General features: G+C 43.1%; 48 protein-coding genes (1 of these 48 only partly in view). 15 read left to right on the forward strand and 33 right to left on the reverse strand.

What is annotated here, in order from left to right:
* From AB4263_RS18570 to potA, 5 genes are all read right to left on the reverse strand, one after another.
* Positions 1–65 carry the start of an extracellular solute-binding protein gene (locus tag AB4263_RS18570; RefSeq protein WP_017059627.1) on the reverse strand. The gene continues 973 nt to the left of window position 1, outside the view, so only the first 65 of its 1038 coding nucleotides appear in the window; its start codon is at positions 63–65; the stop codon falls past the left edge of the window.
* A 210-nt stretch (positions 66–275) separates the two neighbouring features.
* Positions 276–1310, reverse strand: coding sequence for an extracellular solute-binding protein (locus AB4263_RS18575; protein WP_017059628.1), 1035 nt, complete (start codon positions 1308–1310; stop codon positions 276–278).
* Between the two features lie 149 nt (positions 1311–1459).
* Positions 1460–2230: a spermidine/putrescine ABC transporter permease PotC gene (gene potC, locus AB4263_RS18580; RefSeq protein ID WP_017059629.1), complete on the reverse strand. Its 771-nt coding sequence runs from the start codon at positions 2228–2230 to the stop codon at positions 1460–1462.
* Positions 2230–3087, reverse strand: a complete 858-nt coding sequence (potB, locus tag AB4263_RS18585; protein ID WP_017059630.1) for a spermidine/putrescine ABC transporter permease PotB — start codon at positions 3085–3087, stop codon at positions 2230–2232. Before potB ends, potC begins: the two co-directional genes overlap by 1 nt.
* Positions 3071–4186, reverse strand: a complete 1116-nt coding sequence (potA, locus tag AB4263_RS18590) for a spermidine/putrescine ABC transporter ATP-binding protein PotA (RefSeq protein WP_017059631.1) — start codon at positions 4184–4186, stop codon at positions 3071–3073. Before potA ends, potB begins: the two co-directional genes overlap by 17 nt.
* 328 nt (positions 4187–4514) lie before the next feature.
* Here potA and AB4263_RS18595 point away from each other — a divergent pair, with 328 nt between their 5' ends.
* From AB4263_RS18595 to ttcA, 4 genes are all read left to right on the forward strand, one after another.
* A complete protein-coding gene (locus tag AB4263_RS18595) occupies positions 4515–5342 on the forward strand; it encodes a hypothetical protein (RefSeq protein WP_017059632.1) in 828 nt (275 codons plus the stop codon).
* Complete coding sequence (locus AB4263_RS18600; RefSeq protein ID WP_372098691.1) at positions 5335–6183, forward strand: glucosaminidase domain-containing protein; 849 nt, start codon at positions 5335–5337, stop codon at positions 6181–6183. Before AB4263_RS18595 ends, AB4263_RS18600 begins: the two co-directional genes overlap by 8 nt.
* A gap of 122 nt (positions 6184–6305) precedes the next feature.
* A complete protein-coding gene (locus AB4263_RS18605; RefSeq protein ID WP_372098692.1) occupies positions 6306–6956 on the forward strand; it encodes a DUF2987 domain-containing protein in 651 nt (216 codons plus the stop codon).
* Positions 6957–7275: 319 nt separating this feature from the next.
* Complete coding sequence (gene ttcA / locus AB4263_RS18610; RefSeq protein ID WP_017059635.1) at positions 7276–8169, forward strand: tRNA 2-thiocytidine(32) synthetase TtcA; 894 nt, start codon at positions 7276–7278, stop codon at positions 8167–8169.
* Between the two features lie 103 nt (positions 8170–8272).
* Here the strand turns inward: ttcA and uspE are convergent, their stop codons facing one another.
* The 10 genes from uspE to ccoN form a co-directional block, all read right to left on the reverse strand.
* Positions 8273–9223, reverse strand: coding sequence for a universal stress protein UspE (gene uspE, locus AB4263_RS18615; protein ID WP_017070547.1), 951 nt, complete (start codon positions 9221–9223; stop codon positions 8273–8275).
* 132 nt (positions 9224–9355) lie between these two features.
* On the reverse strand, positions 9356–10102 hold the full coding sequence (locus AB4263_RS18620; protein WP_017059637.1) for an FNR family transcription factor: 747 nt from the start codon (positions 10100–10102) through the stop codon (positions 9356–9358).
* Positions 10103–10188: 86 nt separating this feature from the next.
* Positions 10189–10863 (reverse strand): sulfite exporter TauE/SafE family protein, encoded by a 675-nt coding sequence (locus tag AB4263_RS18625; protein ID WP_017059638.1) that lies wholly within the window; start codon positions 10861–10863, stop codon positions 10189–10191.
* Entirely contained in the window at positions 10853–11089 is a 237-nt protein-coding gene (gene ccoS, locus AB4263_RS18630) for a cbb3-type cytochrome oxidase assembly protein CcoS (RefSeq protein ID WP_017070549.1), read from the reverse strand. Before ccoS ends, AB4263_RS18625 begins: the two co-directional genes overlap by 11 nt.
* Positions 11089–13461: a heavy metal translocating P-type ATPase metal-binding domain-containing protein gene (locus AB4263_RS18635; RefSeq protein WP_102428849.1), complete on the reverse strand. Its 2373-nt coding sequence runs from the start codon at positions 13459–13461 to the stop codon at positions 11089–11091. The genes ccoS and AB4263_RS18635 overlap by 1 nt, the downstream gene beginning before the upstream one ends.
* Positions 13462–13466: 5 nt before the next feature.
* Positions 13467–13946 carry a FixH family protein gene (locus AB4263_RS18640; protein ID WP_017059641.1) on the reverse strand — a complete coding sequence of 160 codons (480 nt, stop codon included), beginning with the start codon at positions 13944–13946 and terminating at the stop codon, positions 13467–13469.
* 108 nt (positions 13947–14054) lie between these two features.
* A complete protein-coding gene (gene ccoP, locus AB4263_RS18645) occupies positions 14055–15029 on the reverse strand; it encodes a cytochrome-c oxidase, cbb3-type subunit III (protein WP_017063857.1) in 975 nt (324 codons plus the stop codon).
* The gene (locus AB4263_RS18650; RefSeq protein WP_004733679.1) at positions 15029–15202 is read right to left on the reverse strand and encodes a CcoQ/FixQ family Cbb3-type cytochrome c oxidase assembly chaperone; all 174 of its coding nucleotides are present in this window, start codon (positions 15200–15202) and stop codon (positions 15029–15031) included. Before AB4263_RS18650 ends, ccoP begins: the two co-directional genes overlap by 1 nt.
* Positions 15203–15211: 9 nt before the next feature.
* Positions 15212–15832 (reverse strand): cytochrome-c oxidase, cbb3-type subunit II, encoded by a 621-nt coding sequence (gene ccoO / locus AB4263_RS18655; protein ID WP_017059643.1) that lies wholly within the window; start codon positions 15830–15832, stop codon positions 15212–15214.
* Positions 15833–15843: 11 nt separating this feature from the next.
* A complete protein-coding gene (gene ccoN, locus AB4263_RS18660; protein ID WP_009846707.1) occupies positions 15844–17277 on the reverse strand; it encodes a cytochrome-c oxidase, cbb3-type subunit I in 1434 nt (477 codons plus the stop codon).
* Between the two features lie 252 nt (positions 17278–17529).
* Here ccoN and AB4263_RS18665 point away from each other — a divergent pair, with 252 nt between their 5' ends.
* The 5 genes from AB4263_RS18665 (at position 17530) to AB4263_RS18685 (ending at position 23397) form a co-directional block, all read left to right on the forward strand.
* Entirely contained in the window at positions 17530–17895 is a 366-nt protein-coding gene (locus AB4263_RS18665; protein WP_372098693.1) for a hypothetical protein, read from the forward strand.
* A gap of 114 nt (positions 17896–18009) precedes the next feature.
* The gene (locus tag AB4263_RS18670) at positions 18010–19194 is read left to right on the forward strand and encodes an FIST signal transduction protein (protein WP_017070551.1); all 1185 of its coding nucleotides are present in this window, start codon (positions 18010–18012) and stop codon (positions 19192–19194) included.
* The gene (locus AB4263_RS18675) at positions 19194–20915 is read left to right on the forward strand and encodes an ATP-binding protein (protein WP_372098694.1); all 1722 of its coding nucleotides are present in this window, start codon (positions 19194–19196) and stop codon (positions 20913–20915) included. Before AB4263_RS18670 ends, AB4263_RS18675 begins: the two co-directional genes overlap by 1 nt.
* Before the next feature lie 938 nt (positions 20916–21853).
* Positions 21854–22456 carry a porin family protein gene (locus tag AB4263_RS18680; RefSeq protein WP_017059668.1) on the forward strand — a complete coding sequence of 201 codons (603 nt, stop codon included), beginning with the start codon at positions 21854–21856 and terminating at the stop codon, positions 22454–22456.
* A gap of 338 nt (positions 22457–22794) precedes the next feature.
* Positions 22795–23397: a DUF2971 domain-containing protein gene (locus tag AB4263_RS18685; protein ID WP_017059669.1), complete on the forward strand. Its 603-nt coding sequence runs from the start codon at positions 22795–22797 to the stop codon at positions 23395–23397.
* Positions 23398–23497: 100 nt separating this feature from the next.
* Here the strand turns inward: AB4263_RS18685 and AB4263_RS18690 are convergent, their stop codons facing one another.
* The 4 genes from AB4263_RS18690 to matP all read right to left on the reverse strand — a co-directional run bounded on the left by AB4263_RS18690 (position 23498) and on the right by matP (position 26067).
* Positions 23498–24718 (reverse strand): hypothetical protein, encoded by a 1221-nt coding sequence (locus AB4263_RS18690; protein ID WP_372098695.1) that lies wholly within the window; start codon positions 24716–24718, stop codon positions 23498–23500.
* Positions 24719–24862: 144 nt separating this feature from the next.
* On the reverse strand, positions 24863–25174 hold the full coding sequence (locus AB4263_RS18695) for a hypothetical protein (RefSeq protein ID WP_017059671.1): 312 nt from the start codon (positions 25172–25174) through the stop codon (positions 24863–24865).
* Positions 25175–25279: 105 nt separating this feature from the next.
* Positions 25280–25588 carry a DUF3634 family protein gene (locus AB4263_RS18700; RefSeq protein WP_017059672.1) on the reverse strand — a complete coding sequence of 103 codons (309 nt, stop codon included), beginning with the start codon at positions 25586–25588 and terminating at the stop codon, positions 25280–25282.
* 23 nt (positions 25589–25611) lie between these two features.
* A complete protein-coding gene (gene matP, locus AB4263_RS18705; RefSeq protein WP_017068911.1) occupies positions 25612–26067 on the reverse strand; it encodes a macrodomain Ter protein MatP in 456 nt (151 codons plus the stop codon).
* 189 nt (positions 26068–26256) lie between these two features.
* On the opposite strand from matP, the gene AB4263_RS18710 reads away from it, so the two are divergent.
* The gene (locus AB4263_RS18710; RefSeq protein ID WP_371724606.1) at positions 26257–27909 is read left to right on the forward strand and encodes an AAA family ATPase; all 1653 of its coding nucleotides are present in this window, start codon (positions 26257–26259) and stop codon (positions 27907–27909) included.
* Positions 27910–27979: 70 nt separating this feature from the next.
* Positions 27980–28495, forward strand: a complete 516-nt coding sequence (gene fabA / locus AB4263_RS18715) for a bifunctional 3-hydroxydecanoyl-ACP dehydratase/trans-2-decenoyl-ACP isomerase (RefSeq protein WP_017059675.1) — start codon at positions 27980–27982, stop codon at positions 28493–28495.
* Between the two features lie 252 nt (positions 28496–28747).
* Here the strand turns inward: fabA and rmf are convergent, their stop codons facing one another.
* From rmf to AB4263_RS18785, 14 genes are all read right to left on the reverse strand, one after another.
* On the reverse strand, positions 28748–28921 hold the full coding sequence (rmf, locus tag AB4263_RS18720) for a ribosome modulation factor (RefSeq protein WP_017059676.1): 174 nt from the start codon (positions 28919–28921) through the stop codon (positions 28748–28750).
* Positions 28922–29081: 160 nt separating this feature from the next.
* Positions 29082–30773, reverse strand: coding sequence for a DUF3466 family protein (locus AB4263_RS18725; protein WP_372098696.1), 1692 nt, complete (start codon positions 30771–30773; stop codon positions 29082–29084).
* A 9-nt stretch (positions 30774–30782) separates the two neighbouring features.
* Entirely contained in the window at positions 30783–32699 is a 1917-nt protein-coding gene (locus tag AB4263_RS18730) for an ABC transporter ATP-binding protein (RefSeq protein WP_017068914.1), read from the reverse strand.
* Positions 32677–32937 (reverse strand): glutaredoxin family protein, encoded by a 261-nt coding sequence (locus tag AB4263_RS18735; RefSeq protein ID WP_019823251.1) that lies wholly within the window; start codon positions 32935–32937, stop codon positions 32677–32679. Before AB4263_RS18735 ends, AB4263_RS18730 begins: the two co-directional genes overlap by 23 nt.
* A 25-nt stretch (positions 32938–32962) precedes the next feature.
* Complete coding sequence (rlmKL, locus tag AB4263_RS18740) at positions 32963–35083, reverse strand: bifunctional 23S rRNA (guanine(2069)-N(7))-methyltransferase RlmK/23S rRNA (guanine(2445)-N(2))-methyltransferase RlmL (RefSeq protein WP_372098697.1); 2121 nt, start codon at positions 35081–35083, stop codon at positions 32963–32965.
* Between the two features lie 509 nt (positions 35084–35592).
* Positions 35593–36141, reverse strand: a complete 549-nt coding sequence (locus tag AB4263_RS18745) for a cell division protein ZapC (protein WP_145575834.1) — start codon at positions 36139–36141, stop codon at positions 35593–35595.
* Positions 36142–36347: 206 nt separating this feature from the next.
* Positions 36348–37358, reverse strand: coding sequence for a quinone-dependent dihydroorotate dehydrogenase (gene pyrD, locus AB4263_RS18750; protein WP_017063847.1), 1011 nt, complete (start codon positions 37356–37358; stop codon positions 36348–36350).
* Positions 37359–37688: 330 nt separating this feature from the next.
* Positions 37689–42530: an NAD-glutamate dehydrogenase gene (locus AB4263_RS18755; protein ID WP_372098698.1), complete on the reverse strand. Its 4842-nt coding sequence runs from the start codon at positions 42528–42530 to the stop codon at positions 37689–37691.
* Between the two features lie 228 nt (positions 42531–42758).
* Positions 42759–42977, reverse strand: a complete 219-nt coding sequence (locus AB4263_RS18760; protein WP_081325156.1) for a DUF2835 domain-containing protein — start codon at positions 42975–42977, stop codon at positions 42759–42761.
* Between the two features lie 219 nt (positions 42978–43196).
* Entirely contained in the window at positions 43197–45803 is a 2607-nt protein-coding gene (gene pepN / locus AB4263_RS18765; RefSeq protein ID WP_372098699.1) for an aminopeptidase N, read from the reverse strand.
* Between the two features lie 218 nt (positions 45804–46021).
* Positions 46022–46705: a hypothetical protein gene (locus AB4263_RS18770; protein ID WP_017066964.1), complete on the reverse strand. Its 684-nt coding sequence runs from the start codon at positions 46703–46705 to the stop codon at positions 46022–46024.
* Between the two features lie 280 nt (positions 46706–46985).
* Positions 46986–48980, reverse strand: coding sequence for a carboxy terminal-processing peptidase (gene prc / locus AB4263_RS18775; protein ID WP_017068919.1), 1995 nt, complete (start codon positions 48978–48980; stop codon positions 46986–46988).
* Between the two features lie 17 nt (positions 48981–48997).
* A complete protein-coding gene (proQ, locus tag AB4263_RS18780) occupies positions 48998–49621 on the reverse strand; it encodes an RNA chaperone ProQ (RefSeq protein WP_017057223.1) in 624 nt (207 codons plus the stop codon).
* A 97-nt stretch (positions 49622–49718) separates the two neighbouring features.
* Entirely contained in the window at positions 49719–50210 is a 492-nt protein-coding gene (locus AB4263_RS18785; protein ID WP_136977956.1) for a GAF domain-containing protein, read from the reverse strand.
* Positions 50211–50299: 89 nt separating this feature from the next.
* Between AB4263_RS18785 and AB4263_RS18790 the strand changes: the two genes are divergently transcribed.
* From AB4263_RS18790 to rsmF, 4 genes are all read left to right on the forward strand, one after another.
* Positions 50300–52096 (forward strand): ABC transporter ATP-binding protein, encoded by a 1797-nt coding sequence (locus AB4263_RS18790; protein WP_372098700.1) that lies wholly within the window; start codon positions 50300–50302, stop codon positions 52094–52096.
* 54 nt (positions 52097–52150) lie between these two features.
* Positions 52151–53434: a PqiA/YebS family transporter subunit gene (locus AB4263_RS18795; RefSeq protein WP_372098701.1), complete on the forward strand. Its 1284-nt coding sequence runs from the start codon at positions 52151–52153 to the stop codon at positions 53432–53434.
* Positions 53421–56078: an MlaD family protein gene (locus tag AB4263_RS18800; RefSeq protein WP_136977954.1), complete on the forward strand. Its 2658-nt coding sequence runs from the start codon at positions 53421–53423 to the stop codon at positions 56076–56078. The genes AB4263_RS18795 and AB4263_RS18800 overlap by 14 nt, the downstream gene beginning before the upstream one ends.
* A gap of 149 nt (positions 56079–56227) precedes the next feature.
* Entirely contained in the window at positions 56228–57649 is a 1422-nt protein-coding gene (gene rsmF / locus AB4263_RS18805; protein WP_017063836.1) for a 16S rRNA (cytosine(1407)-C(5))-methyltransferase RsmF, read from the forward strand.
* Positions 57650–57671: the final 22 nt, after the last annotated feature.

Here is a 57671-nt window from a genome sequence, read left to right on the forward strand (position 1 = left end):
GCGAAAGAGGGTGTAGAAAGTAAAGTAGCAGCACACAATGCGCCGGTATACAGTGTTTTTTTCATTACTGTTCCGTTCATTTGTTTGATTTGGAGCTGGGTAGTGAACCCAAGGTAAAGGATTTCGAAAAATCGCGCTATATTATAGCAGCGATATAATAAAATAGGCAGCCTAAGCTGCCTATTCATTGATATTCTTATTTTTAACTTATTGATTATCTACGTTGACCTGTTAAGTAAACTGGTTACTTAGCCACAGTTAGATAATAAGCTAAATTACTGACCTGCTTTAAGTTTCATGAAGTAATCTTCGTACTTCACTGTCTTATCGCCAACCGCAGCTTGCCATTCAACACGATCAAGGTCTTCTTGCGATGGGAATAGCGCAGGGCTATCTTTGAACTTCTCGTTAGACGCTTTAACGGCCGTTAGGTAGCCTGTGTCACGAGAAATTTGCTCAGCAATTTCAGGGCGAAGTAGGAAATCAATCATCTTATGAGCTGCTTCTACGTTTACCGCACCAGAGCTAATCGCAAAGTTATCAACCCAACCGATACCGCCTTCTTTAGGGAAAACCAGTTTGATTGGTAGACCTTCGTTTTGCGCTGCAGCAGCAGAACCGTTCCACAGCATACCAAGACCCACTTCACCAGACATGTAAGGCGCGCCTGGGTTGTCTGAGTTAAATACTAGAACGTTTGGCATAAGCTTTTGTAGCTCAGCGTACGCTTCGTCGATCTCTTTTTCGTTGGTTGTGTTACCAGAGTAACCTAACTTACGCAGTGCGATGTGGAACACTTCACGAGTGTCGTCCATCATCATCAGTTGACCTTCAAGCTCTGGCTTCCATAGATCAGCCCAGCTTTGGAAATCTTCTGGATCGTACATGTCAGTGTTAACAGCAAGACCTGTGATCGCAACTACGTGTGGAATAGAGTAGTCGTTGCTTGGGTCGTACGGCTTATCTAGATAGTTAGTATCTAGATTCTTGAAGTTGTTCAGCTTAGTTTTGTCGATCTTTTGTAGCATACCTTCGTCACGCATCTTAGATACGAAGTAAGTCGACGGCACAACTAGGTCATAGCCTTTGTTGTGTGTTTTTAGCTTTGCGTACAGGGTTTCGTTCGACTCGTAAGTCGAGTAGATCACCTTGATACCAGTTTCATCAGTGAACTGTTCTAGAATCTCACTGTTGATGTAAGGTCCCCAATTCATGAATACCAATTCTTTGTTATCTTTTGCAAATGATGGTGCAGATAACATTGAAAGCGCACATGCACTACCAGCTAATAGAGTAGCCCATTTTTTCATTGACGTTAGCTCCAAACTAAACGTTGCCCGAAGGCAGTAGATAGAAAAACAGAATGGCAATTTACCATTCTGTTTATGATTAACACTTTTTTTGAACTTGAAGTCTCTTAACTTCTTAATCAAGCCAGTCTCTATATAGAGTAGGAGACTTACTTGATTTTTTCTCTCGCTAATGACTGAGAAATGATCACCAGTATTAACGACACCACTAACATCACTGTTGCTAGGGCGTTTACCTCAGGAGAGATACCCACTTTAACCATTGAGTAAATCTTCAGTGGTAAGATTTCATACGTTGGGCCGGTTACGAAAGAGCTAATGATTACATCGTCCAAAGACAGAGTGAAGCTCAATAACCAACCCGCAGCAACCGCTGGCTTAGCAAGAGGCAGAATGATCTGTTTTAGAATCGTCCATTCACTTGCACCTAAGTCTTTTGCTGCTTCTAGCATCTTCACATCAAAGCCATTCAAGCGACTGTATACCGTTACTACAACAAACGGTAGACAGAAGGTAATGTGAGCAGCAAGTAGGGTAAAGAACCCAAGTTGAACACCCATTACCAAGAATAGCGCAAGAAGCGAAATCGCCATTACGATATCTGGAGACATCATTACGATAAACAGCATGCCATTTACGATGCCTTTACCTTTAAATTGGTAACGGAATAGGGCTACTGCTGTAAGGCTCCCGACAATCGTTGCGGCTGTTGCTGAGAACACCGCTACGTTGATCGAGTGCCACGCAGCCTGCATTAGGCTGTCGTTGTTAATAAGCGCGTCATACCATTTAGTGGTGAAGCCACCCCATTTCATACCAAACTTATTGGCATTAAACGAGTTAGCGATCAATACGATAATAGGTAGGTATAGAAAGGCGTATACCAGCGCCATAAAGCTGAACTTAACTGTGCGCCCCATTAGTCTAGCTCCACTTTCTTGTTCAATAGCTTACCTGCTCGGTAGTAGGCATACAGCATCACAGCCATTGCCATGGTCAGTGCGATACTCGTCGCTGCGCCAAACGGCCAGTCTCGAGCGTTGAGCACTTGGCTCTTAATCACGTTACCAATCAATAGGTTCTTAGCTCCGCCTAATAGGTCAGAGATGTAGAACATACCTAACGCTGGCAGTAGCACTAACAAACAGCCGCCAATAATGCCCGGCATTGTTAGTGGTAGTACCACTTTCAATAGCGTTTGCAGTTTGTTCGCACCTAAATCTTTAGCCGCTTCTAAATACGTATCGTCCAGTTTTTCAATCGCTGAATACAGCGGCAGAATCATAAACGGAAGTAGGATGTACACTAAACCGATCATTACTGCGGTTTCTGAGTACATGATACGTAGCGGTTTATCAATGATATCTAACGCTAACAAGCTTTTGTTCAAGACACCTTGCGTACCCAGTACAATTTTTAATCCGTATGTACGAATCAAAGAGTTCGTCCAGAATGGTACTATCACTAGGAACAACATGATTGGACGCCACTTCGCCGGCATTTTTGCCACGATGTAAGCGAATGGGTAACCAATAATCAAACAAAGTAGGGTTGCGACAATTGCCATATAGAAAGAGTGCATCAACACTTTAAAATACAGCGGGTCAGCCAAACGCACGTAGTTATCGAGAGTGAAGGTCATCTCGATCAAGTTCGCTTCATCACGAGTTAAGAAGCTAGTACCAATGATCATGATGTTTGGAATCATCACGAACAACACTAACCAACCTGTGATTAAAGCAACAATTGCGTTTTGTAAATTAAACTTCTTGCTCATCTTCTAATACCACTTCCCAGCTCTCAACCCAAGTTACTGCAACTTTTTGGCCCAGTGAGTGATCAACATCAGGGTCATCTTCGTTGAAGAATTCGCTAACCATGACACGCATACCAGATTCAAGTTCTACGACTGAATCTAATGTCATGCCTTTATAGGTTCGCTCGACAATGTGGCCAACAATACCGCGTTGCTCTGACTCTTTAATTTCTTCGATTCGAAGATCTTCAGGTCGAAGCAATACTTGCAGTTTTTGACCCGGTGTTACGTCTTTATCGTGATAGATAATGGACTCTTCACCTTCGATTGTCGCAACAATGCGTTTTTCATCTTGACGAGATTTCGCTGTCGCTTCGAATACGTTAATTTCACCAATGAAACGCGCTACAAATAGGTTCTTAGGCTCTTCGTAGATCTCTCTTGGTGTTCCGTCTTGTTCAATCACGCCATCACGCATAACAATAATACGGTCAGACATAGACAGCGCCTCTTCTTGGTCATGCGTTACAAAAATGAACGTGATACCAAGTTGGCGTTGTAATTGTTTCAGCTCGATTTGCATCTGTTTACGTAGTTTGTAATCCAGAGCAGATAGAGATTCATCCAACAAAAGAACTTTAGGCTTATTAACGACAGCACGAGCGATTGCGATACGTTGCTGTTGACCACCAGATAGCTGGTGTGGCTTTCGTTGTGCCATTTGTTCTAGGCGCACCATTTTCAAAGCATCCATTACACGAGGTTCAATCTCGCTGTTTGGAACTTTCTGCATGCGTAAGCCAAATGCCACATTGTCGAAAACGGTCATATGCGGGAATAGGGCATAGCTTTGGAATACAGTGTTTACATGCCTTTGTTCAGCAGGAACTTGGGTTACGTTTTGTTCAGCTAATAGTATTTGACCACTATCTGCCGTTTCAAAACCCGCAATCATTCTTAGCACGGTTGTTTTACCACAACCTGATGGGCCTAAAATCGTGAGAAACTCACCATGATTTACGTTTAAATCCAGATTGCCGATGACTTCCTTACCATCGAAACTTTTACTGATGCCAGTTAGCTGTACTACTGGCTTTCCTACTGATTTTTTAGCGTTCAACGTCTGTTTTTCTCCACCTTGGTTCTATTTGAGACCTGTTGCTATACACCTTTAAGGCGCGCATCATAATCACCAAAAACGTGAATTCAAAGCATTTTTTACCTTTCGAAGATAAAAATTTCGCAGGTAAAAGTAAACATCCTTTACCATACTGTTATTTACTGGGTTTACACCCTAACAAGTGTCTAATTATTAACCATCAAGACGCAAAAGCAAGCCTTGTTACAGATTCATATTTTAGTTTGTATCCGACATATGAGTATAATGAAGGTAATTTTTTATCAATAAGTTAGGTGGCTTCGCTTAATCGGCACACCTAGGTATCAATATGAACAACGACATCGAAAAAGATTTTAATTTGGGCGGTAGTATCAACCGTGCACTTTCTGGCGATTATGAGCTCAAAGCAACGGCTGTATTCCAAGAAGCTTGGAAACATACGATAAGTCACTTTCTTTCGTTTTCCCCAGCGATTATTGCTTTGATGTTTGTGCAGCTCGCTATCTTTTATATCGCACTAAAACTACAGCTTGGTGATCCCGCGGTTATCTTAGATGCAGTTATCGACCCAGAGTCGTTTACGCCACAAATCGTTGAATCGATTTTTATCGCGAACTTTAGCTATGAAGTGATCAGTGCGCCTATCTATGCGGGTATCTGTTTAATGGCAATGAGTCACGCCGCTGGCCTACAAACCAAAGTACGCCACATCGGTAAAGGTTTGCAGTTTACGGTTCCGGTTATTCTAGTGACTTTGTTTAGCCTAATGCTTCAAGGCATCGCAGGTATGATTCTGCCGTTCTTGTCTATCTACTTCTCACTGGCGTTCAGCCATTCGATTCTGCTGATTTGTGATAAGAAAGTGCCGCCAATGCAATCGCTGCTGCTTTCTCTGCGTGCTGTCAACAAAAAAATCTTCACCGTTGCTTCTATCTACCTATTAGTAATGCTGATGTTCATCGTCGCGGCGATGATGTACGGCATTGGCCTTATCTTCGTTTTACCTTTCTTCTTCCACGTGAAAGGGATTCTTTACCGTGAAATGTTTGGCATCAAGTTGAAACTGATTGCTTCAGATCGTCCAAAGAGCGATGACGATAACAACGATAGCAATAACGACGACAATAACAAAAACCCACAGGTGTTCGATGCATAAAGACACACAGGCAAGCACAAGCAAATCACTTGCGCTTAAAGTGACGGCACTGGCTCTTGTTGGCTCTATTTCAATGATTGGTCCTTATATTTACCAAGAAGAAGAACGTCGACGAACGACAGAGCAGAGCTCCAACTCAACTGACCAGTTTGGTGACTTGACGGTTTCTTCGAGCACACCGAACTTTGCGGCCATCGAAGATGTGAATGAGAAAAAGGACACGTTCTTTTCGTTCCTACGTCCAAGTATCAATATCGAAAACAAACGTATCACCAAAGAACGCGCGTTTTTAACTAAGCTCTCTGAGTCCGGTTTAAGCAGTATTGATTCTGAAGACGCGTCTTATGCGAAAAGGTTAGGGAAGTTATACAGCTTGCCTGTACCTAGTGAAGGTTTAGATCAAGTATGGCTGACAGAGATGCTTAACCGCGTGAATGTGCTGCCAGAGGCACTTGTACTGACACAAGCTGCGAATGAGTCGGCTTGGGGAACATCGCGTTTCGCCACCAAAGCGAACAACTATTTTGGACATTGGTGTTATACCAAAGGTTGTGGCCTTGTTCCGCTACAACGTAACGAAGGTAGCTCGCATGAAGTCGCCACATTCTCTTCAAGCCAAGAATCCGTACATCGTTACTTCATGAACCTTAATCGTAATCGTGCTTACGCCGATCTAAGAGCGATTCGTGCAAAACTTGCTGCCCAAGGTGATGATCTTTTAACAACCGCAACGGCGACAGAGCTCACCAATGGCTTGTTAAAATATTCTGAGCGAGGTTCCGACTATGTGACTGATTTACAAGCTATGATCCGTCACAACGAGGTATACTGGAAAAAGTAACTCATTTTGATACCAACTTGGTTGCCTTCGATAGTCGGCTTATACCAGTAATATCACAAAAAGAGCAGCTCATTGGCTGCTCTTTCTATTTATAAACGCTCAACTTCGACAAGATTATAATAATGAAAAAGACAGCACTCGCTTTATTAGCCTCATTAAGCCTTGGGGTTTCTCTTCCTGCTACAGCGCAAGAATACATGTTCACGTATTCTAAGCTTTATACTCAGCTGAAAAACAACACCAAAGAAGGGCATGATGATGTCAAAGTTGCGGTCTTCTTTGTTGATCAACAAGCTCAGCAAACCTGTCACATCAGCAAAGCTTGGATGGAAAAAGAAGAGCACTACGAAGAGCTAAAAGTCTCTCCAGCCAATGAACTGCTTCTACCGGTAGATCAAAACCTACGCTCAGCAAACCCTCTTATCTTTGTACAAACTCAAGAACAGGAATGTGCGTATTCTTTTGTGGTGATGACTCAAGAGCCTTTAGCTGGCACAGTAGAAGTTGCACAGATAGAAAACCTATTGCCACAGATGCAGGCGATGCTTGAAGACGTCAGCGGTATGTTCTCTGGTTGGTTCACGCCAGATATCCAAGGGTTAACGCTAGAGTTCGCTAATAAGCTGGAAGGCAACATCGAGCTTTCAAATAGCAAGCAACTACCAATCAAAGAAGGACGTGCGAAATTCACCTTAGAAGAACTGAATGGAAGTGACAGCATCACGTTGCCAGAACCAACAGTTCGCGTATTGCCGTACATTCCCGCGCAATAATTTTTAACAGAATCATTGTTAGTGAAGTAAAAGCTTAGCGAAATCATCCCCCTAAGTTTTTGCGACATATCTTAAAGCAGCCTCATCGAATAAGATCAGGCTGCTTTTCTTTATCTATGATACCAACCGAGAGCTTGTGAAGCCGCGTTTCTCTGCCGTTTAGGCGCTTATCGAACAATAAAAGCAGAATCTTTCTATTACTCAGCTTGTTTATCCGGCCGTTACTATTTCAACATCAAATAAAAATCCGTATAATCCACGCCCTAAAACAGTCCCACTAGCAATCTACAGTCGGTAATACGACGGTGTGAGAGTCGCAATGAACCAAAACGATAATAGAAAAGAAACACTTGAATTCAACAAACTTCAGAAACGTCTGAGAAGAAATGTTGGAAATGCCATCATCGACTACAACATGATCGAAGAGAATGACGTAGTAATGGCATGTATTAGTGGCGGTAAAGATTCATTTGCGATGTTAGATATTTTGCTACGTTTACGTGAAGCAGCACCGATCAAATTTGATGTTGTGGCAGTAAACCTAGATCAAAAACAACCTGGGTTCCCTGAACACATTCTTCCTGAGTACTTTGAAACACTGAACATTCCTTACTACATCGTAGATAAAGACACGTATTCAGTGGTTAAAGAGAAAGTGCCAGAAGGTAAAACAACGTGTGGCCTATGTTCTCGTCTTCGTCGTGGTACTTTGTACTCATTCGCAGAGAAGATTGGTGCAACTAAGATCGCTCTGGGTCACCACCTAGACGACATCGTTGAGACCATGTTCCTAAACATGTTCCACGGTGCGCGCTTAAAGGCTATGCCACCAAAGCTTCGTTCAGATGATGGTCGTAACGTTGTTATTCGTCCACTGACTTACTGTCGTGAAACGGACCTAATCAAATACGCAGAACATAAAGAGTTCCCAATCATTCCTTGTAACCTATGTGGCTCTCAAGAGAATCTACAGCGTCAGAACATTAAAGCGATGCTAATTGATTGGGATAAGAAAACGCCAGGTCGTGTTGAGAAGATCTTCAAGTCAATCCAGAACGTAAGTCCAAGCCAACTGGCTGACCGCGAGCTGTTTGACTTCGTGAACCTTCCACTAGACCGTAGTGAAGACCGCAAAGCGTACGAATTCGAAGAAGCTGAAATTTCATCTTCTAACATCGATGAGTCAATGTTCATCGACGTAACGAACGTATAATAAGAATAATCGTTGTAGAGCAATAGATGCGCCTACAACAGACAAACAAAAACGCCTCAAGCAATGCTTGAGGCGTTTTTTTATAAGTTAAACTATCCCTGACCTAACCTTTCGAAAGGTTAGGATCTAGTGGGCTGACGTAACCAGACGGTTTAAGAGCCAACACATCACAGTTAATCTTATCGATAACATGTTCCGCGGTATTACCAATAAACACGGCAGACAAGCCAGTACGACCCGTTGTACCCAGAATCACCATAGCAGCGTTATTTTCAGAAGCGACGCGAGGAATAACATCTTCTGGCAAGCCTTGTTCAACCACAGTTTGTTCTTCACACATACCGTGCTTCTGGCGCAATGCTTTCATTGCCGTTAAGTGATGGCCACGAACCGCATCGGTATAAGACGTTGGATCAAACTCTGGCAGTTCAATGGTAATATTCGCAGGTGTCACAGGGTAGGCATTCACCAAGAACGGTTCCGCATCCAAACGACCGGTGATCTCTAGCAATCTGTCGACCATCGTATCGTTAAGCTCTAAATGAGCTTCTGTTTCAGAACCTACATGAACTGAAGCAAAAATCTTCGCGTGATCTGGCCAGAAATCGTTTTTAACCAATAGCACTGGGCTAGGGCACTTTCTCAACAGATGCCAATCGGTTGGAGTGAAGATGACAGATTCCAAAGTATCGTGTTTACGCGTACCTTTGATTAAGATGTCGTGCTCACCACTGTAAACCTCGGCAATGATCGCTTCGTATGGGCGGTTATGCCAAACCACTTGTACATTAAATTCAATAGAATCATCTAGGTAAGGTTCTGCGACTTTATTCATCCAAATTTCGCGTTGGTGAATTACGCCTTTGCGCATTGCGTCTCTTTCATCGATAGAGAGCATAGATGTCATTTCATACGAGAAGTCGTATATCGACAAAAAGAAAGTGATGTGGCTTGTTGAGGTGCTTTTCTTAGCAAGTTGGATAGCACGAACTAGAGCAGGTTGCTCATCGTGATTAATGTCTGCGACAACTAAAATTTTGTTATAGATACTCATAACTAAGCCTACTTTTCAGACCGAACATATAAATAATGTAGCGTAGTTATGGAGAGATTAAGAGAAATATAAGAGGTTTTAAGAGAGAAACATGATGTAGCTCATTATTGAACTACATCATTGATATCTAGACTATTCTTTTGAAACGCCAGCAAGTTCCATCAACGCATCGTGATCTTCGATAGTGATATATTTGCCTTTAACGCTCAAGATGTCTGCTTTTTGGAAGCGACCTAGAAGACGGCTGATTGTTTCAACAGTCAAACCAAGGTAGTTACCAATATCGCCACGAGTCATCGTTAGACGGAACTCACGCGGGCTGAAGCCACGTTGAGAGAAGCGAGTCGAAAGGTTGTAAAGGAATGCAGCAAGACGCTCTTCCGCGTTCTTCTTAGAAAGAAGCAGAATCATTTCTTGGTCACCTTTAATCTCGTTACTCATCAGGCGCATAATTTGCTGACGCAATTTAGGCATTTTTCCTGATAGGTCATCAAGAATCTCATATGGGATTTCACATACCATAGAAGTTTCTAGCGCTTGTGCAAAACTAGGGTGTTGGTCACCAGTAATCGCATCGAAGCCAACAAGATCGCCCGCTAGGTGGAATGCAGTAATCTGCTCATCACCTTGCTCGGTAATCGTGTAGCTCTTGATCGTTCCAGAGCGAATAGCATATAGAGATTTAAGCTCGTCACCGGCTTTAAATAACTCTTGGCCTTTTTGAATGGGCTTTTTTCTCTCAATGATCTGATCAAGTTGATCGAGTTCAGATTCATTCAAAGTAAACGGAATACAGAGCTGGCTAATACTACAATCCTGGCAATGGATCGCACAGCCACCAGACTGAACACGTTTCGTCACAGGCTTTTCAGAAATCATAACAATCTTTCACTATTTGATATACGTCAATATTTTAGCATTCCTTTATCCAGTTGGGTAGTAAAAAAACCGGATTTAAAGATTACCTATACGGTATAAATAATGAGCTGCAATGCCATATATCCGGTATAGAAACCGTAAAGGAGGATTAAAATTGCGCCTAATTGGCGAAATAAGTCAGCTTGTTGCAGTTTTTTGAGGAAATTAGCGCCCATGCCTACTGTGAGCATTGCTGGAAGCGTACCTAAACCGAAAGCAAGCATGATACCGGCACCGTTGTACCAACTTCCTGATACGGCCGCCCACGTAAGCATTGAGTAAACTAAGCCACATGGTAGCCAACCCCAAATAAAGCCAAACGGCAAAGCATGGCTAGGGTGCTTCAAGGGTAGAAATGATTTACCTAAAGGAGAGATATAGCGCCATAGTTTCTGCCCGACTTTTTCAAAGAACAACAAGCCGAACCACCATTTACCGATATACAAACCTAAGACGATCATAAAGCCAGCTGCAAATAATCGCAGCCAACCTAGCAGAGCGTTAAAATCGCTTAGCTGACCTATCGAAGAGATTGCACCGCCAATCACACCACCAATCACGGCATAACTTAGCAAGCGCCCTAGGTTATAAAGTAGGGGAATAACAGGGGAAGGTTTACTGTTGCCAATCGAAAGAAGCGACGCAATACCACCACACATTCCCATGCAGTGACCTGCGCCGATCAATCCAACAACAAAGGCTCCGATCCAATCAGGCGTCATCGTTCTTTTTGTCTACGTTAGTTTGGCTCTCGCCGTTAGCTTTCTCATTCTTGACAGGTTTGCTATCAGAATGGTTGTGAGCCTTTTCGTCTTCATCAAACAGAATGTTGTGACCTTGACGTTCTAGGTCTTCAAACTGTTCGCTCTTCACCGCCCATAGAAAAATACCAACAGCGATGCACACCAGTACAATCGCAATGGGGATCAGGATGTATAAACTTTCCATTATTTACCTTGCTCTTTTAAAAGCCTTAACGAGTTAGACACAACAATAATAGAGCTGGCAGACATGCCCACAACGGCAATGTATGGAGCAACCAAACCCGCGACAGCCAATGGAAGGATAAGTAAGTTATATCCTAATGACCAAGCTAGGTTTTCACGAATTATCTTACGTGTTTTTAACGCCAAAGTACGCGACTTAAGTAATCTATCGAGCTTATCACCCAGTAACACCATATCCGCAGAAGCTTTCGCCACGTCTGTACCGCCGCCCATAGCGACAGAAAGGTGGGCACCTGCAAGAATAGGGGCATCGTTAATGCCATCGCCAACCATCATGGTAATGTCACTTGCATCTCGAGAGTTCAGGTAAGCAAGTTTATCTTCAGGTTTCGCGTTAGCAACAATATCAGTAATACCAATCTCTTCAGCAACAGGCTTCGCGTTAATCAAAGAATCGCCAGTAAGCAGAGTTGTTTTGATGCCCGCTTCTTTAAATTGCTTAATAAACTCGATGCTTTCTTTACGGATTGGATCTTCATAAGTAAATGTAGCGATATGACGACCCGCCATCGACAAGTAAATGCCGTTGCTTTCCGATGGTTGAGCTTCACCTAGAATGAATTCACTACTACCAATCGCAACTTCTTGGCCATTCCACTCACCAGTGATACCTGAACCAATCACGTTATTAACTGACTCTACTTCGATATCATCTGAAATATGAGTCTTAAACGCTTTAGCGATAGGGTGGTTAGCGTGTTGTTCCAGGCTCGCCGCTACTTTGAGACAAGTGTCTTTATCAAGTTCAGCGAAGGTTTCAACTTGGCTGATACGAATATCACCCTCAGTCAATGTACCTGTTTTATCGATGATCAAGTGATTCACTTTGCACAAGGTTTCGAATACGTGGCCTTTGCGCAGCAAAATACCGAAGTTACCCATGCGAGACGTTGAACAAGTAATCGCCGTCGGTGTTGCCAGTGACAGAGCACAAGGACACGTTGCTACCAATACCGAAAGCATGATCCAGAAAGCGTCTTCTGGTCGTGTTTGGTGCCAGTAAAACCAAGTACCGAATGAGATGATTAAGATCACCGCAACAAAGTATCGAGCCACAACATCAGCAATTTCTGCAATGCGGGGTTTAGACAATTGCGCTTCGTCTTGCAGGCGAACGATATTGGAAATAACCGAATCCGCTTTTGACGTCATTACTTCCAATTCAAATGATTCATCACCATTCAATGTACCAGCAAAGACGGTATCGCCTTCGTTTTTGACCACATGGATAGATTCGCCAGTCAGCATCGATTCATCGATATGAACTCTGCCAGACAATACTTTGCCATCGGCAGGAATGTGCTCACCCGGTAGAACGCGAATTTGGTCGCCAACTTTTAAGGTTTTGACTGGAACTTGTTCGCCATCTAACGTTGTTGCCATAGCAGGAACGAGCTTAAGCAGGTTACCACTAGCAGCGGCGGCTTTACGACGAGCGCGCATTTCAAGGAAACGACCAAGCAGTAGGAAGAAGGTAAACATCGAGATAGATTCGAAGAATACTTCACCTTTCTCTGTCACCGTTGCGACCAAACTTGCAACGTAGGCAAACAAAAGAGCGATCGACACAGGTACATCCATACCCAATGTTCGACCTTTGAGGCTACGCCACGCGTTGATATAGAAAGGCAATGCAGAGTAGAGCAGAACCGGTGTTGCAAAGATTAAGCTCACCCAACGGAAGTAGCTTTTGAATTCGGGCTCAAGGTTACCGAAGACTTCAAGATACAGCGCCACAGCCAGCATCATGACCTGCATGGTTGCTAAACCAGCAATACCAAGACGATAGAGATAATTCTTCATCGATCGATGATAGGCGGCTTCTTGTTGATCAGCCTCAAAAGGTGCGGCTTTGTAGCCTAAGGTATGGATTGCAGACAACAGCTCGCTCAGTTTCGTCTGAGTGTTGTCCCAACTGAGCAGGGCGCGGTTAGTCGTGGTATTAACACGAATACTAACAACCCCTAACTTTGAAGAGACTTGCTTTTCAATAAGCCAAGCACAAGCAGCACAAGAGACACCTTCTAGTGACAATGTCACTTCAGAGGTGTTTTCAGAGTTACGGACGAACTCCAATTGAACATCTTCGTTGTCGTAATGACTGAGTGCCAGAAGTTGCTCTGGCACGAGATCCGCTTTTTCAGCTGGAGCGGTACGATATTGGTAGTAAGAGACCAGACCGCTATCAACGATTGTCTGGGCTACGGTTTCGCAACCCGGACAACACATAGGTCGCACCGATCCTAAGATTTCTACTTTAAAATCCGTTTCCGCTGGTACATCTTCACCGCAGTGATAACAGGATTCACACATAAGATTTAGTTCGTTAGTTGAGTAGGAGTATCAATAGGGAAGTTCATGCGACCTTGCACTAACCATTCAGAATCATGCGGAGAAAGCTCGATAAACCATGGACCTTGCATTTCATGATCCAGAGTCAACGTGTAGTTGCCTCTCGCATCAGCGGTCAGTAGCTGAGTAAAATCACGGTCAGGCAGCGTTCGGTGCACGAACATTGCGCTAATAGCAGGGAAGTGGTCTAGTTTGCCTTTGTCGAGAGTAATGATAACTGAGTTACCTTTCTCGCTAACTGAAGCTGATAAGCCAAGCTCTTTAGCAACATTTACTTTCGAAATGTCGACATTAATACCTTTACCTTTTTTATAGTAATCTTCAGTGACAACGTTAACTGAATGGTTGGTAAGTATCGCGACTCGAACCAATGTTAGCATAGAAACGCCAACGGTTAGGAAGATCAAAAACCACGGCCAAAACTGCTTATACCAAGGTTGTTCCATATTATTATTCTCAATATATACAATGAAATAAAACTAATTTTTACAAACACTTAAGGTTATAACTGTAAAAGAAAGACAGCCCCTTAAGAAGGGGCTGTTATTATTATGTTACTCTTTATCTGAGTTGCTGAGGCTCCAGACGTAGGCAGAGACGAGCTGAACCTTATCCTCACCGAGGATGTCCTTCCAAGCCGGCATTACACCAGAACGTCCGTACATGACTGTTTCCGTCACATCAGCGCGAGAATCGCCAAATAGCCAGTCGCGGTCAGTCAAGTCAGGTGCGCCAACAGCAGGGTTACCCTTACCATCAGTACCGTGACAGGCTGCACACACTACAAAGCGCGCTTTACCAGCCTCTGCTTCACGTGCGTTTACGCTACGACCAGAAAGGCTAAGCGTGTAGCTAACTACTTCTTTTACGCCTTCTTCGCCAAGAGCGTCTTTCCAACCTGGCATTTGACCGACACGACCATGCATGATGGTAGTAACGATAGCTTGTGGTTCACCACCATATAACCATGCGTCATCAGTTAGGTTCGGGAAACCTTTCTGACCACGTGCATCAGAGCCGTGACACTGAGAACAGTTTTGTAGGAACAAACGTTGGCCCACTTTAATTGCATCAGCATCTGATGCAATGTCAGGGACGGAACGTAGACCATTTTCGTCGTGAGCTAGCTTTCTGAATGCTTCACCAAAGTAGGTGTCTGCATCATCAAGCTCTTTCGCGTATGCGTCTAACTGTTTGTTTGCTTGCGCAGCAGCGATTGCAGAGCGAGACTCTTCTACGCTACGAACTGTTTGGTTTGAACTCGTCCAACCTAGTAGACCTTTAAAGTTGCCAAGGCCTGGGTATAGAGCTAGATAAACAGCTGCAAACACAATTGTGCTAACGAAAAGGTATGTCCACCATTTAGGTAGCGGGTTATTAAGCTCACGAATACCATCGTATTCATGGCCCATATCCTGACCTTCTTCTACACCTGTTTTATCGTTGGAACACCAACGAAGTAAGGCTGCACAGCCAATCAATGTACCGATTGTGATTACTGTTACCCAAATACTCCAGAATGTACTCATTACTTCGTCACTCCTTGATTTTTATCTTTCGCAGGTGCTTCATCAGCGAACACTAGGTTTGCATCTTCGTCGAAGCGCGACTTACGATTTTTACCGAAAGCCCACCAAACGATGCCGATGAAACAAGCAAAAACAGTAACAGTCCAAACACTTTGAAATGTAATAATGTCCATAATTATTCCTTATTTCATTGCGTGGCCAAGCGATTGAAGGTAAGCGATGATTGCATCCATCTCTGTTTTTCCTTCAACATCTTGTTTAGCGTTAGCAATTTGTTCGTCTGTGTAAGGAACACCAAATTGATTACGGAAGATTTCAAGCTTCTGTTTAGTCAATTTGCCATCAAGTACATTCTCAGCAAGCCATGGGAAACCAGGCATGTTTGATTCAGGAACAAGTTCGCGAGGGTCGATAAGGTGAACGCGGTGCCACTCATCAGAGTAACGATCACCAACACGCGCTAAATCAGGACCAGTACGCTTAGAACCCCATAGGAATGGGTGTTCCCAAACGCTTTCGCCAGCTACAGAGTAGTGACCGTAACGTTCAGTTTCAGAGCGGAAAGGACGAATCATTTGGCTGTGACATACGTTACAACCTTCGCGAATGTAGATATCACGACCTTCCATTTCCAGAGCAGAGTAAACACGTAGATTTTCTACAGGTTCAGTAGTCTGCTTTTGGAAAATAAGTGGGGTAATTTCTACTAAAGCACCAAAACTGATAGCAATAACGATAAGAATCGCTAGTAGGCCAACATTCTTCTCTACCAACTCATGGCGATTATTTGAATTTGAGCTCATTCTAAATCTCCTTAAGCCGGTTGAGGGATAGCTTTAAGGCTATCTTTAGGTGCAGAAACAGTTTTGTACGTGTTGTATGCCATTAAGAACATACCAGATAGGAAGATGAAACCACCTAAGAAACGTACAAAGTAGAACGGGTAAGACGCTTCTACAGATTCAACGAAGCTGTAAGTTAATGTACCGTCAGAGTTAACTGCACGCCACATCAGACCTTGCATCACGCCAGAGATCCACATTGCTACAATGTAGAAAACCGTACCAATCGTTGCTAACCAGAAGTGAACATTGATTAGGGATACAGAGTACATACGCTCTTGACCAAATAGTTTAGGAACTAAGTGGTAAACCGAACCAATAGAAACCATTGCAACCCAACCTAACGCACCAGAGTGAACGTGACCGATAGTCCAGTCCGTGTAGTGAGATAGTGCGTTAACCGTTTTGATTGCCATCATTGGGCCTTCGAAAGTCGACATGCCGTAGAATGATAGAGAAACGATTAGGAAACGTAGGATTGGGTCGTAGCGAAGCTTATGCCACGCACCAGATAGAGTCATAATACCGTTGATCATGCCACCCCAAGATGGAGCAAACAGAACCAAAGACATAACCATACCTAGAGATTGAGTCCAGTCAGGAAGTGCAGTGTAGTGTAGGTGGTGAGGACCAGCCCAGATATACAGAGACACGAGAGCCCAGAAGTGAACAATCGACAAACGGTAAGAGTAAACGGGGCGACCAGCTTGTTTAGGAACGAAGTAGTACATCATACCTAGGAAACCTGCTGTCAATAGGAAGCCTACCGCATTGTGTCCGTACCACCATTGCACCATTGCATCGATCGCTCCGGAATAAATCGAGTACGATTTAAACGCAGAGACAGGAACAGCTAGGCTGTTAACGATGTGCAACACGGCAACCGTGATAATGAAGGCTCCGAAGAACCAGTTTGCTACGTAAATGTGCGATGTCTTACGTTTAATCATGGTTCCGAAGAACACGACCGCATAAGCTACCCACACAAGAGTAATAGCAATATCGATTGGCCATTCAAGTTCTGCGTATTCTTTACCAGAGGTTAAACCTAACGGTAAAGTAATTGCAGCGGACAGGATAATCGCTTGCCAACCCCAAAAGGTAAAGGCTACGAGAGGGCCACCAAAGAGACGCGTCTGACAGGTACGTTGTACAACATAATATGATGTTGCAAACAGCGCACTTGTACCGAACGCAAAAATAACCGCATTAGTATGCAGGGGACGTAAACGACTGTACGTCAACCACGGCGTATCAAAGTTTAGCTGTGGCCAAACTAATTGAGCGGCAATCAAAACACCAACGCCCATACCGACAATACCCCACAAAATTGTAACTAGGGTAAATTGACGGACGACCGTATAGTTGTAGTTTTGTTCAAGCTGCTTTTCTTGGCTCATTTGCATGCTTCCAATTTCTTATTTACTACACTTTACTTCCAACACGACTCACGTCGTAATGCCACCCAAATTAGAAAAGGAAATTCAGCCTATTCAGGGCTTTATTTCCACTTGCTGATTTTAAAAAAAAGTGGCATTTTCAACGCGACACTATACTTGAATTAACAAATCAATGACAGAGTAGTAACCTTACGCTTGGTCTGGAATTGGATTTTTATTTAAAAACTTTGAACTTTGTAACAAGGAGTAAAGATTATAATGGCGGCACAAAAGCTAACAAAAGGCAGGCTTGTTCAAATTATCGTCATGTTGGTTGTTTTAATAGCTGCATTTACTTGGAGAACAGTTACATACGATAATAACGAAACAGTAAACTGTATAGTTTCAAAACCTTGTAAATTTGGTATTGATAATCATAATGTTTCAGTTTCAAGCAATAACCTAGGGTATTCGATCGAAACATCTAAAACTGGCAAATTTATCATTAGCTATAATGAAAGCGGAATTCTGGAAGAAAAAGGACCATCAAATTGGCTGTTACAAACTAGTGATAAGACCTCCTCAATAACGGTTACATTTCCACAACAGGTGAGCACGTTTTCTGTAAACCTTTCTAAGGAGTAACAGAGAGAAACTGGGGCACACCTCGGTTCTTTTGATAGAAACATGTACCAAATCAGTGAAACACAATGCATTAAAGTGTTATAAAGAGAGCATTAATAAAGTTACCCAGAATCTATGAAATTTCTATCAAAAGTCTCTTACTCCCTAGACGATAAAATCGCAGTAGATGAGTTGCTCAGCGGGGTGGAAAACCCTGACGATATTGCTTGTCTTATTTGCTACTGCACAGAAGAGTATTCGACACTCGCTGTGCAGAGATATTTCGTAGATGCTCTCCCGAACACTCCCATACATGGCTGTACTACTTGTCACGGCATTATGACCGAAACTGGTTTTCATTCTGGTCCAGTCATTGGCGTCCTCATTATTTATGACTCGGGGATCAACGCCTATGGTACGGGAATCGAACATTTCAGCGACTCCATAGACCGCAGTACCTTCAGCGCGATAGACAAAGCACTCAAGAACGCCAACCGAGAAGGTGAAATTCCTGATCTTATCTTGCTGCATTCCACACCGGGTAACGAAGAAAAGGTGATGGCGGCTATCGATAAGAAATTTGGTACTGAAGTGCCAATTATTGGTGGCAGTGCTGCAGACAACCAGGTTTCCGGAAATTGGAGTATCTTCACCGAAGAGTCGCTGTCTATAAATGGTGTGTCTTTAACGGTAGTGTTTGCGTCTCAGTCCATCTATTCCTCTTTCAGCGCGGGTCATACGCCTACGCGGTATTCAGGCACCGTGACCAAAGTAAGAAACCGAATTTTGTTGGAGATAGACCACAGGCCAGCCGTCACCGTTTACAACGAATGGACTAATTTCCACTTAGATGGCAGTGATGATGGCTACATATTCGAAAAGTCGTCAGTCTACCCATTAGGCAGGAAAGTCGGCTCTTCTTACGATTACCCATATTTCAAATTGTCTCATTCGATCAGAGAGACGGAGTGTAATGGGATTGAGCTGTTCACAGACATCAGTGAAGGCGACACCATCTACCTGATGCAAGGGTCTAAGCAGCAGTTGATTAGCCGCGCCGCGAATATCATTCACTCCTCATACTACAACGACATGGATCTTGAAGAGAAACTAGGGGCGATCAATATCTTTTGTGCAGGCTCAATGTTGAACCTTAAACAAGATATGGATGAGGTTTGTGACCAAATAAATCAAGCACTTAATGGGCTCCCATACATATGTCCATTTACGTTTGGTGAACAAGGCAGGCTCTCTGGTGGCGAGAATGCACACGGGAATTTAATGGTATCGTCTGCAACGTTTTATAGGTTGAAAAAGTAATGGGTTCTGAAGGTCAAGAAGCGCTGCAAGAAGCACGTATTGAACTGCAAAAACTAAAAGCCCGTGAGCGAAAGCTGGCTGAAGAGAACAGGGTGATCTTATCAACCATCTCTGCGATCAGTAAGGCAAGTAACATATCTGAGATATTCTCCAGTCTCGAGTTCGTGCTCAAAAAATACATTAAGTTTGATGACTTTATCGTGGTATCAAGGGTAGGGAACGAAGGCAGTTTCAAAACCCTGCTAAGCAATAACAAAGTCTTCGAACAGATGAATTGGAGTGATTGTGGCAAGTTATCTCGAGTGATCAATGGAGAATGCGCCATCCTTTTTGAACCCAAGTCTCTGGGTGAATTCAATTCCTTACATCCCATTATCCTCGATCAAATCAACTCTGTTCTAATTACTGGTATCGATAGCGGACTAACACAATCCGTCATCATCTTTATCCACTCGAATACCAAGCACTTTAGTATTGAAACTAAGGCCACACTAAACCGTTTTCGACCGTTGATAGAGCGTGCTGTTTTCGATATTGAGAACAAAGAAAAGCTTGAAGCAACCGTTCGAGAACGTACCGCAGAGCTTGTCACAGCAAGAAAAGACGCAGAAAGAGCCAACAAGGCCAAGTCTGAATTCCTCGCGATGATGAGTCATGAATTAAGAACACCGCTAAATGCCATAATTGGCCTAATAGACGCCCTAAAATCCACATCATTGAACGAAGAACAACAGTCTATACTGCTTAATATGAGCACATCATCTGAGCTATTGCTGGCAATTATCAGTGACGTATTGGATTTTTCTAAGATTGAATCTGGGTGTTTCTCGTTGGCTCCTCGATGGAGCAACGTAAGAGACACTGTAACTTTTGTATTATCTGAACAAAAGAAGACAGCAGACGATAAAGGTTTGCCGCTAACAGTAACTAGCGATACCCCTGAAGGTGAACTTCATTACATCGACCCAAGTCGCTTGGCACAGATCCTATTTAATTTGATCGGTAACGCGATTAAGTTCACTGAGCGTGGGCATGTCCATGTTTCTATAAAGTACCAGCAGAGCTCTTTCTATATAACGGTGGAAGACACAGGGATTGGCATTAGCTCGCAACAACTTTCGTCGCTGTTCAGTCCATTTGTGCAAGCTGATAGCACAATCACACGTAGATTTGGTGGCACAGGTTTAGGCTTGGCCATCACTAAAAGACTGGTTGAACTGATGCGCGGGCGCATATCGGTAAAGAGTGAGCCTGGAAAAGGCTCCAAATTCGAAGTACAGTTGCCAGTGCTTACTAGAGTTACGAATAATCTAGCTAACAAAGAAGACGAATCTTCACGAGAGTTAAGAAGCCGTTATTCAGTGTTAGTTGTCGAAGACAATCCAACGAATCAAATGGTGATAAAGTTAATCCTTACAAGACAAGGCCACGAGGTTTTCATCGCAAGTAATGGTGAAGAAGCGATTGGCTTTATTGAAAGAGGCAACGAATCAATAGACATTATCTTAATGGATGTGTCGATGCCGGTCATGGATGGATTAACCACAACCAAATACATGAGAGACGCAAACATCAAAACACCAATCGTTGCGCTAACAGCACACACATCAGTAGAAGACAAATGTTCGTGCTTAGATGTCGGCATGAATGATTTCGTGACCAAGCCAGTAAGAACTAAAGAGATCACAGAAGCAATTGATCGATTAATGCTTGAAGTCTAATAAACGTATTCTTAATCGAAGATTAGGAAATATGTTTATTAGGTATTTTATGGTAAATAGCCTTACTGTTAAATAGAACATCGATTTGGTAGATAAACAAGAGGCAGGGCATCGCACAAAGATACCTGCCTTATAAATACCAAACACCATTTAACATAATATACATAATACGCACCAAAAAGGAGATTGAAATCTGAGAGGTTTCAGGGCCTGTTACTCGCGTAATTTTACGTACAGCGCCGCATGAATCTATCTATTTAATTACTGGCTGGCTTTGACTCCGCGTTAATTGGATTAAATCGTGATGGCTTTATCACATGTCTGCTCAAACTTAATTAAGACTTCTAATTACGGATGCCTCTCCAAAGTTAGTCCAGAGTCTCTGCTGGTTGAGTGTTAAAAGCTATTACCCTGATTTTGCTTACCAAAAGAACCTAGATGATTAACGCTTCCACTAACTCTCGGTCTATTGTCCGTACTACCAATAAACTGAAAAGACTTGGTTACTCTTGTTCGCTAGATTTAACGGTGCCAAAAGACCAAGCGAACTCCCGAATCATCTAGTCTTGTTTACCTATGTTGGCTTGTTCTTCACCAAATTGAATCAACTATCAACGTCATCAGTAACATCCGTACTCGTTTTTCAAACCACTAACTTTGAATTTTCTGATGCCCAACGGTCATTGTTACCAAACTGCGTTGCCATCCAAAACGAACTTCTATAAACGACTTGGCTAATCGTAAGTTACAGTGCAACATAAATTCTATTAACCTCTGTCTGGACTATATTAACTTGTCTCATAACTGCGATAATGACACTTCTATTACCAACAAGTCTTTAAAATCAGATCTTTAGGCTAGTTCTCAATTAGTTAGAGTATCTTTTATTTGTTAACATATTCTGGAACAGAATAACTTATTATCTTAGAAGGCTTTACATGAAAATCAGTACAATCGCCCTATCGCTATTCACCGCTTTTTTTGGCATCAGCTCGCAGGCGCTTGCTAGTGAAAACGAAAACTCACCTAGAGAGCATGGTCATTTTTATGCTGGTGTTGATATCGGCTTTTATAATGAAACTGAATTAGAATATCGTGGCAGCGCCATTGAAGATTCATCTGATCTATCAGACTTTAGCTATAACTTGGTTGGAGGCTACGAATTCAATACACATGATGTCGTCAAACTGGGGCTAGAAGCCGAGTACCGAAAAATCGGAAAAGTTAGCTATAACGACTTAATGGATATTGAAGGCCATGCTTTCTTCGTAAACATTAAACCAAAGTTTATTGTTGAAGGTGACGTATTAGATCTGTATGTATCTTTATTAGCCGGTGTTGGCTCTATGGATATGGAAGCGAAAGCTTTTGGAGTATCAGACTCTAAGTCTGAAGCAGCCTACCAAGTTGGTGCTGAGCTTGGTGCGATGGTAACAGACAACATCGATATCCATATTGGTTACCGCTATGCAAACGTTGAAATTGAATCCATCGATGTGTCACCTCAAACCGCTTACCTAGGTGCAAGGTACCACTTCTAAACTTGATTCACTCGTAGGCTCAATACTACTAAAGCCGTCCTTTTAAAGCTCGGCTTTAATTTTGATCACCTATTTCCCTACTCGACCTCTACTTTGACAAGACAATTCAACCATAAATAAAGTTACGTTGTATCTTCTGTAAAAAGTTACAACTTGAAAGCTTTGCCCTAACGCAAAATAAACCACTTTAACAGGCTACTATTTCGTGTTTAAATTTTTATCTATCAAACAGTTATACGAATAAATTTGGTGATTAAGCAATCAAATGCTATGCATTCAATCCTTAAAAGTAAATTAAAGTGTTAGCATCAGGCAATTTTGTAAACTAGGTGTTTGATATGTTGCCTAAACTTTATAAGTTCAGATCGCTCCACGACAGAAACATACAATCTATTTCCGAGTGTTCGTTGTGGTTTGATTACGCTAAAACTTTTAATAACCCTTTTGAATCTAACCACGCATTCAACAAAGAGCTTCAACAAAACTTTAAGATCATGTGTTTCTCTCAGTCGAACGACCACCCAATACTATGGTCGCAGTATGGTGACAACTTTAAAGGCATGTGTATCGAGTATGATCTCAACTGCTATAACGGCGAGGCCAATCTCAACTGTTTTGAAGTCCAGTATGAAGACGAACCGAATATGTTCCGCCCGGCATCGCTAAGAGGTTTACAAACATCAAGACTGGGAGCTGAGATATTCAAAATTAAGCATTCTAATTGGCGTTATGAAAAGGAATACCGCTGGGTATTACCTGATGACGAGATGATCGGAAATAAACTCTACCTTAATAGAGAGTGCCTAAGCTCGGTGATTCTGTCAGAGCACGCTCCTGCCGACAGGAAATTGAAAGTTCTGATGACTTGCCAGCGCCTTGGTATCCCTGTTAAACACGCAATAGCAAAGCAAGAGTCGTTTACCTTCGAAGTGGTCAGTTAAGTAGAGTGTAATCCTACTGTTTAGCGCCAAAACAAGACATTCACATAAAGTTACAGCGCAACAAAAAAGAGAGCGACATTAATGAGACTCTCTCTTTTTATTACATGTTCACCGTAAGCTTTCCCAATCCTTTATCTTGCATCTGCTCAATCGTCGCGATAGACATTTGAACAGTTGAAAACCAATAAGGTCGGTGCTTAACGTTAAATAGTTCACTATTATCTAACGCCTCGAAAACAGAATATTTTCTACCTTGAGCCAAAGCTGCACCATGAACCGTTCGCTCAAGTACTGGAATGTCATTCACTTCCTCTAGAAGTGCCCTCTTGATGAACTGATTTCCAGGGCTCCAATCTATAAATTCAACGAGGTTTTTTAGTAGCTTAAGCTCTAGCTGCTCGACCATTGATTCAAGAAACTGTGTGTTTGGCATCACCTCAGTACAAGCATAATATTCGTCATGCTTGTCACTTGCTTCACGATAACCAAGCATCGTTTTTACCAATGCGTCTTCAAACGTTGAAGAAAAGTGGTTACAAATTAAAAACAAAGGCAGAACTCTCAACACACCAAGTAAAATGCCTACGTTAGGATCTTTAACCGACGTTTCTTGAAGTCGAATTCGAGTCGCATTTGACGTCACGACCAAGTGTTGCCAAACCTTAGGTGTGATGTGTTTAATGTTGCCATCATTCCACTTAATCAGCTGTTGACTCATTAACAATGGGAACAATAAACGACAATTTTCTATTCCTATTTGTCGTGCTGCAACTTTTGGATCGAGAATTACCTTAGATTTCTTTCCATATTTATCTGCAAACTCTTGATTGGAAACAAACTCGATTAAACTTGAGCTCAATGGCCTACTTTTCGCGGATATTTCATGGAGTTTGGAAAAGTTTAAAGATGGCGAATACGCAACACTAGCGAACTGATTGTAATCGGGTAAGTCTGAAAACAACGAACTTATTAAGGTACCTTGAAGCTTCTCAAGCATTAGCGCAGAAGCGGCATTGCTGACATCATCGATAACGTATCGTAAGGTTTGTTGCTTCGCGTCGACTTTTTCACGATAAGCATTGACTCTATCCTGCTCGCAGCGCAATAAAATACGTTGATTGTGAGATATGCGGTCAGATTCATCAAATATGACACTATCACAATACCTATTTTCCAAACTTAGTAACGTGTCTACTGTAGATTGTGCGAGCTTATATTCAGGTGAGATTAACCATCGATTAAAGCGAGCTTCAACATTGATTGAGACCTTCCTTGAGATCTCAACTACTTCAGGGGTATAACTTTTATTTGCTAACAACAACCGTGACTTTCCTTTGCCGTAAATGCTCTTGTATCGGCATATCCTGCCTTTATAACAAAACTAATATTAATAGAAATTAGAGATTGGTTCACGAAATTGTTTCAATAAAATTAAGGATATTTAGTTATAGTGCGTTGAGAGTGACTAGTGTGTGATATGTAGCCGGATATACTTTTCTGGAAAGCTGTATTTGAACCTTTTCTTCGTCGGTAGGTGTTTTTTCGCCTGCTTGCAAACTTTACTATCTCCAGACGTTCTCACCTTTTTGATTCTTGCATAACCTTTAGAGTGCTTCATCTCAATCATCAGATCGCAATAACCCTCGAAATCAACATTACTCTTGTTGAGCCCTTTCATGACGGTGACTTTTATCTTTTTAGCTACAGGATTAACCAATGCATCGTCGGGAAAAGCGACTGGGGATAAAAAACATAATAGTAATACTAGATATCTCATACTGCTCTCTCTTTGTTGAGGGTGAGAACAGTATGCGGAGATTTAAGAGAAGTGAAGGATTAACTTAGTATGAGGATTGACCAGCTAACGCGTAACTCTCAACGATTACGCTTTCTTTGAGCCTTTAGACTTAAAACCATTATGCGGGAACACGTTACGAATACGTTGCTGTACGTTTTTAGGAACATCTTTAGTGAACTTGAGATTGTAACCAGAACGTTTTGCATACACTTTTAGCTCGCCTTTAAAGGTATTGTTATGACCAATCTCTTGAAGGTTGTGCTTAAAGCTCGGTGGAAGATGCCCTTTAACTTGTTCGATCGCCCCGTCGCTAAATTTAATTTTCAATACCGGTCGATCGACTGCTACTAACCAAAAAACTAATACCGCACCGATTAAGATTACGTACATCATAATGTCACCACTACTGTTGATGGTTATTTATCGTCAGAAAGGAGCTTGCTTAAGTCTTCTTTGAGGCTAGTCACCGTCTTGCTGGCCTGCTCACTACGAGACGCTTCGCTAACCAAATACTCGATGGCATCTGAGAGCGTACAACCTAGCTCGTTCGCACGTTGAGATAGCTTTTCCCATACACGGTAATCAAGGTCGATTGATTTCTTCTTTGTATGAACTTGTTCAGCATTGAAGTGGCGTTTTCGCTTAGCTCTGATCGCTTGTTTAAGCTTGTTATCGAGCTCAGGAGACATGTTGTTAGATATCCACTCAAGGACACCTGTAGGTTGGTGTTCAAGCTTCAATAAGGCTTTAACAGCAACGTCAGATTCACTTGAATCTATGTGGCAGGTGATCGACTCGCCTTCTTTCCATTTTTTGACCAGATAGTTCCATTTCCAACCACATTCCAAGTTTTCAAGTTGCTGATATTTCATGTCTAATCTCGAAAGTTAATCCTAGTGACAGCGTAACCCAAAATAGGCTATTTAACAATTATTGTCTTGAAAGAATAGACCAAGATCATACTTATATTAGCTTAGTGATTAGTAACTACAACATAGAGCTACAAGCGAGATCGGTTTTTCTATATACTCCCTACCTCATTATCATAATCAGAAACTTAAATGACTCAAGTAGATTGGCGACATGTTACGCCTCAGTACGACGAATATAGCGCTCAATTAGAGCAATTCCCTGACATCTCGCCTTTCCCGTTTTCAGATATTCAACATAGATTCAAAGATGCGTTAACCCGCTTTGTCCGTTTGTCTAACCTTTCGCGTGTTTTACTTGTAAACGCTCCAGACAATTCGATCTATCGTCAAATGATTGTTGAATCTCTAGTCACTGCTTTAGATGATCACACTCTACCGGTTATAAAAACTGAGTCTTTAAATGCTGTCTCTCTGTTTGACCAAGTTCAGTCAAAAGACGGTAAGGTTGTAGCGACAAAGCCCGGCCTACTGGCTAGAGCAAACAACGGCTATCTGATCGTTTCAGCAAACTTGATCTTGGCCAACCCAGGAAGCTGGTTACTGCTTAAATCAGCACTGCTTGGTGAAGCCGTAGAACCAATCAGCAGTAATCCAGAGCACTTGAACCAATCCCCGACTTTGCCTTTGACTTACAACATTAAGTTGATTGTGGTTGGAGACAGAGCTCAACTAGGTGACCTTGATTACCTAGACAGCGATATTCAAACCGGTTTTTGCCTATTCAGCGAAATTGAACAGGACATTAAGCTCTCAGAAGACACTCTGACTCAATATCTTGGTTACCTTAAGTGGCTTCAACAACGCTATGAATTACCAAACATCACGCAACAAGCGTTGACTGGCATTCTTACTGCCGGAGCAAGAGAAACCGAAGATCAAAGCTATATCCCACTGTGCCCTATTTGGCACAACGCGTTATTGAACGAAGCTTTGATTGAAGCCGACAATGGTGAGATTGATATTCACCATATCCAGCAAGCTCAACAGCACAAATACAACCGTGAATCTTATCTACCAGAACGCGCCCTTGATGATATTCGTGATGGCCAAGTCATTATCGAAACTGAAGGTGAACAAGTTGGTCAAGTTAATGGATTGACGGTCATCGATGTACCGGGACACCCAATATCGTATGGTGAACCTGCACGAATTTCCTGCGTTATTCACTTTGGTGATGGGGATATTGCCGACGTTGAGCGCAAAGCCGAGTTGGGTGGTAATCTTCATGCTAAAGGTATGATGATCATGCAAGCATTTGTGAGCAGCGCACTAAACCTTGAAGATCCGTTGCCATACGCAGCTTCCGTAGTATTTGAGCAGTCTTACTGCGAAGTAGATGGCGATAGTGCTTCTCTTGCGGAGTTGTGTTCTCTGGTTAGTGCTTTGTCTGAATACCCTATCAATCAACAAATTGCGGTTACTGGTGCAGTGGACCAATTTGGTCGTGTACAAGCGGTTGGTGGGCTAAACGAAAAAATCGAAGGCTTCTACCATGTGTGTAAGCACAACGGCTTAACAGGCGAACAAGGTGTGATCCTTCCAAGATCGAACTTAAGGCATCTTGCACTAAAGCCTGACCTTATTGAAAGCATTAAGAATGAAGAATTCCATATTTGGTCTGTGTCTAATGTAGACGAAGCAATTCCTCTCATTATGAACAAACCATTTAGAGACGATGAACAAGAAAGCGTTCTGAGTAAAATCGCGGAACGTATTGAAAACTTTGAAAGACATGAGCACCCTATTGGAATCGTTGGACGCATTAAAAACTGGTTTGTCTAGTACTGATCGGACTTGTTTAGCGTACACCTGTTCACTAATATGCACCTATCAAAAATCGGAGTAATTGATAATGCAAAACAAACGTGATTCTTACACTCGCGAAGAGCTTCTAGCATCAAGCCAAGGCGAACTATGGCCACAAGGCCCTCAACTACCAGCACCGAACATGCTAATGATGGATCGCATCACTAAGATGTCTGAAACTGAAGGTGATTACGGTAAAGGTTTAGTTCTTGCTGAGCTGGATATTACTCCTGACCTATGGTTCTTCGATTGTCACTTCCCGGGTGACCCAGTAATGCCTGGTTGTCTAGGCCTTGACGCAATGTGGCAGCTGGTTGGTTTCTACCTTGGTTGGGTTGGCGGCGAAGGTAAAGGCCGTGCTCTAGGTGTTGGCGAAGTGAAATTCACTGGTCAAATTCTACCTACTGCGAAAAAAGTAACTTACGAGATCCACATGAAGCGTGTTGTTAACCGTCGTCTAGTTATGGGCCTTGCGGATGGTCGCGTACTTGTTGATGGTAAAGAGATCTACGTTGCTAAAGATTTGAAAGTTGGCCTTTTCCAAGATACGTCAGCATTCTAATCTAATAGTTAGATTTTTAGTAAAGCAGCCCATGGCTGCTTTATTTTCGTTCCAATAAATTTAGTTATAGTGCATTAAAGTATCCCGTATTAAGCTTGAAACAGGATAAATCCACCAGCGATACGCTTATGATAGCGAAACTAGAATGCTACATAGCTCTGGGAGTCTTTGTGTTGTTCTGAAACTAACAAGGCTCCGGCCGTTGTAATCAACAGACAATGGAGCCCTGACCTTGAATTCTTTACGCCCTATCTACTTATAGAGACCTGATTGCTTGTCATCTTTGGCGTCACGCCATCCACCTAACCAATAAGACCGAGAATCCATTTGGCTGTATGGGCAAGCTTCTTGCGACCGTCCATTTAAACCAGCCTTGTAGCCTTGAGATTGTGCTCGTTCTAGTCGATCACGCTTTTGTCTCTTCATAGTGCAGTCCTCATACGGGTGTTCCATTTACTAACATACAATGATTACAACTTTACGGAGTTTTTGTGACTCCAACTTTAAGAATCGGTCAAATTTTCACTTTTCTCAAGGCGAAAAAAAGCCCGAGTTCAGAATTGTGAACTCGGGCCCAAGAGATAAATTATTTAAATTTTCTGCGGAACCCTAACAGACCAAGCACAGTCAAAGTTAACCAACCTAGGCTACCACCTTGACGATCAACTTTCTCTGAGTCGGCACTACGAGTTTGGATATCAGCTTTAGTTGCACCGGCAATTGGTACAAGCTTAACTGCAACAACCTCTTCTACCGCGTTAGATGACGCGCCACCACAGTATGAGTTGTGAGACGTTGTGTCATACGGTTGAGTCGTTCCTCCAACTGTACATTTGATAGCAGTAGCAGAGATCACACCAGCATCGTTAATGTCAGTAGCATCAATAATTCGGAACTTGTTGTTCTCTCCGGAAACATTACCATCATTTGTTAGATCATCTAACCACCAAGCCTGACCGTTAAAGATGTCTACACGACGAGCTTCAGTTGATGAAGACACGTTATAAGGATATATAAAGCCTCTGTGTCTTCTTTCACTACCATCAACCTCACGAGTGGTTTCTGCATCTATTTGACCAACAAACTCATTAAAGTTGTTAACTGCTTTAGCTTCACCGCTCGAACCACCAAAGAAGATACCACCAGACAAGTACGTTGCTGTTGGGTTTTTGGCATCGGTTACAACGAAAGGCTTATTACCTGCACTACCACTCTCTGGTACATAACCATTACGCTTAGAATAACCAACAGCGAACAAATTATCGTTGATGTCAGTCGCTACAGAGTTACTGTATCTAGCATCGTCATTCGATGAACCAGATTTTACCTCTGCGCCGCTGATAATTTTAGTTTCCCAAGTAGCACCGGTAATGTCTAATGAGTCACTTACAAAGACACTTGCATTCATGTCTTGTAGATCACCATTACCATTCACTGTATCGAAACCTACGCCGTATAACTTTCCTGAGTTTTCCGCAAGGCCACGCATGCTTCCCTGAGCAAAGTAGTCTCCAGTTTGGGGGATATCACCTTGCTTCCAAATAAATTGATGAACTTCTCCGTCTTTCCAGATAGCAGCTTTAGAACTGAATGTCGTATCAGAAGTATCCGTTTTAGGTCCCTGTACCGAAATGCTACCAAAATTGTAAACGATGTCTGTAGTACCATCATTAACGGTTAGAGCGCCCCAAGCACGTGATTCAGATGAGGCTGTAAGAGGCACTGTTGTAACCGCATTATAACGAATATCGTTACCGTTTGACTTAATACCAAGTGGTGCACCTGATTCATCCAGAGCAGTAATTGCTACATTATAAGGACTTATAGAGCTACCGTTATCAATAAAAGCTTTCGCGTTTACATAACTAAGGTCGCTTTCTTTACTCCAAGTAGCCCAACGATTGTCGGCCCAACTTTCACAAGTAGAATATCTAAGCTCGCGGTAGCAGTAGTTTTCAAAGTCATCACGTTCTTGAATGTATTGGAACGGTGCATCCATAGCAAACGGAACTTCTTCGCGATAACCGATTCCATCAACTGCATTGCGAGTTTCACCAGCCAATTTAAAGCTATCACATGCAACTCCGCCAACGGTACCAGTCGTAAAACAACTTTCAGTGTCTGTAACTGTTGCTGGCTGAATCGCTACACCATAGATTTCAGAGGCACCTGTAATTGAAGGAGTGACTTCAACGACCTTGTAAAGCGCAGCATTGGCATTAGTTGCAGCTAAAACTAATGCTGCAACTGTAGTTAATTTAAATTTAGTACAAGTCATTATTACTTCTTAACTTTCCTGTTGTAGTGCCTCGAGCTCTTCCCAGCGCTCAAAAGCAACTTCAAGCTCCTGCTCTGCTGCAGATAGCTTATCTAAAACTGGTTGTGTCTGCTCTACAGATTTTGAAAAGAAGCTGGGATCGTTGACTTCTTCCTGAAGAGTTTCAATTTGAGTTTCCAATTCTTCTAAACGCATTGGTAGCGCTTCTAGTTCTCGTTGTAGCTTATACGATAACTTCTTAGGTTTAGCCTTAACTGGCGCAGTTTTGGGAGTTTCCTCAACTACTTTCTCAGGCTTTGATGGCTTTTCAACCTGTCGGTACTCTAATGCTTGCTTTCTTTGCTGCTGAGCATCGTGGTAACCACCAACAAATTCTTCAATAACGCCATTACCCTCAAAGATCCAACTTGTCATCACTGTGTTATCAACAAACTGACGATCGTGACTCACTAAAAGCAGCGTACCCTGATAGTTGGCAAGCAAATCTTCTAAAAGTTCCAAAGTTTCGATATCTAGATCGTTGGTTGGCTCATCGAGAATCAACAAGTTGTTCGACTTAAGGAAAATACGCGCCAATAACAGACGGTTTTTCTCACCACCAGATAGTGCTTTAACAGGAGTGCGAGCACGTTTTGGAGAGAATAAGAAATCTTGTAAGTAGCTTAGAGCATGACGCTCACGGCCACCTACGGTCACTTCTTGCTTACCATCCGCGAGGTTATCAATTACAGACTTCTCAGGGTCTAAAATTTCGCGGTATTGGTCAAAGTAAGCGACTTCAAGCTTAGTACCACAATGCAAACGACCTGAATCAGGCTTAAGCTGGTCAAGAAGCAGCTTAAGTACCGTACTCTTACCACAACCGTTAGGACCAATCAGAGCGATACGATCGCCACGCATGATGTTGAAGCTGAAGTCCTTAACAATTTCTTTGCCTTCAAAGCCAAAGTTAAGATTCTCAGCTTCAAATACAATCTTGCCTGAACGCTGGCCATCGTCGATTTGGATAATCGCTTTGCCCTGCACTTCACGACGGTTCAAACGTTCTTCACGTAGCTTCTTAAGCGCACGTACACGGCCTTCGTTACGAGTACGACGAGCTTTAATACCCTGACGAATCCAAACTTCCTCTTGAGCAAGCTTCTTATCGAATTCAGCGTTTTGCATTTCTTCAACACGAAGCGCCTCTTCTTTCTCAACAAGGTAATTTTCGTAATCGCCCGGGAAAGAGCTCAATTTACCGCGATCAAGATCGACAATACGTGTTGCCATCGATTTAATGAACGCACGGTCATGCGAGATAAAGATGATTGAACCGCGGAAGTCTTTCAGGAAGCCCTCTAACCATTCAATGGTTGCAACATCCAAGTGGTTAGTCGGTTCGTCGAGTAGAAGCACGTCAGGGTCACATACAAGCGCACGAGCAAGTGCCGCTTTACGTTGCCAACCACCAGACAAATCTGTCAGTTTGGTTTCAGCAGTCAGCTTAAGTGCTGCCAATACGTTACTTACACGATCTTCAAAACGCCATGCATTAGCATGATCCAGTTGTTCTTGAACGCGAGTAAGGCGGTTTAGATTCTTTTCACTTGGGTCTGTCGCGATGAGATCCAGAAGATCATGATAGATCTTCAGCTGTTCGCCGATTTCAGCAAGGCCACCAGCAACATAGTCATAAACTGTACCTTGTTCATTACGCGGTGGATCTTGTTCTAGACGAGACACAACCACATCTTGCGTGATTTGCATCTTACCGTCGTCCATGATGATGTTTCCAGATAGGATTTTCATCAATGTCGACTTACCAGCGCCATTGCGCCCTACTAAACATACACGTTCGTTTTCTTGCAGCACGAAGTCCGCACGATCTAATAATGGGTGATCACCAAACGCTAATTGCCCATTATGAATTGTAAGTAATGCCATTCTTCTTTAACCAATCATTAAGTTCTAACAAGCCAAATGGCCAGTTAAGCTCTGAGCTTTGAGAAAGGTCAGAGCTTTCAAATTTGAGCACCGGAATAGTGACCCCGTAACGGGAAAAGAGCTCATCATCAAATGCAATGTCAACAACGTTGACGTGATGGCTAATGTTTAACTGTTCCGTGAGTTGGAATGCCATCTCACATAGATGGCACCCTTCTGTACTGTAGAGAGTCAGCACTATATATCCTTATACGATCTCTTAACTACTTATGTGTAATCAACCAGCAGTTATGAATGTGCTTATTGCGAGAGAAGTCCAATGGAAGTGTCTTCGCTGAGATATTCTGAGCCTTAAGACCTAACTCATCTAGAGCTTCCAAGTCCATTTTGAAGTGACGCTTGTTGTTAGAGAACACAATCGTGCCTTCTTCACGAAGAAGACGTTTAAGGTTTTCCATCAGCTGAATGTGATCACGTTGAACATCGAAAGATTGATCCATACGCTTTGAGTTAGAGAACGTAGGTGGATCGATAAAGATCAGATCATAAGAACCCTGCTCTTTAGCTAGCCATTGTAGACAGTCAGCTTGAACAAACTGATGTTGACGACCAACACGACCGTTAAGGTCCATGTTCTCTTTCGCCCACTCTAGGTAGGTATTAGACATATCAACAGTAGTTGTAGAACGAGCACCACCCACAGCAGCATGAACAGATGCACTTCCTGTATAAGCAAACAAGTTTAGGAAATCCTTACCTGCGGCCATCTCACCGATACGACGACGAGTGATCTTATGATCTAGGAACAACCCGGTATCTAGGTAATCATGAAGATTAACAATCAGCTTAACACCATACTCGTTCACTTCTAAGTTCGATGAGTCTTGAGCCAATTTCTGGTATTGAGAACGGCCTTTCTGTTTCTGACGAACTTTAAGCACAACGTTGTTTGCTTCTACGCCTGTTACTTGAATAGAAGCACGGATGATATCGGTTAAGCGACGTTTTGCCTTCTCTTCCGGTACATCTTTAGGCGCTGCGTATTCTTGAATCACAAGGTGACCTGGGTATACATCAATCGCTACATTGTATTCTGGTAGGTCAGCGTCGTAGATACGGTAGCAATCTAATTGCTCTTTCTTAGCCCACTTGCCAATTTTACCGATGTTCTTTTTAAGACGGTTCGCGAAATCAGGTGCAATCAATTGTTCTTGCTCGCCTGATGGACGCTCTGACATCGGACGATCTGAAATTGAGTAGTTCTTTTGGTGACACGGTAACGCACCGTTGTTCAACTTGAACTGTTTATCTGCACGCATGCGTAAGCAGCTTAGTAGCTCGTCTGAGCTAGAGAAGATAGATGCGTTACAGCCACCAAATTCAGCTTTGAGCTGTGCACCGAATGCTGTGTAAAGTGCAATAAGACCCGGCTCGGTACCAAGACGTTCACCGTAAGGCGGGTTAGAAACAATCACACCATCAGTAAACTCTGTAGGACGCTTAAGCTTTGCAGCATCGCCTACTTCGAATTCAATCAACTCTTCAACACCGGCACGACGAGCATTGTCACGCGCAGTTTTGATCATACGTTCATCATTGTCGTAGCCATAGAACTTACATTCCACTTTCTTAACACCACGACGACCTTGAACGTTCGCTTCAGCTTTCACTTCAGCCCATAGCTCTGGTTCGAAATCTTCTAGTGATTCAAAACACCACTTCTGACGTTTAACACCTGGAGCCATGTTTGCAGCCATCATTGCCGCTTCAATCACTAACGTACCTGAACCACACATAGGGTCTAGGAAAGGCTTAGTCGCATCCCAACCACTACGAAGAAGAATCGCTGCAGCAAGTGTTTCACGCAGAGGTGCACGACCTGATTCTGGACGGTAACCACGTTGGTGAAGACCGCTGCCAACCATATCAACACCAAGAATCGCTTTATCACGGTGTAGACGAACGTGAATGCGAATGTCTGGATTCTCTTTGCTGATAGAAGGACGAGGCAGAGATTTCTTCTCAAAGCAATCAACAACGGCATCTTTTACTTTCATTGCACCGTATTGGCTATTACGGATTTCGTTGTTCGTACCATTGAAGTCAACAACAAAACGCTTAGAGCTATGGAATTGATTTACCCAGTTAACCGCAGTGGTTGATAGGTACAAATCCATGTCGTCCATACAAGTGAATTCAGAAAGGACACGTACAAATCGAGAAGCCAAACGGCTCCACAAACAACAACGATAAATTTGCTCATTGGTGGCTTTGAATTTAACACCTGCCTGAACAGGTTTTGCGTTTGTAATCCCTAGTTGGGTTAGTTCTTCAACTAATAAATTCTCAAGGCCATTTGAGGTAACCGCTAGATATTGATTCATAGTGTTCTTTTATTGATAAAAATGAGCTCGATTATACCTGAATTTGTTACTAGAGCATCACACTAAACTCGTCTTTTCATTGAATCTTTCTTCTAACTGGCTAGCAAACGCACAGTGTTGAAGCGATCGCTTACCCACATTCCCTTAGAACATAAGACCTATCAAACCAACACGATTCAGGACCAAATACCGACCAAAGCGACAATGTGAATTTATATTCACCCTACAATTGGTATATACCAAGAGTGAATTTAGTGTGGAAGTTAGCTACAAAAGGACATAAACAGGGAATAAAGATGGGTAAATTACACTTCTGGAGATAAAAACAGGCAGAAATTAAGGCGAAAAAATAGTCGTAAGTTCACTATTTAAATGGTTAAGCAGTGATGTATTTATCAGGATGAGGTTTTTTAGGCACAAAAAAAATCGGCTAATGAGCCGATTTTGGGGAAGATTTGACAGGTTGATGCGTTGCGATGTGTTTGAGAAATGATGGACTAGATTGAAGGCTAACCGACCATCGCAATGTGCGTTTGATGAAGAATAGCGTTCGCGTCTATCATTCTATCGTGCATGACCTTAATCGAGTCGCCAAAGCGTAACCCTTTTGAAGGTGTAAGCAGAAACTCTTCTAGATCGACAAATGCACATAGGCTCGCACACTCTCCCACTTCTAATACAATGAAATACCCTAAGCTATGCTCGTTATTCATTTGTACGATATCCCCTTCTTGAGGGTATTCGTGGCCAACGCCCTGTGAGTCGAAGAACCAACTCTTAGGCTGTACAGGCTTGTGGAAGCGCTTTGCTGCCACGCAATAAAGCGCGAGTTCAGCTTGGCGAGGCTCAGACAGTTCTAAGCCAGAAATTTGTTCTTTGAAGGTTTGGTATGAAGATGCGTCATCAACGGTGAATTCATTATCTCTAAACGCGCAGTCCACCAGCTTATTTCGGACCAGATTCGTTTTGAAAATCATATCCTCTCCGAGGTTTAGCATTAATGAACATTGCTGCTCATCGTAATACCAACTCCATGTATCGCTAGGTTTAAGCATCATTTCGTCTCACACTGTTGAACCATTCCATTAGGTAAAACGCAAAATTACCTTCAATTACAGTAATTTTACTGAGCAATAGGCAAAAAAAAAGAGGAAATGAATTCCTCTTTCTTATCGCTTTTCTCTACAACTCAGTGAGTTACAGTGTCTCTTTTAGTAAGACGATGCCAGATTGTCGCTTTTCAAAAATAAAAGCAATTTTCAGCTTATAGATTTTTAACGATGTCGCCAACTAGGCCTGGGCCTTTGTAGATGAAACCAGAGTAAACCTGTACAAGCTTCGCGCCCGCCATCATTTTCTCTTTTGCAGCAACATACGAGTCAACACCACCTACTCCAATGATCGGCAGTTTGTCACCCAGCTCTTCGTGAAGTTTACGAACTACTTCAGTACTACGAGATTGAACAGGACGTCCACTTAGGCCACCCGCTTCATCACAATGTTTCATACCTTCAACGATTGAACGATCCAATGTTGTGTTTGTTGCGATCACACCATCGATCTTATTTTTGATCAATGATTCACAAATTTGGCGAATTTCGTCGTCGCTTAGATCCGGAGCAATCTTAAGAGCAAGAGGAACATATTTACCATGCTTCTCTTCCAGTTCAGATTGTTTCGTTTTAAGTTCAGACAATAGATCGTCTAGAGCTTCGCCGTATTGTAGAGAACGAAGTCCTGGAGTGTTTGGTGAAGAGATGTTCACAGCAATGTAACCAGCGTATTGATATACCTTCTCCATACAGATCAAGTAATCTTCAGCGCCCTTTTCAATTGGTGTGTCTTTATTCTTACCAATGTTAATGCCTAAGATGCCATCGTAGTTCGACTTCTTAACATTCTCAACAAGGTTGTCGACGCCTAGGTTGTTAAAACCCATGCGGTTGATGATACCTTCAGCTTCAACAAGACGGAATAAACGAGGTTTGTCGTTACCCGCTTGCGGACGCGGAGTCACTGTTCCTACTTCTACGAAACCAAAACCCATTGCGCCAAATGCATCAATACATTCGCCGTTTTTATCTAGGCCAGCAGCAAGGCCAACTGGGTTTTTAAAAGTAAGACCCATGCACTCTACAGGTCGGTGAGGTAATTGTTGGCGATACAAAAGATCAATAGGTGTGCCTGTGAAGCGCTTGAAATTTTGAATTGCAAGATCATGTGCCTTTTCGGCATCAAGTTGGAAAAAGCCAGTTCTGGCTAGACGGTAAAGCATTGTGCCTCCGATAGAAAAAAGCCCCGTGTAAACGGGGCGCTATTATTTACTTATTTACCCAACTATTCAATCTATTACTGTCTGTAAGGGTAAGATAATCAAGTTTGCTAACGAATGAGGTTCATTATTAAGCAAACGTTATCGTTTCTTCAAGTTATTAAGCCATTTCTAATCTCAACCTTAGTACAGCCATCAGGTCACTTAACAACAAACAACGTTTGCGTCGAAGTTTGTTCTTCAAAAGTCGTTAGGCCTATTGTTTCCACTTTACCGAAACGAAAAAGGCAGACCTTTTGGCCTGCCCTTATACTTTTTCGTCTTATCTAGTAACTAGTCTTTTGACATGCAGTTTAGATTCAACAGCATCAATTCACGCAGTGCTACTGAGAACTTAGCAAACTCATGAACAGAACCTACTTTGAATTCGTTTAGGATGCTTTCCCAACGATGTAGAGAAACAGAGTTACTTTCCATCCAGTCATCAAGCGCTTTAATCACATCGATATCTGAAGCACAACCACAGTTAAGTACTTGACCAGTTAACTGGCGTTGCTGCCAATCCAGATCTTCTCTGAATGCTGCACGCGCCAGTGCTTGCCAGTTGTTGTCTATAGCTTGGCCATTGATTTGCTTCAAGAACCAGTGCAGTGACAAACGGTCGCCTAGGTTGAAGTAAAGCTTAGACGCTTGCTGTACTGTTTTACCTGTTTCACGAGCCACTGTAGATATATCCAGTGCTGAGTACAGGCTAGACAAACGAGCCACTGAATTAGCCAGCTCAGCGTTTACACCTTGGTCAATCCATACTTGAGCCATTGCTTGATGCTCTTCTACTTCTGAAGCCACTAGGTTTTCATCCAGCTTCTCAGTAATTGCGACGACATCACCTTGGTAAAGCTCAATCAATGCATTCACTGACTGTTTACCGGTACGGTTTCTTAGCAACCAGCGTGCTAGACGACGAAGCGTACGACGTACATGGTAAAGCAATTCGTATTGAGCTTCAGAACTTGAGATGTTGTCCAGTTCACGGATGCTCTTCAATACCTTACCCAGGCCGTAGATTTCACGTGATGCCGCGTAAGCATTCGCAATATCAACAATGTTCGCGCCCGTCTCTTCTTGCAAGCGAGTCACGAAGTTACAGCCCATCTCGTTAACCATTTGGTTAGCAAGCGCAGTCGCAATGATCTCTGCACGAAGTGGATGGTTATCCATGTGCTGAGAGTAGTTACGGCGTAACTCTGTTGGGAAGTATTGCATCAGTTGTTGAGCATGGAACTCATCATTCGCAATGTCATCACTCACAAGATCTTCTTTTAGAACCATTTTACCGTAAGCGATCAATACTGATAGCTCTGGTCTTGTTAGTGCTTGGCCCTGCTTCTCACGTTCTAGCAGCGTTTCGTCATCTGGGATGTATTCCAAACCACGGTCTAAGTACCCGGCTTTTTCCATTGTGTGGATAAAGCGGATTTGCTCTTTCACTAAGCCTACACCTTGATGCTCAGTAACAGAGATAGACTCAGCTTGGCAGTAAGCGTCGTCTAGTACGATTTCACCTACTTCATCTTCCATAGATTCAAGAACTTGGTTACGTTGCTTAACGGTAAGATCACCATTAGACACCAAGCCATTCAAGAAGATCTTAATGTTAACTTCGTTATCCGAGCAATCTACACCACCAACGTTATCGACAAAGTCAGTATTAACTCGACCGCCCGTTAGAGCGTATTCAATACGACCCAATTGAGTCATACCCAAGTTACCGCCTTCACCAACAACCTTAGCTTTCAGGTCACGGCCATCGATACGTAGCACGTCATTTGCACGGTCACCCACATCGGTATGAGTCTCACTAGAAGACTTAACGTAAGTACCAATACCGCCGTTCCAAAGTAGATCAACTTTCATAGACAAGATCGCTTTGATCAAGTCGTTTGGTGCCATTGATGCTTTCTTGGTACCCAGCATTTTCTGAATTTCAGGTGTCAAAGAGATAGACTTCGCTCGGCGAGAGAAGATGCCACCACCTTGAGAAATCAGGTCTTTATTGTAATCTTCCCAACTTGAACGAGGCAGATTAAACAGACGGTCACGCTCTACCCAGCTTGATGCTGATTCTGGATTCGGGTCAATGAAGATGTGCATGTGGTTAAACGCAGCTTGCAAGCGAATGTGCTTAGATAGCAGCATACCGTTACCAAATACGTCACCCGCCATATCACCCACACCAATGGCAGTGAAGTCTGTGCTTTGACAGTTAATACCCATTTCGCGGAAGTGACGTTTAACCGATTCCCAGCCACCTTTCGCCGTGATACCCATGGCTTTGTGGTCGTAACCGTTAGAGCCACCCGATGCAAACGCATCACCTAGCCAGAAGTTGTACTCTTCAGCTACTGAGTTCGCTAGATCTGAGAATGTCGCGGTGCCTTTATCGGCTGCAACAACCAAGTATGGGTCATCTTCATCGTGACGAACAACGCTCTTAGGTGGGATAACCTCACCTTCAATGATGTTGTCTGAAACGTCTAGCAATGCACGGATGAAGCGCTTGTAACAACGTTGACCTTCAGCAAAGATCTCGTCTCGGCCAGACACCATGTGTTGACGCTTACAAACGAAACCACCTTTAGCACCAACCGGTACGATAACCGTGTTCTTAACTTGTTGCGCTTTAACTAGGCCTAGAATCTCAGTACGGAAGTCCTCTTGACGGTCTGACCAACGTAAACCACCGCGTGCTACTTTACCGCCACGTAAATGCACACCTTCAATGTCTGGTGCGTAAACGAAGATCTCAAACGCAGGAACCGGCGCAGGGATATCTGGAATCTCGCTTGGTCTCATTTTCAGAGCCAACCAAGGTTTAGACTGCTTATTCTCGTCTACTTGGTAGTAGTTAGTACGAAGCGTTGCAGTGATCATTTCCATGTAGCGACGAATGATACGATCATCATCCAAGCTTTCTACATGATCCAACTGTTCAGTGATCTTCTTAATAAGATCTTGTTGGCCTTTTACGCTGCCCTTCAGTTTCGGGTCAAAACGCTTGCCGAATAGGCTCACTAGCCCTTTCGCTAATTCTGGGTAATGAGACAATGTGTCTTCAATGTATTGTTGGCTGAATGGGAAACCAACTTGACGCATGTAACGAGCATAAGCACGTAAGATTGAGATTTCACGGCCAGAAAGACCAGCGCCAAGTACTAAGCGGTTGAAACCATCGCTGTCTAACTCACCCGCCCAGATTGCCGCAAAGGCTTGTTGGAAAAGATCGCGAGCTTCACGAAGATCAATGGTCTTATCGCTCTTGTGCAGCATAGAGAAATCAAGGATCCAATAGGTCACACCGTTGGTTTTACGCACTTCATATGGAGATTCACCGATAACGCGTAGGCCAAAGTTTTCAAGCATTGGCATAACATCAGAAAGGTGAATTGGCTCATCGCTGTGATAGAACAACTTCAAACGAACGGCTTTTGAATCTGCCGCTTCTTCTTGAGGACGGTAGAAAAGCATACCCAGTTTGTTGTCTTCACTTAGCGCTTCTAAACGTTCAATGTCGGCAACAGCAGAACCTGGCATCATGTCTTCTTTGTACGAACGTGGGAATGCACGCATGTACTCTTTCGACAATGGAAGACCTTTGCTTTCACCGAAGTTTGCAATGATAGATTCAGACAGACGGTCATCCCACGTAGACGATACTTCCATTAAATTTTGCTCAATTGTTTTCACGTCCACATCCATGTTGTTGTTATCAACACGAACAATATAGTGCGTTCTTGCTAGCGGGCTTTCAGAGAAGTACGTTGTAAATTCAACCTCTTCTTCACAACCAAAGTACTGTTTCAAGATGCGCTGTGTTTGGCGACGAAGCTCAGTGTTGTAACGATCTTTTGTTACGTAAACCATGCAGCTAAAGAAACGACCAAACGGGTCTTTGCGAACAAACAAACGCAGGAGATCGCGATCTTGCATTTGTACTACGCCCGTACCGACTTCTAGTAGCTCTTCTTCTCGAGCTTGCAGCAGTTCATCACGTGGGTAGTTTTCAAGAATGTTGTGCAGCGCTTTGTAAGAGTATGAACCTTCACGGTAACCACTCGCATCCAAAATACGTTCTACTTTCTCGCGAACAAGAGGAATCGTTTCAACGGTTTGGTTATAAACGGCAGATGTGTAAAGACCAGTAAAGCGGTGCTCACCAATGACCTTACCGTTCTTATCGAACTTCTTAATACCAATGTAATCGTTGTAAGCTGGGCGGTGAATGCGTGAAGCCGTGTTGCCCTTGGTTACGATAAGCACATAAGGCTTTTTCGCTTCAAGACGTGCCGAATCAGAAAACTCAGATAGCTTAACGTTACGTACACGATCTGAGTTCGCAAACAAACCAAGACCTTGCTCCTTGGTCGGTTGCAGTTCAGTGTCGCCGTTAACTGAAACTAGGTCATATTCCTTATAACCCATGAATGTAAAGTTGTGTTCACCTAACCAACGAAGAAACGCCAACGTTTCATCAAAACGTTGGCCATCTACAGGAATGCTCTCTTTCTGCTTTTCTACTTGATTGGTTACTTCTTCAAGTCGTTCTACCATCTTCAACCAATCGTTCACAACTAAGCTAGTATCGGTAAAGATATCCAGTAGCTCCGTTTTAAGAGCTGTCATTTCAGCTTTACTGCTAAGACGGTCAACCTCAATATGGAAAAGCGATTGGAATGCACCTTCGTTATTGCTTACACCGACAACACTGCCCTTATGTGAGCGAGAGATTTGTGTTGGGTTATGAAGCATAAGGTGAGAAGAAAGGTCTAGGCGAGTCAATGCCATTTTTACGGAATCAACAAGGAATGGACTGTCTGGAACGACTATCTCAACGATAGTATGAGTAGACTGCCAACCTTGACGACTTACCGTCGGGTTGAATACGCGTACAGAGATTTCGTCGGCTTTCTTTTCATTGATGTGATGCCATAAGCTAACTACAGCACCATATAAATCGGATTCGTTTCTCTGAGTTAGATCGTCGTGAGAAACGTTACTAAACAAGTGTTGAGCAAGTTGAGTTACGAGAGGTCGATGAGCAAGGTCAAGTTTGTCTTGAATCAGCTTGTAAACTTTTTCAAGTAAAACTGGAACCACAGTTTCACGTGCGGTCATAGTCACACTCCACAATTAGAATTATATTTTATTATTAGGGGGATCACTTAATCTGGTGTTTGAAACGTGCCGTTGAGCTCTTTTCTACTAACGAGTTAAGCAAAGGTAATGCATTCATTTATTGTAAAAGCATTATTGAAAAATAGTTAATTGTTTTGGAGGTGGTAAGAGGTGAAATGTTTGATTATGTGATTAAGATTCCTTTTAACTCACTAGGCATGCCAAGGTTTACAGAGCTTCTAACTTAATAAACTTATTTTTTTGGTCAGTTGTCAGCCTAAACTGCCCTCTAACCCCTATTTGTGTAAGAAATGGTCTGAACCGAGTTGCAGGTAACTGTAAGCGTAAACCTGTTGTTGTTATCACTTGAACTTTACTTGCCGTACCAGAATAGCTGGCCAAAAACTGCTGATATGAGATGTTAAGTTGGAAAATATAGCGATTCATACGATACCTGTATAAATATACAGTGCCAGTGTTTTTTGGCACTTTTAGATGTCTGACGGTGAAACTGAACTTGAAGCTGCTCTAGCTTATCGAAAATTCGATGAACCAGAAACAAAAAATCAGTGGCAGATATTCTCTACCACTGATGACCTTTCGTTGTAGCAAACAGTTTATTAGTAAACCGCTTATTAGCAAACAGTTACCTGAATGCGCGCTGACTTAAGCCTCTAGTGCTTTCGTCACTTTCTCAAACAAGTCTTTTGCTAGGTTGTCCATGTTCTTTAACGTCTCTAGTTCTTTTTTGATCAGAGCTTGGCGTTCATCATCGTACTTACGGAACTTAAGTAGCGGGTCAATCAGACGTGAAGCCACTTGCGGGTTGCTGCTGTTCAGTTCACGTAAGATCTCGCCTGCAAATGCATAGCCTTGACCAGACTTGTCGTGGAATTGAACCGGGTTCATGTTTAAGAATGAACCGACCAAGTTACGGGTACGGTTCGGGTTCTTCAAACTGAACGCCTGGTGCGACATCGACGCTTTGATCACTTCAAGTGCGTTTGAACTTGGGTTTGTACCTTGCAATGCAAACCACTTATCCATAACAAGACCATCGTGTTTCCACTTGTCACTGTAATCCACCATCAAGGTTTCACGACATGGTAGTTGTGCACTGTTTGCCGCGCCCATTGCTGCCATCGTATCTGTCATGTTATTCGCTTGTTGATACATCGCAACAACCAAGTCATTACCCTGCCCAGTATGAGCTAAGTAACTTAAGCAAACTTTACGTAGAGTACGCTTACCAATCGAATCGTGATCGATCGTGTATTCTGTTAGTGCGTGGCTGTGATAAACCGCCGCTAACTCGTCTTCAAGTTCTGCAGCTAATGTAACTTTCATCGAGTTAAGAACCGATGCGACCGCATCAATATCAACGCGCTCGTACCAACCCGATACTTCATTGTGGCTTGGTAGAGAAAGCATTTCTGCAATAAACGCAGGCTCTAGTGAATCACTCAGCAGTACGCCACGGAATGCATCAACAACAGAATCAGAAAGCTCAAACGCTTGACCCTGTTGAACCTTCTCAACGTTACTGCGGATGTACTTCGCTAATAGCATTTGACCCGCATCCCAACGAGAGAACTCATTGCGTGCATTTACCATTAGGAAGATCAGTTCTTCATCTGAGTAGTCATATTCCAATTTCACTGGCGCAGAAAATTCACGAAGTAATGATGGGATCGGTTGCTCAGAAACGTTTTCAAACACGAACGTTTGCTCTGCTTCTTTCACATCTAATACATTATGAACTGGCTTACCGTTACATTGTAACTCAACAACTTCACCCGCAGCTGTGTACAGCTCGATATCAAGAGGAATATGCAGAGCCTGCTTTTCCGTTTGCTCATGAGTTGGCGCTGTTACTTGGCGAGTTGTTAACGTGTACAGTTTCTTCTCTGCGTCGTACTTACTTTCAACAGACAGCGTCGGCGTACCAGACTGGCTGTACCATAAGCGGAACTGAGATAAGTCAACGCCCGACGCATCTTCCATTGCCGCGACGAAGTCTTCACATGTTGCAGCCGTACCATCGTGACGTTCGAAGTACAGCTTCATGCCTTTTTGGAAACCATCTTCGCCCAACAATGTGTGGATCATACGGATCACTTCACTGCCCTTTTCGTACACGGTCAAAGTATAGAAGTTATTCATTTCTATCACTTTTTCTGGACGAATTGGATGAGACATTGGGCTAGCATCTTCTGCAAATTGTGGACCGCGAATGATACGTACATTGTTAATACGGTTTACTGCGCGAGAACCAAGATCAGATGAGAATTCTTGGTCACGGAATACCGTTAAGCCTTCTTTCAGACTTAACTGGAACCAATCGCGACACGTCACTCGGTTACCTGTCCAGTTGTGGAAATATTCATGGCCGATTACTGCTTCAATACCTAGGTAATCTGTATCCGTTGCAGTTTGGTCGTTTGCTAGAACGAACTTCGAATTGAATACGTTCAAGCCTTTGTTTTCCATCGCACCCATGTTGAAGAAATCAACGGCTACGATCATGTAGATGTCTAAGTCGTATTCAAGATTGAAACGTTCTTCGTCCCACTTCATTGAGTTAATCAAAGAAACCATCGCGTGGCTCGCACGGTCTAGATTGCCTTTATCAACAAAGATTTCTAGGTCAACTTTACGACCCGATTGTGTAGTGTATGCGTCACGAAGTACATCAAAGTCACCCGCTACTAAAGCAAACAAGTACGCTGGTTTTGGATGTGGGTCTTGCCACTTCACCCAATGACGACCGTTTTCAGCTTCACCTTCATCTACACGGTTACCATTACTTAATAAGAATGGGTTCTCTGCTTTGTCTGCAATTACCGTTGTAGTGAATTTCGCCAACACATCTGGGCGATCCATGTAGTAAGTGATACGGCGGAAACCTTCAGCTTCACATTGAGTACAGAACGCGCCACCCGACTTGTACAAGCCTTCAAGTGCACTGTTCCCTTCAGGGTTAACTTCGGTAACGATGGTTAGAGTAAATTCTTTTGGAAGGTCATTCAGCGTAAGTTGAGTTTCAGACTGCTCGTACTGAGTCCATTCGTTGCCTTCAACCAAAACAGAAACCAACTTCAAGCCTTCACCATCAAGTACTAATGTCGTGCTGTCTTTCTCCTGCTTAACACTAGAAACAGCCGTAACAATGGATGCTGAGTCGTACAAATCGAAAGTAAGATCGATTTCAGAAATCGTGTGAGATGGTGATTGATAATCTTTACGATACTTGGCTTGAGGTGTATGTGCCATGACGGGTTCCTTTTGATCGTTATACGTAATTATTTTTTAACTGTATATATCTAAAGGTTGAGCGCCAATAAAACAAGGGGAATATTAAAAAAAGGAGGCATTGTAAGAAAATGCCTCCATGTTTTGCTATTTTATCAATCAAATCAGACAGGAACGCCTAAGAAATGAACTGTGCACAATATTATCAACGAGTACGCCGTTACTGCTAAAACTCACGATTATCGAATGCGATTGAGTACCGCAAACATATCTCCCTCTTCACCTTGCAGCGTTAACACATCGCTGTTCAGTGTATATCGAGTGCCGTGTTCACCGTTCTCATAAAGTAACACTAGTTGATCGCCTTCTGTGTAATACACCCCGCGACGAATGACTTCACCACCTTCTTCATCTGATACTCGGAACATGAATATAAAGTCCGGCTGAAGGACTAAATCCATTTTTTGAATGTTACTCGCACGTAGATCGCTTCCAGACAGTTGGGCACTTGACCAGATTCCCGCCAATGCATTTGGCAAGGCCTTGGTGAACATAACACCGTTAAGATTCAGCATGTTGTGATTACTGCTGTACGCGTAAACCTGAGGTTCTGAGGTATTCAAACCCAAAATAATCGTGTCTTCATTGGCGTTATACAAACCTTCCCAATGATCGACACTGTAGTCTTTCTTTTGGATATCGATAGTGAATGAGTAGTTTGAATCAAGAGTGAGCTTGATCGCTCTAAAGTTTTCAGTGCCTTGCTCAGGATCAGGATTCATCAAATACCAATCACCAAGCAGCAAAGGAAGGTCAAAATGAGATAGATTACTATCACTTTTTGATTGTTGGCTGCTAGAAGCGACCTCGCTCCCAAAAGCCACAAAACTTAAACAAGATAAAATTAGTAGAATCCATTTCATACGCGCCCCCTCGTTTTCTTTAAGCTTAGGCACGTAATGATTAGAAAGCGAAAAAATATGATCCAAGTCACTAAATTTTAAGTGCGAAGTAACTTAAGTGTCATTATTCAACACAAAACAGAGCTAAATTACCCTGAATATTGAGTGTTATTTGCGCCAACCTAAACGGTTACAATCAGATATTCCTGTCAAATCATAGACACAAAAAAAGCGAGCCCAGGCTCGCTTTTTAATTGCGTATCTTTAACTTTAAACAATCACCTTTTAACAGGCGGTTGCTCTATTTTTTGATCATATCCAGCATGATAGCAACTGATTCATCAAGATAAGCATCCGGGGCTTCGTAGTCTTTTGGAATATCATCCAACGTTTTAAATGCCTCTAACTTAGCGGCTTTTTGACGTTGGTTAATACGCTCTAGACGAAGCGCATCCGCATCATCACTCTCTTGTTGACGAACCTTTTCATTAAGAGAAAGGTCATTGTCGTCTTTATCTGCCTTATATTTTTCAATATCTTGCGCGATAAAGCCAAATTCCATGTCTGTTGCGATACGAGCTTCGTGTTTAGCCGTCAACGCTGCGATCTGCTCATCGTTACGCTGTAACACTGAGTACTTCGCTTTGTCGATGCTGTCCCAAGGAAGAGCGTTGTCTTCAACACTTTCACCAGTATCTGCAGGATCAATTGGCGTTGGGTAAGCAATATCAGGTACTACACCCTTGTTTTGCGTACTACCACCATTGATTCGGTAGAATTTTTGGATTGTGTATTGAACGTAGCCTAACTCTTTATCGAACAAATCATAAATATGATTCAAAGAGCGATGCTGTTGCACCGTACCTTTACCGAAAGAGTTTTCACCTAGGATGATTGCACGGCCATAATCTTGCATCGCTGCTGCAAAGATTTCAGACGCTGAAGCACTGTAGCGATTCACCAATACCGTTAACGGGCCTTGGTAACTGATTTGACCATCAGTATCGCTGTTCACTTTGACACGACCGTAGCTATCACGAACCTGAACAACAGGTCCTTCTTTGATAAACAAACCAGAGAGTTCAGTTGCTTCAGTCAGTGCACCACCACCGTTGTTTCGGAGGTCAACAATAATACCTTCAACACCTTGCTCTTTAAGCTCGGTGATCAGTTTATCGGTATCTTTAGAAAGGCCAACGTAGAAACTTGGTACTTCTAATACACCAATTTTCTTGCCGTCTTTCTCGATCACTTCTGATTTAACAGCGCGGTCTTCTAAACGAATCTTATCGCGAACAATTGTGACAACGTGACTTTTTGCATCTTTACCATCTGGCAAGATCTGTAGCTTAACTTTGGTCCCTTTAGGGCCTTTAATAAGTTGTACTACATCGTCTAAACGCCACCCGATAACATCAACAATTTCTTCGCCATCTTGACCAACACCAACAATGCGGTCTCCATCACTCAATTGTTTGCTGTTTGACGCAGGGCCACCAGCAACTAAAGAGCGAATAACGGTGTAGTCGTCTGTCATCTGAAGCACAGCACCAATACCTTCTAGAGATAGGTTCATCTCAGATTGGAATTGTTCTGCATTTCTTGGAGAAAGGTAACTGGTGTGCGGATCAACTTCACGCGCAAATGCGTTCATGTAGATCTGGAAAGCATCTTCATTATGCGATTGCGTAATACGCTTCATCGCATTGTTGTAACGCTTTTCCAAAACTTCTTGAATCTCTGGCCACTCTTTACCAGTAAGTTTTAGATTCAACGCATCATATTTAACGCGTTTTCTCCAAAGCTCATTCACTTCAGCGATATCTTTTGGCCACTCAGCTTCACTACGATTGAGCTCAATACTTTCATCGGTATCAAACTTAATCTCAGTATCTAGCAAAGACAATGCATATTGAAAACGTTCAAAACGCTTCTGCATAGACAGATTATAAACATCGAATGCAATCTGGTTATTGCCCGATTTCAGCTGATCATCAATTTGTTTAGATGACGCAGAGAAAGAGTCAATATCAGCTTGAGTGAAGATATTACGATTATAATCCAGCATCTCTAAGTAACGATTAAAGATAGCTTGAGAGAAATCATCGTTGAGATTGAAGTGTTTATAGTGAGAACGAGTAAATCGAGAAGTAACACGTTTACTAGCAGTTTCGTGTTGGACCTCAGGAGCGAGTAGAGGTAAATCGTCCTGATCTAATTTGGCTTCGAGAGCCTGAGCTGAAGCTGCTAGCCAAAAGCTAGCAGCAATCAGTGTCAATTTTGAACGGCATTTCATGCGTAGGAGTATCTCCTTTAAGCGCGCAAGTGCTCCGCTTTAACAACCATTTGTAGGCCGTTTGCTAACTGAACACGCACATCTTCCTTATTGATTTCAACAATGGTCGCAGCCATGTTTCCTTTACCCATGTTCACATTTACTTCTTTGCCAGCGATGAATTCGTCAGCGTTCAAAGCGCGTGTTTCTACAGGCTTTTCTACTTTTGGTGCTTTAGGCGCTTGACGACGAGGCTGTTGAGCTTTCTTCGCCTTAGGTTTCGCTTTGCCTTCTTCACGAGCTTTTTGTGCTTGTTCTTTACGACGAGCCTGAACTTTCGCTTTGCTTTCAGCAAGTGTAGCTTTAGCGTGTTCAACGTGCTCTTCTTCTAGTGTGCCACACGCGTTGCCGTCTAGGTCAACACGTTCTGCGCCAGCTTTTACGCCGTGCAGGTAACGCCATGATGATGTGTACTGTCTTAACGCTGCACGAAGCTGAGTCTTACTTACTTTTTCGTCTTCATTTAGACGTTCAGCAAGATCTTGAAAAATACCAATTTTAAGTGGCTTCGCTTCACCTTCTAGAGTAAAGCATTTAGGGAAACATTCAGCAATATATGCGATAACTTCTTTGCTGTTTTTTAACTTTTCAGTGTTTTCCATGTGGGTTCCTGGTTTTTGCGGTTTTCCGCGAGCATTAAGAAAATATTTTTACGTATTATAGAGAGATGCTTGGGAAAAACCACAGTAAGAGAATAATTTATGCCTTGTTCGCGTGCGAATTAAGCAGCTTTTCCACTTCTGCCATGAAAAATGTTAATCCGTCCTCGTCAATTTGAGAAAAACGACCAACATTTGGGCTATCAATATCAAGAACGCCCGCGATTTTTCCGCCAATCGAGAGCGGAATAACGATTTCTGAGTTACTTGCAGCGTCACAAGCGATGTGACCTTCGAACTCATGAACATCATGAATGCGCTGAACTGTATTCGTCGCAACCGCAGTTCCACACACACCACGCCCGACCGGAATTCGCACACAAGCAGGTTGACCTTGGAAAGGGCCCAGTACAAGTTCGTCTTTTTCCTTAGCTAAATCCTGCTTCATTAAATAGAAACCCGCCCAATTCAAGTCATCCAATTCCATGAATAATAATGAACTGATATTAGCAAGATTAGCAGTTAGATCGGTTTCTGATTCAATTAATGCAACGGCTTGTTTGGTTAAGCGTTGGTAATGTTCTATTTTCATATTAACTTCCAATTAAATTGAGACTTCCATTATCAAGAGAACGCAGTAGAATGCGGCCATCAAACTAAATAGGACTTATTCTCATTACAATGAACAATTCAGAAGACACTATTAGCCGTTCTTGGTTAATAACTCAAGTAAAAAAACACAAGTCCAAATTACTGTTTGCTAACATTATTGCCATATTTGCAACTCTCATTAGTGTCCCTATCCCGTTGCTCATGCCATTAATGGTTGATGAAGTATTACTCGATAAGCCCGCTTCAGGCTTAGAGATGATGAACCACCTACTTCCATCTTCATTACAAACACCGACTGGCTATATAGCACTAACTTTGTTGTTAGTGATTATCATGCGCTCCGTTAGCCAAGCGTTGAACATTCTGCAAGGGCGTCAGTTTACGCTTGTGTCCAAAACAATTACCTATCAAATGCGCAGCAAGATGATAGATAAGCTTGGCCGCATCAGTATTCGACAATACGAAACCAAAGGCAGTGGCGGTATTAACGCCCACCTAATAACAGACATAGAGACAATAGATAAGTTCATTGGCTCGACTCTTTCTAAATTTATCATCAGCTTCCTGACCGTGTTCGGGACAGCGATCGTGCTGTTGTGGTTAGAGTGGCGTTTAGGATTGTTCATTTTATTGGTCAATCCTGTTGTAATTTATTTCTCCCGTAAACTAGGCAGCAGGGTCAAACACCTTAAGAAATACGAAAACCAATCTTTCGAGTGCTTTCAAAACCGTTTGGTGGAAACCTTAGACGGCATTTACCAACTGCGTGCGGCGAATAAAGAACGTATCTTTCTCGATGAACTTAAGGTTCAAGCAAACCAAGTAAGAATCGATGCAGACAAATACGCTTGGCAATCTGAAGCTGCTGGCCGTGTTTCGTTTCTGCTGTTCTTACTAGGTTTCGAGCTTTTCCGTGCCGTCGCTATGCTAATGGTGTTATTCAGTGACTTAACCATTGGTCAGATTTTCGCGGTATTTGGCTACTTGTGGTTCATGTTAGGCCCGGTCCAAGAGCTACTAGGGATTCAATTCTCTTGGTATAGCGCGAAAGCGGCACTACAACGCATCAACGATCTTCTTCAGTTAGAAGAAGAGAAGCGCCCTATCAGTAAAGTGAACCCATTTACTGAAGATCAAGAAGTGACAGTTGACATCGAAGACGTTACATTCTCTTACATATTAGAAAACACTGTTTTAAATAGGCTATCGCTGCACATCCCTGCAGGTAAAAAAGTCGCTTTGGTCGGTGCGAGTGGAGGGGGTAAATCTACGTTAATCCAGTTGCTGATTGGGGTTTACCAAGCAGACTCAGGTTGCATTCGCTATAACGGTGAAACAACCGATGACATCAGCTTTGATGTAATACGCAATCAAATTGCCGTTGTTTTACAACAACCTATACTCTTTAACGATACATTAAGGCATAATCTGACCCTTGGTGCTGAATACGACGAAATGTCGTTGTGGCGTGCGCTTGAAGTCGCTCAAATGCAAGATGTCATCAAGCAACTGAGCAATGGCTTAGATACACAAATTGGTAGGAATGGCGTTCGACTGTCTGGTGGTCAACGACAACGCTTAGCAATAGCTCGTATGGTGCTGAGCAATCCTAAGTTTGTTATTCTTGATGAAGCGACATCTGCACTCGATACAGCAACAGAGTCAGCACTGCATAAAGCGTTGAGCGAGTTTTTGAAAGATCGCACAACTTTGATAGTGGCTCATCGATTATCAGCGGTGAAACAAGCCGATCTAATCTATGTTTTAGAAGATGGACAAGTCACACAGACGGGAACACATGGTGAATTGGTTGAACAACAAGGACTCTATCAAACACTCTACGGCAGTGTGCAATCGCACGCCTGATGTTTGTGGCTCTGAGTCTTTAAGTCGGGTTGCTAACCTAACTTACGTTTCAACTTGGGAGGTCGCGTGACCTCCCCATCCGTAACCAACCCTTTATCAACAAAACACCAATGCGACAGCAGCTCAGTGCGTCTTTGCCAGGGCTGCGAACTTCCCGTAGATAAAATGGACATCCCTTTAGGGAAATCAGCTTACTGCCCAAGATGCGGAACTCAGCTTTATAGAGGCGGTACCCCTAGCCTCTCTGGAAACCTAGCAATCGCAATTACCTGCTTATTGCTGTTTATCCCATCGCACTTTTTTGAATTCATCAGTATTCGCCTGATTGGCGTCATGATACCCGCGACGTTACCATCGGGTGTTTTTACCTTAATGGGCGAAGGCTTCCCTCTGCTTGGCTTACTGATCCTGTTCTGCAGTTCGATCGCTCCGTTGCTCGTGTGTACATCGGTACTCATTACCCATTTATCATTGCGATTCAAATTTTTTACACCATTTAGGTATGCGTTAGCCATCATCCAGACATTAAAACATTGGATGATGTTGGATGTGTTTCTGGTAAGTTTGGCGGTCTCATGTTTCAAACTGCAAGATTACTCAGATATTTTTGTCGGCCCTGGATTGGTTGGCCTCATTCTTCTGCAGCTTTTCAGTGTATTGTTGGTAAGCCGCATCAGCGTGCGTCGCTACTGGGAAGCTTGGACAAAAGAATCTGACTACTCATTTACTGAAAGTAAGAACGTACACTGTCACAACTGCCACCTATCTCAACCGGATGGGCATACTTGCGTGCGTTGTCACCATGACTTATACCACCGCAAGCCCTACTCTATACAGAAGACATGGGCACTGTTGTTTGCCGCATCAGTGGCTATTGTGCCAGCCAACGTCATTCCGATTTCTATCCTTATCACCAACGGACAAAGGCTAGAAGACACAATAATTTCCGGTGTCGCGTCGCTAATAAATAGCGATATGTATGGCATTGCAGCGATCATTTTCATTGCCAGTATCGTCGTTCCCGTCGCGAAAATACTGGGCCTCGCGTACATCTTAATCTGTATCAAGATGAAGCGCGCCGTTTACCACAGACAACGTATGACCATCTATTTCATCGTGAAATGGGTGGGAAAATGGTCGGTTATGGATCTATTCGTTATTTCGATCATGATGACCTTGGTCGACCGCGGACAAATTTTAAACTTTACACCAGGTTATGGTGCAGTCGCTTTTGGCGTCGTGGTTGTTCTCACGATGCTAGCAGCGGAAAGCTTAGATCCTAGGCTAATTTGGGATAACTACACCTCTAAAGATGAGTCAGTGAATGAACAACGATAACCAATCACAAACGTCATATTCACCAGAAGTAAGGAAAAACAAAGGCATCTCACCTTTGTGGATTCTGCCGATATTAACCGTCGCCTTAGCCGGTTGGTTGGTCATGAAATCGATCCACGATGCAGGCCAACGTGTGCAGATATACTTTTCAGATGCCGCAGGTTTAGTCGCAGGTCGAACAACGATTCGTTACCAAGGCTTAGAGGTGGGTATGGTGCGCGACATCACCTTATCCAAAGATCTATCGAGCATCTATGTCGATGCTGACATCTACCCAGAAGCGAAGAAACTACTATCAAAAGGCACACGTTTTTGGCTCGTAAAGCCAACCGCTAGTTTGTCTGGTATCTCTGGGTTAGATGCACTTGTTTCAGGTAACTATATCGCTATACATCCTAGCGAAACTAAAGAAGAGCCAGAAACCGTTTTTCAGGCTTTAGAGTCGTCCCCTTCTGATTTGCTGGCTTCTGAAGGTCTAAACATCTCATTGACGACCAAAGATCTAGGTGGTGTGTCTGTTGGCTCTCAAATCGTTTACCGTAAAATCCCAATTGGTGAGGTTTACAACTACCAGTTAAACGACAACGCGAAATCCGTTACGATTCAAGCGTCAATTAAAGATGAATACAGCCATATCATTACCGACCAAAGCCGTTTTTGGAATGTCAGTGGTTTAGGTGCCAGTATTGGTTTTTCTGGTGTTGATGTTCGCTTAGAGAGCCTAAGTGCATTACTTGGCGGTTCAATTGCGGTCGACTCTCCGGGAGAAGGCCAACCCGTAGAGATGAATACCAAGTTCAAGCTCTACCCAGATTTGAAGACAGCGGGTCGAGGTATCTCTATCAAGATCGCCGTTCCCGATGATAATAAAATCAGTGCAACGGGTGCTCCGATCATGTATCGCGGCATTGAAATCGGTCAAATCACTGATTTATCGCTAAGTGAAGGGCGTGAAAACGTCGTTGCATCTGCCGCTATCCAACCGGCATTCAGTGACTTTTTAAACAGCGGCAGTAAATTCGTTCTAGAAGAGGCTGAACTGTCGCTTACTGGCATGAAAAACATTGCCAATTTAGTGACAGGTAACTTTTTAACCTTGGTACCGGGTGAAGGTGAAAAGGCGCGTCGATTTACTGCAATCCGCAAAAATGAATTCAGTCAGGAACAACAGAAATCCGTTGCGATTCGCTTAACGTCGAACAATTCGTTCGGGTTAGATGTCGGTACACAACTTCTCTACAAAGGCATTGCCGTTGGCTCTATCATCCATGTGGGATTAGTTGATGGTGTTGGTACGGGCTCTGATAAACACGAAGTCTTCATGGATGCACTTATCGATAATGAGTACGCGCACCTTATCAAAAGCCACAACCGTTTCTTTGTGACAGGTAGTGCGACTGCAGAGCTAACCGAATCAGGCTTGAGTGTTACGGTCCCACCAGCAAAACAGCTTCTTACCGGCTCGATTAGCTTTGTGAGTGAAGGTAAATCTGAAGCTCGAACGGACTACCAACTTTTCCAAAGTAAGTCGTTAGCAGAAATTGCTAAGTTTAATCAGTCTGGTTCAAAGACACTTTCTTTGTTTGCCAGTGAGTTACCTTCAATTTCTAAAGGCAGCCCACTCCTCTACCGCAACCTACAAGTGGGTAATATTTCTGATTTTCAGCTTGCCGACGGTGGCGTAAGAATCAAAGTCACAATCGAAAATCGTTACACGCACTTACTCAACAAGCACACTGTTTTCTGGAACCGTTCAGGCGTTGAGGTTGATGCGTCGCTATCGGGTATCAGCATTAAAGCGGCACCAGTTAAAACCCTTATCCAAGGCGGTATTGCTTTTGACTCTCTGCCAGGAATCGACAACAAACTCGGCGATGTGTGGAAGCTTTATAAAGATTCGAAATCCGCTCGAAAATTTGGCCGCGCGATTACTATCACCTCTTCTGGCGATCAAGAAGTCAGCAAGGGCATGGCGATCAAATATCAAGGTGTCACTGTTGGTGAGGTTACTTTGGTGATTCCGAACTTCAACAAGGGCGGCATTGAAATTACTGCGCGTATTTTACCTGAGTACGTCGACAAGATTGCCGTAACGAACAGTCACTTCTGGTTGGCAGAACCTGAGATTGGCCTTAATGGCATCAAAAACGTCTCTGCGCTGCTCTCTAAACACATCAACGTAGACCCGGGCAAAGGTGAAAGAAACACGAAATTTGAGCTTAGCAAAGGACCTGTGCAGCCTGAAGGCAAGATATTCCAACTGCAAAGCGAAACGCGCGGCTCAGTATCTGAAGGTACACCTATCCTATTCCGTGAACTAGAAATTGGCAGTGTTATAGATGTTCAGCTGGGCGAGTTTGCTGATCGCATCATATCTACGATTCAAATAGAACCTGACTACGCGTATCTAATCCGCGCAAACACCGTGTTCTGGAACGTGTCGGGCGTCGATGTCTCTATCGGCCTGTCAGGCGCAAACATCAAAGCCGGAACGGTAGACAGCTTGTTAAGAGGTGGTATTACATTCTCAACGCCACCGACAAATGAACTTCAACCAGTAGCAAGCGAAGATCAGTCTTTCTACCTCTATCCTCAAGCCGAAGATGAGTGGAAATCATGGAGAACCGCAATTCCTCGTCCATAGAGTGAACTCTCTGACGTTTCTGGAAGATTAATTCTTCATCAAAATGCAGCCATTAGGCTGCATTTTTGTTGTTTGCTGCAAATATGGTTTAGGACGGCCTCATTTTGCTTTAAACTCCCCGCATTAATGCAATAAATCGAGATACTCTTTTGCACGCTAACGTATATATTCCTGAAGAATTCCTAACGCACATCGAAGCAATCATGCCTAGTCATCTAGATATGGCTTCTTTTGTTGCGTCATGCCAAAAACCACTTCGTAAAAGTATTCGAATCAACACATTGAAAATCAGTGTTGAAGACTTCCTAGTACGAGCAAAAGAGAAAGGCTGGGAACTGGAACCTGTACCTTGGTGTGAAACGGGCTTTTGGATTACAGCGGACGAAAGTGAAGCGCCACTAGGTAATACGGCAGAACACATGTCTGGTCTTTTCTACATCCAAGAAGCCAGCTCGATGATGCCACCCTCGGCACTTTTCCAAGGCGAAGCTGATTACCAAGCGGTGCTAGACACTGCGGCTGCACCCGGCTCTAAAACAACGCAAATCGCTGCGCTAATGAATAATCGCGGTGTATTGGTTGCCAATGAGTATGCAGCAAGCCGTGTGAAAGTCCTTCACGCTAACATCGAACGTTGTGGCGTTCGTAATGCCGCTCTAAGTAACTTTGACGGTCGAGTTTTTGGTGGTTGGTTACCAGAACAGTTTGATGCTGTGTTGCTAGACGCACCCTGCTCTGGCGAAGGCACCATTCGTAAAGATGCCGATGCGATGAAGAACTGGACGTATCAATCAGTGGTCGACATTGCCGACACGCAAAAAGATCTGATTGAAAGTGCATTCCATGCTCTTAAACCTAATGGTGTTTTGGTTTACTCAACGTGTACGCTTAGCACCGAAGAGAACCAACAAGTGTGTCATCACCTAAAAGAAACCTTTGGTGATGCGGTTGAATTCGAATCTCTGGAATCACTATTCGACAACGCAAAAGCAACCACGACAGAAGAAGGCTTTCTTCACATCTTCCCACAGGTCTATGACTCTGAAGGTTTCTTTGTTGCACGTATCCGTAAACTAGCGTCTGTTACTCCACCAGAAGTTAAAAAACGTATGGGTAAATTCCCATTTGAAAAAGCATCAAAGAAAACTCAGCAAGAAGTCGCTGAACAACTAATGAGTACTCTCGATATCGAATTGCCAAGCGATACTCAGGTTTGGATTCGCGACAAAGACGTTTGGCTATTCCCAGAAGCGCTAGAGCCGATGATCGGTGAGTTCCGTTTTTCTCGCATGGGAATCAAGATCGCTGAAACCCATAAAAAAGGTTACCGCTGGCAGCACCAAGTAGCGACAACGCTCGCAACAGGTAATGAAGCTAATGTTGTAGAGCTTAGTATTGAAGATGCTCGTGAATGGTTCATGGGCCGCGATGTTCGCCCTGAAAACTTGTCAGGAAAAGGTGAAGTACTAGTGAAGTACAATGGTGCAATCATCGGCCTTGGTAAGTGGGTTGGCAACCGAGTGAAGAACGGTTTACCACGCGAACTCGTGCGCGATAAGAACCTTTTCTAAAAGCGTTCGCACTGAGTACACC

Source organism: Vibrio sp. 10N.261.55.C5 (assembly GCF_041470505.1).
GTDB lineage: Bacteria > Pseudomonadota > Gammaproteobacteria > Enterobacterales > Vibrionaceae > Vibrio > Vibrio crassostreae_C.

Coding starts and splice junctions, on each gene's coding strand:
- AB4263_RS18600 (WP_372098691.1), top strand. CDS start 5,335: ATGCATAAAGACACACAGGCAAGCACAAGCAAATCACTTGCGCTTAAA.
- AB4263_RS18700 (WP_017059672.1), bottom strand. CDS start 25,588: ATGATGTACGTAATCTTAATCGGTGCGGTATTAGTTTTTTGGTTAGTA.
- potB (WP_017059630.1), bottom strand. CDS start 3,087: ATGAGCAAGAAGTTTAATTTACAAAACGCAATTGTTGCTTTAATCACA.
- AB4263_RS18785 (WP_136977956.1), bottom strand. CDS start 50,210: ATGAAAATAGAACATTACCAACGCTTAACCAAACAAGCCGTTGCATTA.
- AB4263_RS18685 (WP_017059669.1), top strand. CDS start 22,795: ATGTTGCCTAAACTTTATAAGTTCAGATCGCTCCACGACAGAAACATA.
- ttcA (WP_017059635.1), top strand. CDS start 7,276: ATGAACCAAAACGATAATAGAAAAGAAACACTTGAATTCAACAAACTT.
- prc (WP_017068919.1), bottom strand. CDS start 48,980: ATGAAATGCCGTTCAAAATTGACACTGATTGCTGCTAGCTTTTGGCTA.
- pyrD (WP_017063847.1), bottom strand. CDS start 37,358: ATGCTTTACCGTCTAGCCAGAACTGGCTTTTTCCAACTTGATGCCGAA.
- rmf (WP_017059676.1), bottom strand. CDS start 28,921: ATGAAGAGACAAAAGCGTGATCGACTAGAACGAGCACAATCTCAAGGC.
- AB4263_RS18745 (WP_145575834.1), bottom strand. CDS start 36,141: ATGATGCTTAAACCTAGCGATACATGGAGTTGGTATTACGATGAGCAG.
- AB4263_RS18675 (WP_372098694.1), top strand. CDS start 19,194: ATGGGTTCTGAAGGTCAAGAAGCGCTGCAAGAAGCACGTATTGAACTG.
- AB4263_RS18695 (WP_017059671.1), bottom strand. CDS start 25,174: ATGAGATATCTAGTATTACTATTATGTTTTTTATCCCCAGTCGCTTTT.
- AB4263_RS18640 (WP_017059641.1), bottom strand. CDS start 13,946: ATGGAACAACCTTGGTATAAGCAGTTTTGGCCGTGGTTTTTGATCTTC.
- pepN (WP_372098699.1), bottom strand. CDS start 45,803: ATGGCACATACACCTCAAGCCAAGTATCGTAAAGATTATCAATCACCA.
- fabA (WP_017059675.1), top strand. CDS start 27,980: ATGCAAAACAAACGTGATTCTTACACTCGCGAAGAGCTTCTAGCATCA.
- AB4263_RS18800 (WP_136977954.1), top strand. CDS start 53,421: ATGAACAACGATAACCAATCACAAACGTCATATTCACCAGAAGTAAGG.
- AB4263_RS18595 (WP_017059632.1), top strand. CDS start 4,515: ATGAACAACGACATCGAAAAAGATTTTAATTTGGGCGGTAGTATCAAC.
- AB4263_RS18755 (WP_372098698.1), bottom strand. CDS start 42,530: ATGACCGCACGTGAAACTGTGGTTCCAGTTTTACTTGAAAAAGTTTAC.
- potC (WP_017059629.1), bottom strand. CDS start 2,230: ATGGGGCGCACAGTTAAGTTCAGCTTTATGGCGCTGGTATACGCCTTT.
- AB4263_RS18680 (WP_017059668.1), top strand. CDS start 21,854: ATGAAAATCAGTACAATCGCCCTATCGCTATTCACCGCTTTTTTTGGC.
- AB4263_RS18665 (WP_372098693.1), top strand. CDS start 17,530: ATGGCGGCACAAAAGCTAACAAAAGGCAGGCTTGTTCAAATTATCGTC.
- AB4263_RS18575 (WP_017059628.1), bottom strand. CDS start 1,310: ATGAAAAAATGGGCTACTCTATTAGCTGGTAGTGCATGTGCGCTTTCA.
- AB4263_RS18670 (WP_017070551.1), top strand. CDS start 18,010: ATGAAATTTCTATCAAAAGTCTCTTACTCCCTAGACGATAAAATCGCA.
- matP (WP_017068911.1), bottom strand. CDS start 26,067: ATGAAATATCAGCAACTTGAAAACTTGGAATGTGGTTGGAAATGGAAC.
- AB4263_RS18650 (WP_004733679.1), bottom strand. CDS start 15,202: ATGGACATTATTACATTTCAAAGTGTTTGGACTGTTACTGTTTTTGCT.
- ccoO (WP_017059643.1), bottom strand. CDS start 15,832: ATGAGCTCAAATTCAAATAATCGCCATGAGTTGGTAGAGAAGAATGTT.
- uspE (WP_017070547.1), bottom strand. CDS start 9,223: ATGAGTATCTATAACAAAATTTTAGTTGTCGCAGACATTAATCACGAT.
- AB4263_RS18625 (WP_017059638.1), bottom strand. CDS start 10,863: ATGACGCCTGATTGGATCGGAGCCTTTGTTGTTGGATTGATCGGCGCA.
- ccoS (WP_017070549.1), bottom strand. CDS start 11,089: ATGGAAAGTTTATACATCCTGATCCCCATTGCGATTGTACTGGTGTGC.
- ccoP (WP_017063857.1), bottom strand. CDS start 15,029: ATGAGTACATTCTGGAGTATTTGGGTAACAGTAATCACAATCGGTACA.
- AB4263_RS18620 (WP_017059637.1), bottom strand. CDS start 10,102: ATGATTTCTGAAAAGCCTGTGACGAAACGTGTTCAGTCTGGTGGCTGT.
- AB4263_RS18790 (WP_372098700.1), top strand. CDS start 50,300: ATGAACAATTCAGAAGACACTATTAGCCGTTCTTGGTTAATAACTCAA.
- proQ (WP_017057223.1), bottom strand. CDS start 49,621: ATGGAAAACACTGAAAAGTTAAAAAACAGCAAAGAAGTTATCGCATAT.
- AB4263_RS18770 (WP_017066964.1), bottom strand. CDS start 46,705: ATGAAATGGATTCTACTAATTTTATCTTGTTTAAGTTTTGTGGCTTTT.
- AB4263_RS18635 (WP_102428849.1), bottom strand. CDS start 13,461: ATGTGTGAATCCTGTTATCACTGCGGTGAAGATGTACCAGCGGAAACG.
- AB4263_RS18725 (WP_372098696.1), bottom strand. CDS start 30,773: ATGACTTGTACTAAATTTAAATTAACTACAGTTGCAGCATTAGTTTTA.
- AB4263_RS18605 (WP_372098692.1), top strand. CDS start 6,306: ATGAAAAAGACAGCACTCGCTTTATTAGCCTCATTAAGCCTTGGGGTT.
- AB4263_RS18730 (WP_017068914.1), bottom strand. CDS start 32,699: ATGGCATTACTTACAATTCATAATGGGCAATTAGCGTTTGGTGATCAC.
- AB4263_RS18710 (WP_371724606.1), top strand. CDS start 26,257: ATGACTCAAGTAGATTGGCGACATGTTACGCCTCAGTACGACGAATAT.
- ccoN (WP_009846707.1), bottom strand. CDS start 17,277: ATGCAAATGAGCCAAGAAAAGCAGCTTGAACAAAACTACAACTATACG.
- rlmKL (WP_372098697.1), bottom strand. CDS start 35,083: ATGAATCAATATCTAGCGGTTACCTCAAATGGCCTTGAGAATTTATTA.
- AB4263_RS18760 (WP_081325156.1), bottom strand. CDS start 42,977: ATGAATCGCTATATTTTCCAACTTAACATCTCATATCAGCAGTTTTTG.